The sequence below is a fragment of the Sporosarcina sp. Y1009 genome, assembly GCF_057669865.1.
This window is the reverse complement of the sequence record NZ_JBYHFO010000015.1, coordinates 1-57,024: the sequence shown is the minus strand read 5'-3', so window position 1 is coordinate 57,024 and position 57,024 is coordinate 1. Positions and strand designations below refer to the sequence as shown.

65 protein-coding genes, 9 tRNA genes and 1 riboswitch (1 of these 75 only partly in view) are annotated in these 57,024 nt (G+C 38.5%); of the genes, 24 read left to right on the top strand and 50 right to left on the bottom strand.

Features of this window, described 5'->3' with window-relative positions; genetic code table 11:
* A protein-coding gene (locus tag AC25Y1_RS15685; RefSeq protein ID WP_488148939.1) for an ornithine cyclodeaminase family protein crosses the window boundary here: on the top strand, positions 1-130 show its end. It extends 860 nt beyond the left edge of the window; 130 of the gene's 990 nt are visible here — the last part of the coding sequence; its start codon lies beyond the left edge, outside the window; it ends in the stop codon at positions 128-130.
* Positions 131-182: 52 nt separating this feature from the next.
* Here the strand turns inward: AC25Y1_RS15685 and AC25Y1_RS15680 are convergent, their stop codons facing one another.
* Complete coding sequence (locus AC25Y1_RS15680) at positions 183-317, bottom strand: hypothetical protein (RefSeq protein WP_488148963.1); 135 nt, start codon at positions 315-317, stop codon at positions 183-185.
* A 19-nt stretch (positions 318-336) separates the two neighbouring features.
* Complete coding sequence (locus tag AC25Y1_RS15675) at positions 337-546, bottom strand: hypothetical protein (RefSeq protein ID WP_488148938.1); 210 nt, start codon at positions 544-546, stop codon at positions 337-339.
* Between the two features lie 219 nt (positions 547-765).
* Here AC25Y1_RS15675 and AC25Y1_RS15670 point away from each other — a divergent pair, with 219 nt between their 5' ends.
* A complete protein-coding gene (locus AC25Y1_RS15670) occupies positions 766-1,329 on the top strand; it encodes a hypothetical protein (RefSeq protein WP_488148937.1) in 564 nt (187 codons plus the stop codon).
* 173 nt (positions 1,330-1,502) lie between these two features.
* Here the strand turns inward: AC25Y1_RS15670 and AC25Y1_RS15665 are convergent, their stop codons facing one another.
* The gene (locus AC25Y1_RS15665) at positions 1,503-2,411 is read right to left on the bottom strand and encodes a hypothetical protein (RefSeq protein ID WP_488148936.1); all 909 of its coding nucleotides are present in this window, start codon (positions 2,409-2,411) and stop codon (positions 1,503-1,505) included.
* A 127-nt stretch (positions 2,412-2,538) separates the two neighbouring features.
* On the bottom strand, positions 2,539-4,218 hold the full coding sequence (locus AC25Y1_RS15660) for a MutS-related protein (protein WP_488148935.1): 1,680 nt from the start codon (positions 4,216-4,218) through the stop codon (positions 2,539-2,541).
* Between the two features lie 114 nt (positions 4,219-4,332).
* Between AC25Y1_RS15660 and AC25Y1_RS15655 the strand changes: the two genes are divergently transcribed.
* Positions 4,333-5,010, top strand: a complete 678-nt coding sequence (locus AC25Y1_RS15655; protein ID WP_488148934.1) for a DNA alkylation repair protein — start codon at positions 4,333-4,335, stop codon at positions 5,008-5,010.
* Positions 5,011-5,535: 525 nt separating this feature from the next.
* Here the strand turns inward: AC25Y1_RS15655 and AC25Y1_RS15650 are convergent.
* The 5 genes from AC25Y1_RS15650 to AC25Y1_RS15630 form a co-directional block, all read right to left on the bottom strand.
* On the bottom strand, positions 5,536-5,985 hold the full coding sequence (locus AC25Y1_RS15650; protein ID WP_488148933.1) for a DUF4362 domain-containing protein: 450 nt from the start codon (positions 5,983-5,985) through the stop codon (positions 5,536-5,538).
* A 246-nt stretch (positions 5,986-6,231) separates the two neighbouring features.
* The gene (locus AC25Y1_RS15645; protein WP_488148932.1) at positions 6,232-6,813 is read right to left on the bottom strand and encodes a hypothetical protein; all 582 of its coding nucleotides are present in this window, start codon (positions 6,811-6,813) and stop codon (positions 6,232-6,234) included.
* Positions 6,814-6,838: 25 nt separating this feature from the next.
* Complete coding sequence (locus tag AC25Y1_RS15640; protein WP_488148931.1) at positions 6,839-7,288, bottom strand: YhfM domain-containing protein; 450 nt, start codon at positions 7,286-7,288, stop codon at positions 6,839-6,841.
* 143 nt (positions 7,289-7,431) lie between these two features.
* Positions 7,432-7,653, bottom strand: a complete 222-nt coding sequence (locus AC25Y1_RS15635; protein WP_488148930.1) for a hypothetical protein — start codon at positions 7,651-7,653, stop codon at positions 7,432-7,434.
* 77 nt (positions 7,654-7,730) lie between these two features.
* Positions 7,731-8,585, bottom strand: coding sequence for an AAA family ATPase (locus tag AC25Y1_RS15630; RefSeq protein WP_488148929.1), 855 nt, complete (start codon positions 8,583-8,585; stop codon positions 7,731-7,733).
* A gap of 163 nt (positions 8,586-8,748) precedes the next feature.
* Between AC25Y1_RS15630 and AC25Y1_RS15625 the strand changes: the two genes are divergently transcribed.
* Positions 8,749-9,084 carry a L,D-transpeptidase gene (locus AC25Y1_RS15625; protein ID WP_488148928.1) on the top strand — a complete coding sequence of 112 codons (336 nt, stop codon included), beginning with the start codon at positions 8,749-8,751 and terminating at the stop codon, positions 9,082-9,084.
* Positions 9,085-9,266: 182 nt separating this feature from the next.
* On the opposite strand, the gene AC25Y1_RS15620 is transcribed toward AC25Y1_RS15625, so the two are convergent.
* Positions 9,267-10,658, bottom strand: coding sequence for a VanZ family protein (locus AC25Y1_RS15620; protein ID WP_488148927.1), 1,392 nt, complete (start codon positions 10,656-10,658; stop codon positions 9,267-9,269).
* 300 nt (positions 10,659-10,958) lie between these two features.
* Between AC25Y1_RS15620 and AC25Y1_RS15615 the strand changes: the two genes are divergently transcribed.
* A complete protein-coding gene (locus AC25Y1_RS15615; RefSeq protein ID WP_488148926.1) occupies positions 10,959-11,282 on the top strand; it encodes a PadR family transcriptional regulator in 324 nt (107 codons plus the stop codon).
* Positions 11,275-12,309 (top strand): DUF4097 family beta strand repeat-containing protein, encoded by a 1,035-nt coding sequence (locus AC25Y1_RS15610; RefSeq protein ID WP_488148925.1) that lies wholly within the window; start codon positions 11,275-11,277, stop codon positions 12,307-12,309. The genes AC25Y1_RS15615 and AC25Y1_RS15610 overlap by 8 nt, the downstream gene beginning before the upstream one ends.
* A 71-nt stretch (positions 12,310-12,380) precedes the next feature.
* Here AC25Y1_RS15610 and AC25Y1_RS15605 read toward each other — a convergent pair whose 3' ends face one another.
* From AC25Y1_RS15605 to AC25Y1_RS15595, 3 genes are all read right to left on the bottom strand, one after another.
* Entirely contained in the window at positions 12,381-13,577 is a 1,197-nt protein-coding gene (locus AC25Y1_RS15605) for a hypothetical protein (protein ID WP_488148924.1), read from the bottom strand.
* Between the two features lie 27 nt (positions 13,578-13,604).
* A complete protein-coding gene (locus tag AC25Y1_RS15600) occupies positions 13,605-14,453 on the bottom strand; it encodes a YiiX/YebB-like N1pC/P60 family cysteine hydrolase (RefSeq protein ID WP_488148923.1) in 849 nt (282 codons plus the stop codon).
* A gap of 560 nt (positions 14,454-15,013) precedes the next feature.
* Positions 15,014-15,250: a hypothetical protein gene (locus AC25Y1_RS15595; protein WP_488148922.1), complete on the bottom strand. Its 237-nt coding sequence runs from the start codon at positions 15,248-15,250 to the stop codon at positions 15,014-15,016.
* 115 nt (positions 15,251-15,365) lie between these two features.
* On the opposite strand from AC25Y1_RS15595, the gene AC25Y1_RS15590 reads away from it, so the two are divergent.
* The 4 genes from AC25Y1_RS15590 to AC25Y1_RS15575 all read left to right on the top strand — a co-directional run bounded on the left by AC25Y1_RS15590 (position 15,366) and on the right by AC25Y1_RS15575 (position 18,347).
* The gene (locus AC25Y1_RS15590) at positions 15,366-16,637 is read left to right on the top strand and encodes a M28 family peptidase (protein ID WP_488148921.1); all 1,272 of its coding nucleotides are present in this window, start codon (positions 15,366-15,368) and stop codon (positions 16,635-16,637) included.
* Positions 16,638-16,703: 66 nt separating this feature from the next.
* Positions 16,704-17,156, top strand: a complete 453-nt coding sequence (locus AC25Y1_RS15585) for a YaiI/YqxD family protein (RefSeq protein WP_488148920.1) — start codon at positions 16,704-16,706, stop codon at positions 17,154-17,156.
* Between the two features lie 543 nt (positions 17,157-17,699).
* A complete protein-coding gene (locus AC25Y1_RS15580) occupies positions 17,700-17,855 on the top strand; it encodes a hypothetical protein (protein ID WP_488148919.1) in 156 nt (51 codons plus the stop codon).
* Between the two features lie 48 nt (positions 17,856-17,903).
* On the top strand, positions 17,904-18,347 hold the full coding sequence (locus tag AC25Y1_RS15575) for a hypothetical protein (protein ID WP_488148918.1): 444 nt from the start codon (positions 17,904-17,906) through the stop codon (positions 18,345-18,347).
* A 367-nt stretch (positions 18,348-18,714) separates the two neighbouring features.
* Here AC25Y1_RS15575 and AC25Y1_RS15570 read toward each other — a convergent pair whose 3' ends face one another.
* The gene (locus AC25Y1_RS15570; protein WP_488148917.1) at positions 18,715-19,389 is read right to left on the bottom strand and encodes an ABC transporter ATP-binding protein; all 675 of its coding nucleotides are present in this window, start codon (positions 19,387-19,389) and stop codon (positions 18,715-18,717) included.
* A 150-nt stretch (positions 19,390-19,539) separates the two neighbouring features.
* On the opposite strand from AC25Y1_RS15570, the gene AC25Y1_RS15565 reads away from it, so the two are divergent.
* Positions 19,540-19,905: a hypothetical protein gene (locus AC25Y1_RS15565; protein WP_488148916.1), complete on the top strand. Its 366-nt coding sequence runs from the start codon at positions 19,540-19,542 to the stop codon at positions 19,903-19,905.
* 97 nt (positions 19,906-20,002) lie between these two features.
* Entirely contained in the window at positions 20,003-22,564 is a 2,562-nt protein-coding gene (locus AC25Y1_RS15560) for an FtsX-like permease family protein (RefSeq protein ID WP_488148915.1), read from the top strand.
* A gap of 318 nt (positions 22,565-22,882) precedes the next feature.
* Here AC25Y1_RS15560 and AC25Y1_RS15555 read toward each other — a convergent pair whose 3' ends face one another.
* Positions 22,883-23,182 carry a cupin domain-containing protein gene (locus AC25Y1_RS15555; RefSeq protein ID WP_488148914.1) on the bottom strand — a complete coding sequence of 100 codons (300 nt, stop codon included), beginning with the start codon at positions 23,180-23,182 and terminating at the stop codon, positions 22,883-22,885.
* Positions 23,183-23,274: 92 nt separating this feature from the next.
* Between AC25Y1_RS15555 and AC25Y1_RS15550 the strand changes: the two genes are divergently transcribed.
* A complete protein-coding gene (locus AC25Y1_RS15550) occupies positions 23,275-23,613 on the top strand; it encodes a DUF3889 domain-containing protein (protein WP_488148913.1) in 339 nt (112 codons plus the stop codon).
* A gap of 55 nt (positions 23,614-23,668) precedes the next feature.
* On the opposite strand, the gene AC25Y1_RS15545 is transcribed toward AC25Y1_RS15550, so the two are convergent.
* A complete protein-coding gene (locus AC25Y1_RS15545) occupies positions 23,669-24,673 on the bottom strand; it encodes an LLM class flavin-dependent oxidoreductase (RefSeq protein WP_488148912.1) in 1,005 nt (334 codons plus the stop codon).
* Between the two features lie 198 nt (positions 24,674-24,871).
* On the opposite strand from AC25Y1_RS15545, the gene AC25Y1_RS15540 reads away from it, so the two are divergent.
* From AC25Y1_RS15540 to AC25Y1_RS15530, 3 genes are all read left to right on the top strand, one after another.
* Positions 24,872-25,951: a type III polyketide synthase gene (locus AC25Y1_RS15540; protein WP_488148911.1), complete on the top strand. Its 1,080-nt coding sequence runs from the start codon at positions 24,872-24,874 to the stop codon at positions 25,949-25,951.
* Between the two features lie 12 nt (positions 25,952-25,963).
* Positions 25,964-26,494, top strand: coding sequence for an isoprenylcysteine carboxyl methyltransferase family protein (locus AC25Y1_RS15535; RefSeq protein ID WP_488148910.1), 531 nt, complete (start codon positions 25,964-25,966; stop codon positions 26,492-26,494).
* A gap of 91 nt (positions 26,495-26,585) precedes the next feature.
* Positions 26,586-26,861 carry a hypothetical protein gene (locus AC25Y1_RS15530; RefSeq protein WP_488148909.1) on the top strand — a complete coding sequence of 92 codons (276 nt, stop codon included), beginning with the start codon at positions 26,586-26,588 and terminating at the stop codon, positions 26,859-26,861.
* Positions 26,862-26,906: 45 nt separating this feature from the next.
* Here the strand turns inward: AC25Y1_RS15530 and AC25Y1_RS15525 are convergent, their stop codons facing one another.
* The 6 genes from AC25Y1_RS15525 to hutG all read right to left on the bottom strand — a co-directional run bounded on the left by AC25Y1_RS15525 (position 26,907) and on the right by hutG (position 31,301).
* A complete protein-coding gene (locus AC25Y1_RS15525; RefSeq protein ID WP_488148908.1) occupies positions 26,907-27,554 on the bottom strand; it encodes an SDR family oxidoreductase in 648 nt (215 codons plus the stop codon).
* Between the two features lie 27 nt (positions 27,555-27,581).
* Positions 27,582-28,574, bottom strand: a complete 993-nt coding sequence (locus tag AC25Y1_RS15520; RefSeq protein WP_488148907.1) for an LLM class flavin-dependent oxidoreductase — start codon at positions 28,572-28,574, stop codon at positions 27,582-27,584.
* Positions 28,575-28,799: a DUF896 domain-containing protein gene (locus tag AC25Y1_RS15515; protein ID WP_488148906.1), complete on the bottom strand. Its 225-nt coding sequence runs from the start codon at positions 28,797-28,799 to the stop codon at positions 28,575-28,577.
* A gap of 15 nt (positions 28,800-28,814) precedes the next feature.
* Positions 28,815-29,762, bottom strand: a complete 948-nt coding sequence (locus AC25Y1_RS15510; RefSeq protein WP_488148905.1) for an LLM class oxidoreductase — start codon at positions 29,760-29,762, stop codon at positions 28,815-28,817.
* 21 nt (positions 29,763-29,783) lie between these two features.
* Positions 29,784-30,266 carry an RrF2 family transcriptional regulator gene (locus AC25Y1_RS15505; protein WP_488148904.1) on the bottom strand — a complete coding sequence of 161 codons (483 nt, stop codon included), beginning with the start codon at positions 30,264-30,266 and terminating at the stop codon, positions 29,784-29,786.
* A gap of 123 nt (positions 30,267-30,389) precedes the next feature.
* The gene (gene hutG, locus AC25Y1_RS15500; RefSeq protein ID WP_488148903.1) at positions 30,390-31,301 is read right to left on the bottom strand and encodes a formimidoylglutamase; all 912 of its coding nucleotides are present in this window, start codon (positions 31,299-31,301) and stop codon (positions 30,390-30,392) included.
* Between the two features lie 156 nt (positions 31,302-31,457).
* Here hutG and AC25Y1_RS15495 point away from each other — a divergent pair, with 156 nt between their 5' ends.
* The gene (locus tag AC25Y1_RS15495; RefSeq protein ID WP_488148902.1) at positions 31,458-31,952 is read left to right on the top strand and encodes a hypothetical protein; all 495 of its coding nucleotides are present in this window, start codon (positions 31,458-31,460) and stop codon (positions 31,950-31,952) included.
* Positions 31,953-31,968: 16 nt separating this feature from the next.
* On the opposite strand, the gene AC25Y1_RS15490 is transcribed toward AC25Y1_RS15495, so the two are convergent.
* The 5 genes from AC25Y1_RS15490 to AC25Y1_RS15470 form a co-directional block, all read right to left on the bottom strand.
* Entirely contained in the window at positions 31,969-32,541 is a 573-nt protein-coding gene (locus AC25Y1_RS15490; protein WP_488148901.1) for a thermonuclease family protein, read from the bottom strand.
* Between the two features lie 126 nt (positions 32,542-32,667).
* Complete coding sequence (locus AC25Y1_RS15485) at positions 32,668-33,372, bottom strand: ZIP family metal transporter (RefSeq protein ID WP_488148900.1); 705 nt, start codon at positions 33,370-33,372, stop codon at positions 32,668-32,670.
* Between the two features lie 35 nt (positions 33,373-33,407).
* Positions 33,408-33,770 carry a fluoride efflux transporter CrcB gene (crcB, locus tag AC25Y1_RS15480; protein WP_488148899.1) on the bottom strand — a complete coding sequence of 121 codons (363 nt, stop codon included), beginning with the start codon at positions 33,768-33,770 and terminating at the stop codon, positions 33,408-33,410.
* Positions 33,767-34,144, bottom strand: coding sequence for a fluoride efflux transporter FluC (locus AC25Y1_RS15475; RefSeq protein ID WP_488148898.1), 378 nt, complete (start codon positions 34,142-34,144; stop codon positions 33,767-33,769). The genes crcB and AC25Y1_RS15475 overlap by 4 nt, the downstream gene beginning before the upstream one ends.
* The gene (locus tag AC25Y1_RS15470) at positions 34,141-36,300 is read right to left on the bottom strand and encodes an ATP-dependent helicase (protein ID WP_488148897.1); all 2,160 of its coding nucleotides are present in this window, start codon (positions 36,298-36,300) and stop codon (positions 34,141-34,143) included. The genes AC25Y1_RS15475 and AC25Y1_RS15470 overlap by 4 nt, the downstream gene beginning before the upstream one ends.
* 168 nt (positions 36,301-36,468) lie before the next feature.
* On the opposite strand from AC25Y1_RS15470, the gene AC25Y1_RS15465 reads away from it, so the two are divergent.
* On the top strand, positions 36,469-36,924 hold the full coding sequence (locus tag AC25Y1_RS15465) for a flavodoxin domain-containing protein (protein WP_488148896.1): 456 nt from the start codon (positions 36,469-36,471) through the stop codon (positions 36,922-36,924).
* Positions 36,925-37,289: 365 nt separating this feature from the next.
* Positions 37,290-37,439: a hypothetical protein gene (locus AC25Y1_RS15460; RefSeq protein WP_488148895.1), complete on the top strand. Its 150-nt coding sequence runs from the start codon at positions 37,290-37,292 to the stop codon at positions 37,437-37,439.
* A 91-nt stretch (positions 37,440-37,530) separates the two neighbouring features.
* Here AC25Y1_RS15460 and AC25Y1_RS15455 read toward each other — a convergent pair whose 3' ends face one another.
* Genes AC25Y1_RS15455 through AC25Y1_RS15445 form a run of 3 tightly spaced genes read right to left on the bottom strand, consistent with a single transcriptional unit; the run spans position 37,531 to position 39,121 of the window.
* On the bottom strand, positions 37,531-37,764 hold the full coding sequence (locus AC25Y1_RS15455; protein WP_488148894.1) for a hypothetical protein: 234 nt from the start codon (positions 37,762-37,764) through the stop codon (positions 37,531-37,533).
* A 21-nt stretch (positions 37,765-37,785) separates the two neighbouring features.
* The gene (lepB, locus tag AC25Y1_RS15450; RefSeq protein WP_488148893.1) at positions 37,786-38,313 is read right to left on the bottom strand and encodes a signal peptidase I; all 528 of its coding nucleotides are present in this window, start codon (positions 38,311-38,313) and stop codon (positions 37,786-37,788) included.
* Positions 38,314-38,332: 19 nt separating this feature from the next.
* Positions 38,333-39,121, bottom strand: a complete 789-nt coding sequence (locus tag AC25Y1_RS15445; protein WP_488148892.1) for an alpha/beta fold hydrolase — start codon at positions 39,119-39,121, stop codon at positions 38,333-38,335.
* Positions 39,122-39,235: 114 nt separating this feature from the next.
* On the opposite strand from AC25Y1_RS15445, the gene AC25Y1_RS15440 reads away from it, so the two are divergent.
* On the top strand, positions 39,236-39,748 hold the full coding sequence (locus AC25Y1_RS15440) for a gamma carbonic anhydrase (protein WP_488148891.1): 513 nt from the start codon (positions 39,236-39,238) through the stop codon (positions 39,746-39,748).
* Between the two features lie 281 nt (positions 39,749-40,029).
* Here AC25Y1_RS15440 and metK read toward each other — a convergent pair whose 3' ends face one another.
* Positions 40,030-41,226, bottom strand: a complete 1,197-nt coding sequence (gene metK, locus AC25Y1_RS15435; protein ID WP_488148890.1) for a methionine adenosyltransferase — start codon at positions 41,224-41,226, stop codon at positions 40,030-40,032.
* 192 nt (positions 41,227-41,418) lie between these two features.
* Positions 41,419-41,538, bottom strand: a riboswitch (SAM riboswitch).
* A gap of 174 nt (positions 41,539-41,712) precedes the next feature.
* Here metK and pckA point away from each other — a divergent pair.
* The gene (gene pckA, locus AC25Y1_RS15430; RefSeq protein ID WP_488148889.1) at positions 41,713-43,299 is read left to right on the top strand and encodes a phosphoenolpyruvate carboxykinase (ATP); all 1,587 of its coding nucleotides are present in this window, start codon (positions 41,713-41,715) and stop codon (positions 43,297-43,299) included.
* A 328-nt stretch (positions 43,300-43,627) separates the two neighbouring features.
* On the opposite strand, the gene AC25Y1_RS15425 is transcribed toward pckA, so the two are convergent.
* The 4 genes from AC25Y1_RS15425 to AC25Y1_RS15410 form a co-directional block, all read right to left on the bottom strand.
* The gene (locus AC25Y1_RS15425) at positions 43,628-44,419 is read right to left on the bottom strand and encodes an alpha/beta hydrolase family protein (RefSeq protein WP_488148888.1); all 792 of its coding nucleotides are present in this window, start codon (positions 44,417-44,419) and stop codon (positions 43,628-43,630) included.
* Entirely contained in the window at positions 44,409-44,879 is a 471-nt protein-coding gene (locus tag AC25Y1_RS15420) for an NUDIX domain-containing protein (RefSeq protein ID WP_488148887.1), read from the bottom strand. The genes AC25Y1_RS15425 and AC25Y1_RS15420 overlap by 11 nt, the downstream gene beginning before the upstream one ends.
* A 37-nt stretch (positions 44,880-44,916) precedes the next feature.
* Positions 44,917-45,225 carry a transposase gene (locus AC25Y1_RS15415; RefSeq protein ID WP_488148886.1) on the bottom strand — a complete coding sequence of 103 codons (309 nt, stop codon included), beginning with the start codon at positions 45,223-45,225 and terminating at the stop codon, positions 44,917-44,919.
* An 84-nt stretch (positions 45,226-45,309) separates the two neighbouring features.
* Entirely contained in the window at positions 45,310-45,759 is a 450-nt protein-coding gene (locus AC25Y1_RS15410; RefSeq protein ID WP_488148885.1) for a Dps family protein, read from the bottom strand.
* A gap of 84 nt (positions 45,760-45,843) precedes the next feature.
* Between AC25Y1_RS15410 and yidD the strand changes: the two genes are divergently transcribed.
* Together yidD and AC25Y1_RS15400 are read left to right on the top strand one after the other, a co-directional pair.
* Positions 45,844-46,077: a membrane protein insertion efficiency factor YidD gene (gene yidD / locus AC25Y1_RS15405; RefSeq protein ID WP_488148884.1), complete on the top strand. Its 234-nt coding sequence runs from the start codon at positions 45,844-45,846 to the stop codon at positions 46,075-46,077.
* Positions 46,078-46,238: 161 nt separating this feature from the next.
* Positions 46,239-47,198 (top strand): metal ABC transporter solute-binding protein, Zn/Mn family, encoded by a 960-nt coding sequence (locus tag AC25Y1_RS15400; protein WP_488148960.1) that lies wholly within the window; start codon positions 46,239-46,241, stop codon positions 47,196-47,198.
* Positions 47,199-47,231: 33 nt separating this feature from the next.
* Here the strand turns inward: AC25Y1_RS15400 and menC are convergent, their stop codons facing one another.
* From menC to AC25Y1_RS15370, 6 genes are all read right to left on the bottom strand, one after another.
* Positions 47,232-48,347, bottom strand: a complete 1,116-nt coding sequence (gene menC / locus AC25Y1_RS15395) for an o-succinylbenzoate synthase (RefSeq protein ID WP_488148883.1) — start codon at positions 48,345-48,347, stop codon at positions 47,232-47,234.
* On the bottom strand, positions 48,329-49,774 hold the full coding sequence (locus AC25Y1_RS15390; protein WP_488148882.1) for an o-succinylbenzoate--CoA ligase: 1,446 nt from the start codon (positions 49,772-49,774) through the stop codon (positions 48,329-48,331). Before AC25Y1_RS15390 ends, menC begins: the two co-directional genes overlap by 19 nt.
* A gap of 66 nt (positions 49,775-49,840) precedes the next feature.
* Positions 49,841-50,659, bottom strand: coding sequence for a 1,4-dihydroxy-2-naphthoyl-CoA synthase (gene menB, locus AC25Y1_RS15385; RefSeq protein ID WP_488148881.1), 819 nt, complete (start codon positions 50,657-50,659; stop codon positions 49,841-49,843).
* Positions 50,659-51,504, bottom strand: coding sequence for a 2-succinyl-6-hydroxy-2,4-cyclohexadiene-1-carboxylate synthase (menH, locus tag AC25Y1_RS15380; RefSeq protein WP_488148880.1), 846 nt, complete (start codon positions 51,502-51,504; stop codon positions 50,659-50,661). Before menH ends, menB begins: the two co-directional genes overlap by 1 nt.
* Entirely contained in the window at positions 51,497-53,209 is a 1,713-nt protein-coding gene (gene menD / locus AC25Y1_RS15375) for a 2-succinyl-5-enolpyruvyl-6-hydroxy-3-cyclohexene-1-carboxylic-acid synthase (RefSeq protein ID WP_488148879.1), read from the bottom strand. Before menD ends, menH begins: the two co-directional genes overlap by 8 nt.
* Complete coding sequence (locus tag AC25Y1_RS15370) at positions 53,202-54,584, bottom strand: isochorismate synthase (protein WP_488148878.1); 1,383 nt, start codon at positions 54,582-54,584, stop codon at positions 53,202-53,204. Before AC25Y1_RS15370 ends, menD begins: the two co-directional genes overlap by 8 nt.
* A gap of 282 nt (positions 54,585-54,866) precedes the next feature.
* On the opposite strand from AC25Y1_RS15370, the gene AC25Y1_RS15365 reads away from it, so the two are divergent.
* A complete protein-coding gene (locus tag AC25Y1_RS15365; protein ID WP_488148877.1) occupies positions 54,867-55,475 on the top strand; it encodes a TraR/DksA C4-type zinc finger protein in 609 nt (202 codons plus the stop codon).
* A 449-nt stretch (positions 55,476-55,924) separates the two neighbouring features.
* Here the strand turns inward: AC25Y1_RS15365 and AC25Y1_RS15360 are convergent.
* The 9 genes from AC25Y1_RS15360 to AC25Y1_RS15320 form a co-directional block, all read right to left on the bottom strand.
* Positions 55,925-55,996, bottom strand: a tRNA-Glu gene (locus AC25Y1_RS15360).
* Positions 55,997-56,004: 8 nt separating this feature from the next.
* A tRNA-Ser gene (locus tag AC25Y1_RS15355) sits at positions 56,005-56,095 on the bottom strand.
* Positions 56,096-56,103: 8 nt separating this feature from the next.
* Positions 56,104-56,178 (bottom strand) — tRNA-Asn (locus AC25Y1_RS15350).
* A 1-nt stretch (position 56,179) separates the two neighbouring features.
* Positions 56,180-56,256 (bottom strand) — tRNA-Ile (locus AC25Y1_RS15345).
* Between the two features lie 2 nt (positions 56,257-56,258).
* Positions 56,259-56,332 (bottom strand) — tRNA-Gly (locus AC25Y1_RS15340).
* 4 nt (positions 56,333-56,336) lie between these two features.
* Positions 56,337-56,412 (bottom strand) — tRNA-Phe (locus tag AC25Y1_RS15335).
* Between the two features lie 46 nt (positions 56,413-56,458).
* A tRNA-Asp gene (locus AC25Y1_RS15330) sits at positions 56,459-56,534 on the bottom strand.
* 3 nt (positions 56,535-56,537) lie between these two features.
* Positions 56,538-56,612 (bottom strand) — tRNA-Met (locus tag AC25Y1_RS15325).
* 60 nt (positions 56,613-56,672) lie between these two features.
* Positions 56,673-56,747 (bottom strand) — tRNA-Met (locus AC25Y1_RS15320).
* Positions 56,748-57,024 lie beyond the last annotated feature (277 nt).

The window sequence follows — 57,024 nt, the reverse complement described above, 5'->3', positions numbered from 1 at the left end:
TGGTCGTACCGATGACGAAGAAATTACTTTCTTTAAGTCTGTCGGCGCTGCTTATTTTGATATGGCCGTTGCGCAAGGGGTTTATCGGAAAGCGGAGAGCGAAGATATTGGGGTTCAATTTGAGATTTGAAATGATGAAAGGACACCATCGCGGTGTCCTTTTTATTTCTTATCTGATATGACTAAAATGAATGTTGCAGGGGTCCTAACAATAATGATAGAAGAAACCAATTTAATCCACTTCTATTTTTGCCTTGTGCTAAGCCTGCATTGATCAACGCAAGTGTCCCCCAGCCTACAAAATAACCATTATCCATATTGCATCACTCCTATAATTTACGTGTTGAAAGACTTTCGAAAAACACGCATTGTGTATCTTTCCCACTCTTTCTTTAATTCATCCCCATGAACGATTTTCCACGGATTGAATAATGTTTGTCCGTTTTTATTGAAAAATAACTGACCATCCATACAGTAGGCTGCGTGCTGGATAATTTCTTCGTTCACCCAGATAACGACGCCGTTTGCCTGAAAATGCTCATCCACTTGAGAATAGGAAGCATTTTGCAAACCAAGTGTGAATGTTTCGACGTGAACAGTTATTAAACTATTGAATCCAGTTCCATATTTAGGCTACCTTACATTTTTTTACTGATATGCAACGCTAGTGGGTACCTTACATTATTTTTTGCGTCTTAATTGAAAGCCTATCTATCTTATGCTATAATCAGAACTAATTGAAAATTGTGATTAAGGAGGGTTGATTTGAAAAAGATTAGCATTTTATTCACTGCTTTACTAGCCATATTTTTAGTTGCTTGTTCTCAGAATGATAAAGCTGAAGTGAAACCGCCTACAGAGCCACTACTAACTCTTAGCCAAGAATTGGGTAAACCACCGGATCTTATTGTCGGTCCCGATTCTTATGATGGAATCACATTCACTGTACTTGATAAATATTGTTGGGAAGAAGAAGGAAAAACATGTGATTTCGAACCCGATAAACCCATTGAAATACTACTAGGATACACTTCCATGACTGTTCAGCAAGGAGATACAATTTCAATGGACTTAGGTCCGCCTTCTGCTCATGCTTATTCTCCATCTGCCCCAAATTTACGAAAGGTAGATAGAATCGATCTTGTACAACTTTATAAGGGAGAAGAATCCGACGTAGTTGTAGAATCCAACGATGAAGTGGATACCGTTAGTCGATATTTGTTCACCATACCGAAAGTGCCTGGTAGATACTATTACTCCGCTACAGTTAAATGGGATGGGGATTTTAAAGGGAAAGCAAACTACGCCTTTTCATTTTCCGTTAAATAATATTACAAATTTCGATATCTCTTTTTCGAGCTAACGAGTCAAATTAATTAAACAAAAAGGCCGAGAACCGTTTTTGGGTAGTGAAATAAAAAACCAGTTTAACCCGCTCCTATTTTTACCATGTGCAAGATCTGCGTTTATTAATGCAAGTGTTCCCCATCCGTCGAAATCACTTACCCGTCTATGAAAAAGTTACGATAAACACGTGGTGTATATTTTTCCCATTCTTTCTTTAATTCATCACAATCAACAATTTTCCACGGATTGAAAAAAGTTTGTCCATTTTTATTAAAAAACAACTGACCATCAATACAATAAGCTGCGTGTTGAATAACTTCTTCTTCATTCACCCATACCACAACATCGGTTGCTTGAAATTGATCATCCGTAAGAGAATAAGAAGCATTTCGTAATCCCATTGTGAAGGTTTCACCGTGAACCCATTCATGTATGATCCATTCGTCTTTAATTGGATTCGCGCTAATTGCATACAATACGGCCGCAAGACAGTTGGCGCCTGCATTAGCGGAAAATGTATTTGCATATTTTTTTAGATGTTTGGGTATCGAAGACGGGCATTCTATTGATGTCCAATCATCCCAAAGCTGCGCATACGTATTTAAAACTTCCTCCTTATATCTATCGGGTAGCTTCCCCCACATGTCATGTTGAATCATTACAAACTGCTCTTCAGCTACTTGAATCACATATTCTTCCGGAATGGCCTCTGTTTTAGAAAAGTATGTTATGGGGAAAATCAACCCCCTCCCCACTTGATGTTGGATTTGAAACAATGCTTCTTTTGTTGGATAGGGTAGTGCTGTTATCCAAGTTGGCTGTGCAACAATCACATATTGTGCATCTCCTAATATACTCCAATTTTCATAGCTATTGACCCATTGAATTTTATTGTAGGAAGTATGATTTGAAAACTCTGCTCTTGGTATCAGAAGTGTTCCCTCTAACTTATCCTGAACTATTTTTAGATCTTCTTCGCGTAAGAAAAACAAATCTTTTTCTGGGACGTATTTTTCTATCCATGCGTTTACTTGTTTCTTCATGGGTTTTATTTTTATGTTCATTGCTTATTTCCTACTTTTCATTTTTATTTAATTTTTCCTCGAGTGCTTCAATTCTTTCGGTGAGTTTCTTATTTTTTAGTCATTAAATCCGTAGTAAATGCAAATGCTGCGCCAGCGAATGCCAATGCTATGAATTCCATGTTTCGACTCCATTCCCTTTGATTTCATGCCAATTTCGCCATTCCGTAAAGTGCTTTGCCAAGCTATTAGCGTTCCTTGTAATACTTTCAGGATAAGCGAGTATTTCTAGAAGTTTAATGGCATTGCGCGTGATAGATGGGCCTTCATGAATTTTATAATCAAACAACACCTCACCATTTTCAATCGATTCCCTGAAATGATAGTTCGTATAAATGTTCCTCGCGATTTCAGTGAGTTCGATATCATGAGATGCAATGACGTTCATGCCTTTATTTGATGAAAGCCATTCCAACATTGAAGCTGATGCGGCGATCCGCTCGATTGTGTTCGTGCCTTTTAAAATTTCATCGATGAATGAAATGACCGGTTTTCCTTCTTCTATCAGTCTGATAATCCGTTTTAGTGATTTAATCTCAGCAATAAAATAACTATCCCCGTCTAAAACATTGTCTTGAATTGCCATTGAGGTAACAATATAACTTGGTTTCATCGCCCACTTATCTGCTAATACGGTGTTAATTGTTTGTGCCAAAATCGCGTTGATCGCGACTGCTTTAATATAAGTTGATTTTCCGGAAGCATTAGATCCGGTGACAAGAGTGCTTTTCCCCAACGTAGATGTATTCGTAACTGGATTAGCTATAAGGGGATGGGCTATATTTTCGAATGAAATTTTTTCATCATCGATAAATGCAGGTCTGCAATAGCTATCGAGTGATTTACGGTAAAACGCAACAGCGATGGCTGCATCCAATTCCCCAATCCGTTCCCACACAAGGCGGTACTCCTCTTCATGATCTGATAATGTTTGGACAATACGGTTGTAGGCGATGAAATCCAGCATGAATAACATCCGAATATACTCGGATAAAAAATCGAATTCCCCGCCCCCACCAGTTGAAACCATCATGCCCCAAAACGAAACCTTCTTCAGAGGCTTTATATTTTTTCCAATCGACGCAGGATCAAGTTCTACCTGATTGATCGCTGATAACTTCTTACCTGTGTTGATGATAGCAGCTGCGTATGTAATTGAAAATAACTTGTTTTCTAATTGATTTTTGTTGCGATAATAGATAAGCATATTGATGGTAAACGCAATAAACAAGCTTGAAATACCATACATGAAATTGAAAAACATGAAGGCAATAGCCCCTACAGGCAGCAATGCTAAAATGATGTACAGGTATGAATGATCGATTTTCTTGTGATGATGTTCATGAAAAAAAGAAGAAGAGTTCGTATGATCGACTTTACCGAGCCCAGACAGAATGAGCAGTACTTGCTCCCTTAACTCATGGTTGGTAGCAAGTAACATATAAAGTTCTTCTTTTTCATTTACCCCTTCAAGTTTTGGATCGATATCGCGAAGCTGATTAAATAAATATTCTGTGCCGACGCTCGACTGCGTATAATTTAACTTTTTGAAGATCTCATCCATCGCTAAATCATTCCAAGTCAGCTCGTCTACCCCTGCATAACTTTCACTGTTGTTTTTCTTATTTAACCAATAAGAAGCTAAGGATTGTCTATCTTCACTTAATGAAAAAAATTCCCCTGTTTCCCATTCTCTTCGTAACTTTTCTAGTTTCTTCTTGTTTCTTGTTAGGAAGTAATACGCTATAAAAATAAGAATGCCGATTACTATAATGATAAATGGATCCAATCGAAACACCCCCGCTCTCTCTATTCCTTAACTACTACTACGATTGAACTGTCTGAAAGTTTCAAAAGACTAATTTTGTGCTACACTTTAAGTAATAAGTTGGGGGTGGTTTGATTGAAAAAGGATTGGGATTATAAAGGTATCGTTGAGTTATTTGAGGCGAATCGTAATGAGGAACAAGCTGGCCCGATGGCGGCGTATATGAAAAACCATTTCACTTTCATGGGCATTAAAAGCCCCCTTCGCACACAATTATTGCGTGAATTTGTTGCAGAACATGCATTGCCTGAACCTGACCAGTTGTTTGAAGAAGTATGGAAGTTGTATGAACTACCAGAACGCGAATACCAGTATGCGGCATTTTTTCTTTTGGAGAAAATGAAGAAACATTTGTCGATCGAAGATTTACCTGAGCTACGCAGGCTGATTGAAACAAAGTCGTGGTGGGATAGTGTGGATTCGATTACACCGAAATTTGTTGGCGATATTGTAAGAGCAAATCCTGAAGCTGGTGAAAAAGTGATGATGGAATGGTCAGCGTCCGATAATATGTGGACGAACCGAGCTGCGATTCTCCATCAATTGAAATTTAAACAGGCAACGAATTCCGATTTAGTTTTTGAGATTATTCAACAACATATGGAGTCCAAAGAATTTTTCATCCAAAAAGCAATTGGTTGGGTGTTACGGGAATACGCCAAGACGAACCCGGAAAGTGTCAAAGCATTTGTAGCGGAACATCCATTGAAACCGTTGAGTAAGCGGGAAGCGTTGAAACATTTTAAGGTATGAATTGGATGATAAAATGAAAACTCTTTCAGTTCACTGGTATAAAATAAAACACAAAATAGACCATTAATTCGTATATGAATTAGTGGTCATTTAAATACTATGCATCAATTAACACACAAATCATACCATCTATACTAATTTTCTAATTAATTTCACTAAAATTTTCGCAGAAAAATAGGACAGTGGGATTCCAACAAAAATCAAGATAGGTATACCGATATCAGGCAAACCTGTTCCGTATATATAACGGTTCTCTAGATACGCAATTATTTTAAAATATTGAAGAAAAAACATAATGCCCAATACCATAAAGCCCAGCTCTTTATATACTATTCTTTTTGTATCTACTTTTTTTTGCTGATTAGAAAAAAACTCTTCTTCCTCGATGGAACTTACCCCCTTTTGAAATAAGAATAACTTTTACTCATTTAACCATCTGCAATGTTACAAAATAATAAAACACCCTTCATTAGACTATACCAGTTATATCCGAATATATTAACTTACTAATGGAAAAATAGTTATTCATTTTTCCCAAATGACTAAAACGGTATTATCTATCGGATCTTTGCAACCTTCAAGAAGATAATCAGTTCTCTCAGTAGTTTCGACTACCTCAATCGAAGTACAAGTCGTATGAATAATGCTTCCTTCACCAAATCCATCTCGCCGTGTGTCTGTTGTTGAATTTATTACTTCACCATCATATTCAAGATCATGAAGCATCGGGTCACCTTCTTCTGTATAGCGAACTACGCGCAGATTACCCGCCTTCCCTTTTTCAACATTACTCAGGAATTCCCTAAATCCCTCTAGGTTTTTAATTTCCCCGTGCATATCTATAACATCTTCAGGTGCAGGTGTATAATCTGGAATATCTTGTTCATGATTTTTAATTATTGAGTTTTCTGTGTTTTGACAACCAGTAAGTAAGATCGATATAAACAAAATAAATATAATCATGATCTTTTTCATCGCTGTACCCCACCTCTTTTGTAATTAGACATATCTTTTTCAACTAGTACTATCAAATTAAATTACTTTTGAAGCTCACTGATAAATAACAAAAAAATGTAACCGCCTAACACTACAACTCCTAAGGTAAACCAGGCTAAAAGTAGCCAACATACAGTCAAAAAAACTTTTTCGAACCAATTACTGTTTACCCACTTCACGTCGCCCACTCCTTCATCGGAACCCGAATATTGTATGATATGGGCACTATTTCAACTGGACTTTCATTTTCCCATAAGATAAAGATTTTTTATCTTCATTGAATTTATAAAAATTTTTCTCGAACAAATCGATTGTTTCATGATCATCTTTTACTGAAAAGACTTCACTTTCTTTGGCTCCAAGTTTATAAAGAAGAGGATATTGCTGTTTATAAACTTCAATTCGTAATATCTTCTCTCCTGAGTCATTACGATTACTATATTGGGTCACAGCATATTTACCAGTTAGAGAAGGACTTTCAATTGGAGAAAGACTTAGTGAGAAAGCCATCATGGGTAACCACATTAAAACGGAATACGTAAATAGTAAACAGCCTATAAAAGAAATAACGATACGTTTAATACCATTAAAGTATATAAAGGGTATCGTAAAACAGATAGCGCTTATTATAATATCCGTTGTGGGTGCAATATTCATTAAGTTTATTTCAGAATTCCTTAAAAAAATAACGAAACCAAAACCCTTTACCAAAACAATCGATGTCAATCTTAACACTAGATATATCGCTGATAAGATTATTAAAATTAGATATAAGTAATTTTTAGCTGTAAGTAAAATGGTCTTCAAAATACGCCCCCACACTTATTATTCCTTACTTGAAATCTTCAAGTTTTTTTCCTGTTAAGATTTCAAAAACAATGTCAGAAGAATCCGATGTCAAAGTTCCATAATTTGATTGTCCTTCAATTAAAAGTTCTAACCTTTCATACTCTTGATTGATCCAAACGCTATGGTTAAAAGAATTCCATGTGAAACGATAGTCTGGTGGCCCTATATCAACTTGCACATTTTCTTGCCAGTCTGCATTTTCTAACGCCTTAATTAGTTTTTTCATTTCATCGGTATCAGTTATCTCATACACAGTTTCGTAGGTTTCGTTACTATTTCTTTGTTCAACGATTATAGGATGACCATCCCAAGAACTGGTATAAACCCGCTGTTTTGTTGTATCAGATTTTTCGTCACTACGATTTGTAGCAACTTGACTACATCCAACTAATACAAGGCCAATTGCGATAAATGAAATAATAAGTCTTTTCATAATTTCACCTCGTTGGTATAGACGATAGTCGTGAACAAAAGTTACAATTTTCACGCCATTATCCTAACCAAATAAAAATAAAAAAGGAGCACCTAGGCTCCTTTTTAAAACAGTAATTATTAGTACCAGCACTGCTTGCTAAATTAAGTGAATTTAGAAAACAATGACACAACCAGATACATACTCACAATCCCCCAAATTACGGTTCCTGTAATCCACCAGATGATAGGATTTCTTGAACCTTCTTCATCTTCCCCAGTTTCTATTATTAAAGCTAGCTTTCTTTCCATGCTTTTTTTCATAGAAACGAGAACAACAAATCCGATTACGATGAAACTGATAGCTGCCCAAAATATTATATCCACTTTTTATACACCCCTTTTATGTGAATTACTTATTCTACAATATACCCATGTGATCTATTTAATGATCTTCAGCAACCTTAAAAAATGTTTTCATGTCTTTTAAAAAATTCATAGTATGTACGGACATTTTCTAATTCCGTCCATTGTCTCACATTAACAGGGCTTTCATCCAAATTATAAATTTTCGCCTCACTCATGGATAGCAGAAATGGAGAATGTGTTGAAATAATAAACTGACAGCCAAAAAATCGGGCAGAGTCTTCAATAAACTTCACCAATTCCATCTGCCGTTTTGGAGAAAGACTGTTTTCCGGCTCATCTAAAATATAAAGTCCATTATCGCCAATTTTTTCAGTGAAATACCGGAATGCACTTTCCCCATTCGAATATCCCCTTACATTATCTATCAATTCATTCCTCACAAAACGAGATTGTGTGTTACTTCTAGCGGTGTTCACCTTTTTTAACTGCTCATAATCCTCTATAGATTTCATCTGGAAATGGGAATACTTCGCATTCAAATACTCTTCGAAAATTTCTTCTCGCTTTTGGTCAATTCCCTCGTTGAGATTCCGGATATTCAACATATAGTCAAATACATCATCACTCGTGATAATCCTGCTATTTTCAGGAATATCCGCTTTAAGCTGCATCTCACACATATTGACATAATCAGAATAGAAATTAGTTTTATTATAGATAGAATCACGTTGGACTCCTGTTTTTTCTGCTATCACGTTTAATGCAGTAGATTTCCCAGAACCATTTCCACCATATAAAATAGTCACCGGTTCAAAATGAAGCGTTTCAAGAACATTTCTCGATAAAACTTTAAACGGATAAAACGAATCATAGCACGTTCTTTTTATTTTCATAATAAAGTCAAATTCCATTTCCCCATCTGGAAATGAAAAGGAATTCAAATAAACCACAATCTTCCCCCTCGTATAGTTTATCGTTTTCTAATTGTAATGTAATCTGGCCCTTAATTCCCTACTTCTAACACGAACAGTTCATTAACTGTCCAATCAATCGCTATTAATTAACAAATACCTTGGTTACTTCATACAATACTCAAAAAAGGAGTTATACTTCATGGCGAAATGGATTGACGTATCTACATCACACCATCAATTAAAACTTTTTGATGGAAATAAGCTTCTAAAAACTTACCCAATTGGAGTTGGAAAAATATTGTCACCAACACCTTCTGGGACATATACGATCATCAACAAACAACTTAATCCCGGTGGACCATTCGGGGTGTTTTGGATGGGATTTTCAAAGCCTCATTACGGAATACACGGCACAAATAATCCCGCTTCAATCGGTAAAGATGTCTCCCATGGTTGTATTAGAATCTTTAATCATGATGTTCTAGAATTATCGTCTAACGTATCGATTGGTACTACGGTTGCCATTCATAAATGACGCTGTTAACCTCGTACACTTTACTGGACAGTTTATGTCAAAATACGATATATAAACCGACTAAACTGCCCGGTTAGCTTTCTCCAACAATATGGCCCTATACATAAAGAATTAGCGCACTTCTAACTCCTGAAGTGCGCCGTTTGTCGACCATTGATGAAGTCAGAAATTACGTATTCTAGTTAGATTCCTGGAACTTCGATAATCGCATCCTTCCCATCTACTGTACTTTGGAAGGCATAAACAGGTTGAAAATAGCCTTTGGAATCTAAATAGTAGCTTACCTCTACTTTATGGATCTTTAAGGTATCGATCTTGTTATTTTCAGCGAAAATTTGAAATTTCCCCTCTAAAATTTCTTGATAAGCTTCTTGTTCGCTCTTTATTTGAACGTCTCTCACTTTTTCATAGGTAACTAACCGATTCTCGATTTCCTTCACCGTATGATCATTATAATAACTTGCTGTTAACGAACCGTCTATCAACTGGTCCCCTCTTACCTTTTTATCTACTATCCACTCATACACGCCAGTATCAACTTTTTGAAACTTAGTTTCTTGAGGAATGTCTATGCCGAATTTTGTTAGATCTTCTTTTAAGGTTTCTTCATCAACATCTTTAGGCGATATGCCTTCATCAAACATTGAAAAATCCGTTAAACCATAACTTCCATCTCGGAATTCGAGTGACATATGATAAGAATTCTCTCCATTAATTCGATACATACCTAGATCTGGATAGGAAATATCCTGCATGTCCGATATATCTACATGGATTCTCTCAAAGAATTCTCGGACAAATTTGTCAGTAGCACCTTTTGTATAGCTTGGTGCCTTATACATCGGAACAGTCATGCTGCTGTCGTTGAGCTCTACATCAATTGTGGTTGTGGCTTGTCTCATATCTATTTTATGAGCTGGCACGATAGAGAGGTTCCCAAATTCCTTTAAGTCATAATAAGTAAACATGCTCCCCGATAAGAAAATCACCAGCAGTAAAGGTGAAAAGTAGACAAAGGATTGCTTTATTCCCTTCTTTTTTAGACTGATGATGCCCATCGTGATGCCATATCCAATAATGGCCCCTAGCAAATTATTAACTAAATCGTCGACTGTAAAAATTCCGTAACCTGATAGTAACTGAACGCTTTCAATAAGAAGAGTAAACAACCCTGCTATCCCGAGTGTCCATACTGCTTTTCGAAGGCGTGGGTGTAATAATGGGAAGATAATGCCGAACGGAATGAACATGACTATATTTAAATAGAGGGACTGCCAATCTCTAGCACTAAAACCATACCAAGCTTCTCGGTATGATGAAAATAAGGATAAGTCCATCCTACCTGGAAAGTTCGATCCCCTATTTATAAAAGTCACGCCAATAACCATGAAAACATAACCAATAAACATCCCTAGCAGAAGCACTCGCTTCTTTGGAAGGCTTTTCTCCCCTCTTAAAACTTTTTTATAAACAATGAAATATGCTAGAAAAAAGATAATCCCCAAAGCAATTAAAGCTATTAATGCCAAATAAAAATATTCCCTAACTATGCCAATGATTTCTTCTACCCTCATTTTTTTATCTCCCTTATGTAAAACCAATAAATGAATTAATAGCCCATTTTTTAAATAACAATATTTGGTATACTCTGTATTATTCTATCATAGATCTTTAATTCCCTCAGGGTTAAATTGGAAAGCTTCTTCATCACCACAATCGGCATTAAAAAGATAACTGAACCCGAAATAAAAATGGAGAATTATTTTAAATCAGTACCTTGCATTGAACAGTACCATATGATATATTATTGTTAATCAGTACATTCCATAAGTTAGTACTACTCATTAACCAATAGTGAAAGGAGCGTTTTGAAGTTGAATGTACAATTTAAAAAAGGCGTATTAAACCTTTGCGTGCTCGTCCTTTTAGACAAACAAGATCGCTACGGCTATGAACTTGTTCAGAAGATATCCGACCAGATTTCTATTTCTGAAGGATCAGTTTACCCGTTACTTCGCCGTTTAACAAAAGAAGGTTATTTCACAACATATTTGCAAGAATCAACAGAAGGGCCACCGCGTAAGTATTATAAGTTGACGGATACCGGCCGGACTTATTTACATGAGCAATTAGATGAATGGAGAAACTTCACGGATGGCGTTAATACATTAATCAAGGAGAGTGTGCGAAATGACTGAAAATCAATTTATAAGTGAACTTGAAACGGCGATAAGTCGCTTACCCGAAGAGGAGCGAGACGATATCCTCATTGATATTCGTGAATATTTTTCAAATGGACGAGAAGATGGGAAAACAGACGATGAAATCGCTTCTTCTCTAGGCTCTCCTGTAAAGATTGCTGAGGACCTTCTCGCTTCTTATACATTTGTTGAAAATGAAAATGAAACACCTACCGAAATTCGTAATGAATTAATCACAATTACAGATAACAGCTATACAAATGTCGATATTAATGTTCAACATGGCGCACTTTTTGTTAGACCTTCTTTTGACACGACAACGACTGTGGAATTAATCGGCTCGAATGAGAAACTTGAATTGACTGCGGAAGTTATCGGCGAGACCTTAGTTGTTCGGTTAAAAAGTTTACGCCATTGGTTATTCATGTTCAATTTTAATATGAAGGCGGTGACACTTAACGTGTTTATACCAACAAAATTATACCAATCATTTGCGATGAAAACGGATAACGGGCGAATTGAAGCCACTAAAATTCTTGGAAAGACCGTGACAGCAAACACTGACAATGGCCGCATTCAATTAAAAGAAATTGCTGCCACTTCCCTAACAGCCGAGACGGATAATGGGCGCATTGTCCTTGAAAAAGTTGAGGCCGATCATGTCAGAACAAAAACAGATAACGGACGAATTGAAATGAGCTATGTAGATGCAGAAAGTATCGGAGCTGAATCAGATAATGGTCGAATTGAATTCGAATATGTGACAGGCGATATTGTGGGAATTACAGACAATGGCCGAATCAGTTTACAAACAGAAGACCTAGACCGGAACGTTGATTTGAAAACAGATAATGGAAGCATTTTAATGGAATCTAAAAACCAGCCAACAAACGTTTCTATTCATTCAAAGACCGGACATGGGCGTGTCGATATTTTTGGGGAGCGTAACTCTCGCACCGTATTTGGCGCAGGGGAAAATATAATTCGATTGAAATCAGATAATGGAAGGATAACAGTTAGATAGACGCCCTACTTGGCGATTAAAAAAGAGCAGATCCTCTTAGTACCATCAATCGGAGCTGCTCTTTCTCTTGGTTATTGCTTGATAATCATGTCCAACAGATAATGATAGTCAATCGGAATTTTATGAATTAGATCAAAATTAGTATTGTCAATTACGAGTAGATTCCCATCTTCATCATCACTGCCGCCTTCAACGATATATATCCTCTTATTTGGATTGTCTTGATATAAGATTTTATAAGTGTTTGTTGGATTCAAATAGTCTTTTTCTAGCATATTAAACTGAGGTTCCTTCGATAATGTTAACAAACCAAGCACAGTTTTTTGGTCCTGTTGGACACCTTGTAAAGCCAATTCATCGTTTATCATTAGAAATTGACCCGCACTGTAGTATACATCCTGTTTTGGTAAGTCTTTGTAAGGTTTGTATGTTTCATAACTTAAATCTTTGTTCATCATGAATAGTTCACCTGTATTTGCAAGAATATAGGCATTCTCTTTTGTTGTGAAAATCGGTGCAAATTCCGCTGCTTTTCTATCAAAATTCATATACTTTGCTGTTTCTAGCTTGGGGTCTGCAATCGCAACAAATGTATTTTCTGGAATTCCATCATCATTTACCTGACCGCTACCTGCATAAATAAATTTATCGTTGAATTGTAAGATGGGTGACCAATCCGGTGCGTATCCCCACTCCGTTTCATAGCTTTTTTTCTTGGTATAATTCGAAATAGACATTTTAAAATCACCGGTTTGGCTATTATAGTCCTGATCCCCTGTTTTATGGGATGCTATCGTGTTAAATAAAACATCAGGACCGTAATGCATAATATGATTGACACCAACATTACGTTGGAAATAAGTTAATGGTACCTTTTGAAACTTTTTCTCCACCAAGTCATACGTATAGTACCAATCTTCTACAACGGCTTCACCGAAAAGAGAAATGAATAATTGATTGGGCTGATTCGGCTTTTGGTGAATGGCAGCGCGTCTAAAATCCTCATCTTTAATCTCAAATTCTTTAATCAATTCTCCAGTTGCCGAAACTACTTTCACTAACGTGAACCCCTGTGAAACACGTTGATCTGCCGGATAAAACAAGTAATAGTGATCGTCAGCTCCAGTTGTTTCAACAGCAAAGTTTTCAATGCCATTGATAACAGTGCGCGTACTCGCTTCACTCTGCTTCTTAAATACTTGAAAAAAGACAGTGACTGTCACAATGACAATAATACTTAATAAAGAGAAACCTAATTTCCTGTTCATTCCTCATCCTCATTCCAATAATTTAGGTCAAGAATAACCTGGTGTACCGCTTCCCCAAGTTCTATGCAATCGCGTATTTAAATCGATTCTTATATCATACGGAATTACGGCGATAATGCCTCCGATTGTAAGTCCTCTACTCCCTCTCAAATCATACCCAGCGTTATACCACATTCTCATCGTTAATTTAGAGCAATACCATTTATCGCTAGCGAAAATCGATGTTAGCATGGAGTAAGGTTTACCGACTTGATTTAACCCATAAGTGACTGCAGTTCTCCGCTGCGCTGCTGTTGCATTTGTTCCTAATTTCGAAGTAACTTTATATTGCAAAATACCTGATGCGCCCTGCCACATATTGGTTCTATTCCAATGAAACACTTTATTTCCACTACCTTTAGATTTTGATGCTTCTACGACAAAATAATTTGTTGTGGATAATACTGCAGTATGGCCTGTAAAAGATTTCTCTCCTACTGCATTTTTATTGCCTATCCCGTAATATAATATATCTCCATAGCGCCAGGATGTGGCAGTAACGCCATTCTCCGCTTCATTTTTGAGATTAACTTGTTCGTCAATCGCATCCAGACTTTCAATTAAAACTTCTATTAGATCCATATTATTTTCAAGTTCTTTTGAAGACAATGATTTGACGTAATCGTCAACTTCTTCATGGATGACATTCGCTCTGTCTTCCAAATCATTTGCACTTTGACTAATCAGCTGACTAATTTCAGTTACTTTCGATTCGACAAATACGTTAAAATCCTTATTTGCTCCCTCATTATTATCTACGTTTGATGCATATGCATTCATTCCACTACCGGACAGTATCATTAGGAAAACAAACGACAAGTAAATTATTCTTCTCATGAAATTCCCCTCCAAAATGTTTTTTTGCTGAACGTGGCCCGTGATATTAGGAGGCATCTCAACATAAAAACCATGACCTGGTGGCAGCAACCCGAGAACGTTTACTTACCTATTTATTTTGGCTTTAGTGACCGGCGGTGGAAATTAACTCCACTATTTCTATTTATTCTATTTTATGCGAATTACCTCCTCCTCTCTTTAATTAACAGTATGCGATACTACTAGCAAAATTAACCTCAATCACTTGGGACATTTTCTTTGAAAAAGCGTATTTTTTCACCCTTTCTAAAACATATTTCCGAAAGTTCTATTTATTCGATAAATAAGGGAGTGCATATTAAAAAGCAATTCCACATAACGGTTAACTGTTATATAGAACTGCCATTTTAATACCATGTATCTTATTGCTAATCCGTTGTTGTACCACCTTTTGTGGATCCGCATTCAAGTCCCCAGTGAAGAAGGAATTCTTCGTCCGCTGTAAACATAAACTAAATTCATGTCGTGTACTTGTTCTTTCGACGACATATCCTGGACTTCCTTCTTTACTTCGGTTTCTTTTAACTATTAATTGAATTCATGACGCCAGTGTCTTTTATATTTTTGTAATTCTGTTCTCCGACTCGGCGTTTTATATCGTCTTCAGAAATCGGTGGTGGTATGTCATCTAGTGATAACTCATTTTCGCTGTCGATAATTTCGACATTTTCATATTTTGCATTTTTCGCATCAATTTCTCGACCGTAATTTGCAGATTCCTCTTCAGTCATACGAGCATCTTCTGGTTTTTTAAACACTTTACCCTTCCTCCTGTTCTGCTCTTTTTCTTATTATCCCCGAGTTCATTCAAATAAAACGTGATTTAATCTTGCTTTACCTATATAATTTGCATAATTAGAACGGAGGAGTTGTATGCTTCGAAAAGTGCTTTATATTCACATTGTATTGGTACTTTGTTTACTAACTTCTTCCTGCTCTCCTACTGAACAGGAAGAACTAAGTTCCTCATCCAATAAAACAGAAATAAACGTAGAAACAATCTATTCAAACGTTGAAGAATTAGCGAAAGAACCTCGTGTTGCTGGTACGGCTACTGAAAAAAATGCAGCGGATTTTATTGCCAATGAATTGGAGACTTACGGCTATTCTGTGGAATCTCAGCCCTTCCATTTCAATTCTTATATTTTCCCACGGCTGGTCGAATTCACAATTGACGGTTCTGTTCATTCATTTTCACCCGCAGCGCTACAATATTCGATTTCAGGAAACGTAACCGGTGAATTAGTCGATGTTAATTATGGATTGACATCTGATTACGAAAAGATTGATGTAAAAGGGAAAATTGCCGTTGCCACGATTAGCCAAATCTATTTTGAAGAAATGGTCCTGAATGCAGCTAATGCAGGTGCTATCGGTATGATTATAAATTTCGAGGAAGGATTATCTCATGAGGGGTGGTCACTTGGTCAACACCATGAAAATTTCATCCCCACTATCGCGTTGTCTACCAATGAAGGAAAATCTTTACGGAATTTGATGCGCGATAATGAATCGATTAGGGGAACAATTGTCATTGAGGGGGCTGAAATTGAGCAACTTGAATCACAAAATATTGTCGCTACAAAACCTTCTCAAACGTCTGATGCTGAGATTGTCATTATTGGCGCTCATTATGATTCTGTTGAATCATCACCTGGTGCAAGTGATAATGCTAGTGGAACTGCCGTGCTTCTTGAAGTTTCACGCGTTTTAGAAAGTTTTTCAACCAATAAAGAGCTTCGCATACTATTCTTTGGTGCTGAAGAACTTGGGTTAATTGGCTCAGAAAAATATGTTGACGAGATGACTAAAAAGGAGATAAAACGAACGACTGCCATGCTTAATATGGACATGGTCGGAAGTGCGGCTGCCGGCACGCTCACCATGTTTACCGTGGATGGATTTTCTAACGAACTAACAGAAACTGTCAAGACGATCAAAGATATCCCGCTTGAATTTACGGATCGCAGTGACCATACGCCTTTTCATCATGTTGGAATCGATGCGGCTTTGGTGAGTTATTCTCCACCAGAAGAATGGTATCATTCAGAACAAGATACAATCAAACGTATTAGTAAAGAGCGTTTAGAAGAAGTGGCAAATCTCGTGATGAATTCCGTTTTAAAATTATCTAATGTCCAATAAAATTATCACACGAAATGGTCTATTATTGCTATACTAGACGTAGAAATGAATAAGGGAGGCGGGTTTATGCCTGCAATTCTTATCGATGCAGATGGCTGTCCAGTGGTGAATGAAACCATACAGATTGCCGCGCAATATGGATTTCCATGTGTCCTCATTTGCGACACAGCACATGAAATGCATCGTGAAGGTGCGGAAACGATCATTGTTTCCAAAGGGGCGGATGCAGTTGATTTCGTCCTGGTGAACCGCGTGAAAAAAAATGATATTGTCGTTACACAAGATTATGGGTTAGCCGCCATGGTACTCGCGAAACAAGGACATCCGATTGATCAAAACGGTCGCCGTTATACAGATGACAATATTGATCAGCTTCTTTATGCACGACATACAGCACAAAAAATCCGGATGGGCGGCGGGCGATTACGTGGGCCCAAAAAACGATCGAAGGAGAATACAGTAAAATTCGAACATAGTATGAAAAAGTTGTGTGAAGAATTATCTTCAGATATAAGTTAAGCCTGCTGATTTATAGTAACGGGTTCGGTTGACGGGGAGAAAACATTAAAAATACACAGCGTTTGGGGACACAATTCGCATATGAATTGGTGTCCCTGTTTTTGTTGTTATATCAACATTTAGATGCTTTATCTTGATGAATTGGTACCACAATTGGCACAGGAATTGGCAACAGCGCATAAATTTATGTGCCTTTGTTAATTCCGTTGTTAAAACGCTTGCTAATTGGATATTGGATAGAAAAAAATAGAAGGAAGATGAGAGATCTATGCTAAAATATATTAAAGATTTTGAAATAATGTTCTTCAACTCCCATGAAAATTAAAAAACGCTCAAAATCTATAAAATCGCACAACAAAAGAGACTCAGATAAAACTTTTTTTAAAAAAGGCTGAGCCTTCAAATTGTGTTTATTGAGTTGGAAGATAAATCAGGAACCAACTCCATTCTTCCTAGAATAAAGGCAGGCTGGTGCAATAACCAGAGTAGGATTAATCTCCCATGAGTGCTACTCGTACAGAGTGCGACAGTCTGTGATGCACCGTGGTCGTTGGAGTCAGACTAACGGATGGGCTCAATGGCACCATAGTTGATCGACCTTCTTCGCCAGCCATACAAAACTATACCCGTTCTGAAACAATTTTCATCCTCTGTGGTGCAGCGTTTTTTGGTGCATGGATGGCTAACGGGGCAGGTTAGTTGAAGAACAAACTAAAGAACTAACTGATTCAAAAAGGGGGGGATTTATTGCATCCAGTAGAATTAATTGAATTGATGATAGTCGGCGGAATCTTACTAGTTATTCTATTAGTTTCTTTTATTTTGAAAGGAAAATGGCGAAAAATTATTCAGGGATTGGCTCTTTTATTTTTGGTGTCCTTTGTTATCTTTTATTTTGTGCGTCCATATTGGATAGATATGCAAATTGAAAAAAAAATAGGTTATATACAGATACATTTGGAAGAACAGTACCCTGGGGAAACGTGGGAATATAGGACAGTGCCTCATCGTGAAGAAGGCTATCAACACCTGAATCCATATTATATAGGCGTAATATTTGATACTGAACCACAAGTGGAATATAAATATTTCTCTCGTAATAAAAGTGATATTATCCAATCAGGATGGTATATATATGAATTACAAAGTGACCTAAATGATCTATTACATTTAGAATTTTTAGACGAATAATTACCGTTTATTATGAAATTCCCCTTCTCTTATTGATTTGAATATTAATCTTCATCTTCATTATTTCTTAATCATATTCAACTAACGAAACAGGATACTTGAAGAAGGAAATTCAACTATAGTAATTTGGGATTGTTTTTACAGTCTATTCTGTAATGAAGGTTTGCTTTTATCAGAGATAAGTTATTGACAAGTTATTGATCCCAAAACTGTTATTAAAATGAGTGACTCTTCCCTTCTTCATGAGATTACCATTGTTATATAAAGGACTTATCTAAATCAATAGTTTTTAGGCTACTCTATCCATTTGGCTTGTCTTCTAAGTAGACATTTTTATTTTTATGCACAAAAAGATGCAGGTAACCGTCTAAACCTTGGTCACAGGCTCCATGATTTTACCATCTCGTAACGTAATTTCCCTTGTTCCCCATTTTGCTACTTCTAAATCATGGGTTACTAATAATATCGTCATTCCTTTTTGATGTAGTTCCGTTAATATTTGCAAAATATTTTCTCGGTTTTCTTCATCTAAGTTTCCTGTTGGCTCGTCGCATAGTAAAATATCCGGCTGATTTAGCATCGCCCTAGCAATTGCGGTTCTTTGTTTTTCTCCACCTGAAAGCTGTGCGGGGTATGCATACATTCGATGACTCATGTTTAAATCTTCTATAACTTCTTTTGCTTTTTGTTCAAGTATATTTCTTTTTTGATAAGGCCATTGCGGCAGCATAACATTTTCTAAAACATTAAATGGTTCTAACAATTTATAGTCCTGGTAAATGAACCCAGTCTTTGTCCTTCGATATTCTTGAAGCTCCTCATGATTAAATGCACCAATCTCCTTTCCGTCTACTACAATCCTTCCTTCAGTTAAGGATAGAACACCACCAATAGCATTTAATAACGTAGTTTTACCTGAACCTGATGGACCGAGAAAAGTTATCCAATCATTTTTATTAAAAGAAAACGAAATATTTTTCAGTGCCTGAACACGAGAAGATCCTTGAAATGTTACCGAACAATTTTCCATATTAATATACAATGAAATCCCCTCCACAAATTTAATAACTTAAGAATATTATACAAAACACAAATTTATATGCAAATATTATAAAAAATAGAAATAAATTTGACAATTTACATTTATCAATCTATTATAAAGTTAATGCGTATAGGGAGGAGAGAAGCAATAATGACAAAAAAATTAATAGCTAGCTTAATTGTTTTAGTTGCTTTAACGTTTGGTTTACAGTTTAAGGCTGAAGCTGCAGCGTCTATTTCGCCTTCATCACAATCGATATACGGACAAGATCAATATGCTTATTGGAACTTTTCGTGGTCAGGTACAGGCCCATTTGTAGTCTATTTTAGGCCAGATCCAAGTCAGTCGATAAAAACAATTAATTCAAGAACACTACAATCAAGTATGTCGTATAGTCATCAATATAGGTCGAGCAGCACTTATGTAAAATATTCTCCTCAACTATTAGTTGAAGATAGTGGCGGTCACCTTCATGTCGCCTCTGCAACGGTTCATAAATACTTAACAAGGCCATAATGGTATAAGGAGAAATAAGTCATAAATTTTATTCTACTAATAGAATTTATGGCTTATTTTTATAGAACTATATATTAAAAGTCTGAGGTGTAAGTGTATGAAGCAACTTCTATTTCGCCACCTTACGCATAGAAAAGGTTCAAGCTTATTTTATATACTAGCATTTGTTCTTATTTTTGTAATTTCGCCGATTGTTTTCGTTTCCCTTCAATCTGTTGCTCAACGAGTGGAGTCTGATATTACATATTATGGTCGGGGGAGTTACGATCTATTAGTTCGTCCAGAAAACAGTAAAGGTGAATTAGAAAAAGAAAGAGGAATTGTTCCTGAAAACTATATTGGTTTTGGTAACGGTGGTATATCAGTTGAACAGTGGGAGTCGATAAAAAATAGAAATGATATTGAAATTGCTGCACCAGTTGCCTCTCTCGGCTATTTTTCAGGAATAAAAAATACGATAGGGTTTACTTTTCCAGAGGAGTCAACAAGAGTAAAAGGCGAATACAAAACATCAGACGGTATAAATGAATATTCAGTCAGTGAAGAATACTTATGTATCGTGCTTGAAGTAGAAAAACCAATTCGCCCCTTTATAGATAAATTCGACATTATAGCTAGTAATAGTTTGTCAAATTATTGTACTTTTACAACAGTCCAGTTTCCACTCCCTTCAACGTATCATTTGTTGGTAGGTATTGATCCAATCGAAGAGGGAAAATTGACAGGAATTGTTTTTAATGGGATTGATGAGGAACAACTGAATCAAGGGCATGCTTACCTCTATTTAAATAACTTTAATAATGCTACCCCAATTCCTGTTCTCGAATCAAAAAAAGGGACCATTTCATTATATTTAAGTGGATCAATAGATACGTTAGGAATTGGACCTCAAGAAACGAAAAAATATAGAAATCGTTTAGGATTAGTAGATGATGCTGCAGTAGGTAACTTTACTTTTTTAAATGAAATAAGTACAGATGAATATAAACACCTACTTCAAGAACTGACAACAATCCCGGCTAAACATTCAGAATCATTACATGTTAATTTTGATCCCTATCTCGATCCCTTCAATCAAGAAAAAGGTGTTCGTATTCATAACGACGGAAGCATAGAAGAGTTAGAAGCTGATGGTGAATTTTATACTGAACTGGATCTATTAAACAGTATTAAGCATTATAGAGCAGGTCAACCGATATATAAAGAAGAAAATGGCCAATTAACAATTAAAAAACTTGGTGAAGAGTTTGGTGTCCCTTTGTATCGGGAAATAGAACAAGTCGGACCTTTTTATGAGAAGGCGATCGAAGAAGATACGGATGATCTCATTATGATTATCGATCCTGTCGGAGAGTTTGATGCCGGGGAGTGGGAAGAAACTCTTGCTGCCAGCCCGCTTGGAATCTATCAATATGCACCAGTAACATATAAAAAAGAAGATGGGGAAGAAATTGTCGTCCAAGCAACAACAGTTCCAGGAAGTTTTGTTACTCCTGCAGCCTATGGAGTTACAAATATAGCCTCATCTACATTAATTAAAGGAGAAACACCAATTGATGCCATTCGGGTAAAAGTTTCTGGCATAACGAGTTACACAAAAGAAGCAGCAGAAAAAATCGATAAAATTGCTGAAGAAATTAGAAACATGGGTCTTCAAGTCGACATTATTGCAGGTAGTTCGCTTCAAAAGATTGATTTACATGTAGAAGATTTAGGACTTGTTTCAGAATCATGGACAACATTAGGGGCTGCAGGATCCATTGTAACACAGTGGAATATCACTAATCTGATATTAGGAATTTCATTTTTGGTTGTTGCTATTACGTACATTTTGAACCGGATTATTTTTTGGCGGATGACTAAACAAAATGAGATTAGTATTTATTATTTACTCGGCTGGGAAAGAAAAGATATATTAAAACTATTTCGCAGTGAAATTGCAATTTTGACAATTATAAGTTGGATTTTTTCTATATTACTACTAACGATCTTCCAAGGTAGTGTAAACAGTACCATGTATATATGGAATGTTTTATTGGGAGTGTTTACACTATTTATTATGACGTTTATAAGTTTTACAAATAAAGTGATGAAATCACCTTCCGTTGTTAAAAGGAGGAATTTGGCGAAAAAAGAAAGAATAGAACCGTTATTTTGGAAAGGAATTAAATTTTACAAAACATACATTCAATCGCCATTTATACAGTTAATTATTGTAAGTACAATATCTTCTTTTGCTTATTTATCACTGACCGAAACGGCAGATAGAACAAGAATTACGATATTAGGAGAATACGTCAACGTTCAAACTAGTAGCATGCAGATATTAATCCTCATCAGTATTTACTTATTAACCATTTTCACCTTAATAGAAAGTATAAATTCATTACTGATGACTAGGGATAAAGAAATCTCAATGTTCAAGATAATTGGCTGGAAACACAAGCATATTTTTAATTTGTTTATGAAGGAAATATCGGTCTGGTCATTTGTTGCGATAACAATGGGTAGTGGATTAAGCTTGATTTTGTTTACAATCTTTTTCAATGTTAGCCAATCCGTTTTCCTTCTGATTATTCTTTCGACGGTTGGAAATTTTGGACTTGTCATAGTAATAGCTGCATTAAACTTAAGAATACAATTATACAAAAAATGGTAGGTTGTTTAGAGTAAAAAACATATGAAAAATATTAATTCTTTCAATTTGCAGAGACTGCTCATAAAGCGTGGATTTAAAGATATATCCTCATTTTACGAGCTATGCTATTAGTCCTTATTCCACTAACGGGTGCTTTAGTTCAATAAGGATAGTAAAATATTTCGCCAAAAAAACGCTCAAATCTGAGCGTTTTTACTTGTTTTTTTTATATAGCTATTTCACTGTTGAAATATATGCTGATTAAGTTGTTGTTTACGATGTTAAATGCACTTTTCTCCCCATCAACCGAACCCGTTAGATTTATAACAGGCTTTTTTTTCATGGCGTGATTTGAAATACCAAAATATCTGTGTCTTCAGTTGCAAGTAGGCTATGTTTTTCGAATGGTTTCATGTACAATATATTGTCTGGTTTCACGATGGTTTCTGTTCCTTCAACATCAAAAATGACTGAGCCACTACGAACAACAATGATGACATCTTTACTCGAATCATGTTCAGCGATTGTTTCTCCTTTTTTCAGTTGAATATTAACGATATTCGCATTTCCTAACGTTTGAAGCTTCATAATATGTTTTGCTTTTTCTTCAAGTTTATTCGGTGTTGGGATTAAATCCATTGTCAGTCCTCCAATTTAGTAGAAATCTACTGGTTTATTCATTGAATGATTTTCACTAATTGACTCATCCTACCTGAAAGGAGATGAGTGATATGATGCGTAAAGCTTTTATTGCAATCGGGATTTTCACACTTGTGAATGCCACACCTATCCAGATTCACGCGACAGACCAGTTACTTCAGGAATCGGAAACACCAGCCTATGCGAAATGGGGACAACTTGCTTTAAAAGTGACAAAGTCTAAATACCCCGATGCGAATATTATTGACTATCTACACGAAGGCAGCGAGTCTAGAGGAGATTCAACGATTCAAAAGTTTAAGCTATGGTTAAAACATGATGAAGGTGAATTCGGTGTTTTTGTACGCATCGAGTATAACACCGCGACTGAACAAGTTGTTAAGATTGAATTTCAAGAAACATTAAGGTGAAATTCAATTTACCCCACTCATAGTTGATTTGGCCTTTACATATACTCAAAGAACACTATTTCAACATCTCTTTTGCAATTAATTCGTAAGACTTGAGTTTGTCTTCAAAGTCATAAGCAATCGTAACCAACATCACTTCATCCGCACCAAATTCCTCAGCTAACTGTTCTATTTGGGCACGCACTTTTTTGGGTGTACCGATAATCATTCGTTTTCGGTTTTCTTGGACATGCGGTTTTTCATAGTCTGTATACGGATAAACTTGCGCACTTTCCGGTTTAGGTGTTCCTTTTGAGGGAATACCTTGTGCAGAAAGAATTAGCGAAAGGTCGAGTGAAGAAGCAATTCGCTCGGCTTCTTCTTCTGTTTCAGCGCATAAAGTGAAAACGGCAACTGCTTGTTTTGCTTGTTGCAGCGTTTCTGATCGTTGAAACTTTTCCCGGTATTGTTTGGCTGACGACGGCCCATCTTCGCCGTTAATAAATTTAGCAAACATATAAGGCAAGCCTTTCTCAGCAGCTAATGTTGCTGAACTCGGACTGGATCCCAATAGCCATACTGGCGAGATTGATGCTGTCATTGGGGTTGCTTTCAAACCGAAATATGGATGTTCTGCTGGCATCGTATCGTTCAAATACATGCATAAATCATCTATTTGCTCTGGAAACTTGTGGACGTCTCTGTATTCCCCATTGTTCAACGCATAAGTCGCACGCGGCATTCCCCCAGGTGCACGACCCACACCTGCATCGATTCTACCGGGGAACAAAGCCTCCAAGAGTTTGAAGTTTTCAGCTACTTTAAAAGCCGAATAATGTGGCAGCATCACACCGCCTGATCCGATACGAATCGAGGAAGTAACCGTAGCTAAATGAGCCATTAATATTTCCCGGGATGAACCCGCGAGCGTCGGCGAATCATGATGTTCGGATACCCAGAAACGTGTATATCCCCATGCTTCCGCTTTTTTTGCTAGTTCCGCTGTATATGTTAATGATTCCATCGCCGTACTTCCTTCTGAAATCGGCGACTGATCTAATATGCTTAATTTAAGTGTCATTTATATCTCCCCTAACCTCTTAATTATATTTTACAGGAAGTAAATCGTTTCATCATTAGACATGCCTCTGTATGGGTGTCGAGAATGAAGAACGCTACGTTCGGAAGGCAAAACATTGTATTCTCGAGACAGAACGTTGCGTTCGCATAGCAAGTACAAAAGATGATAACCATAAAATAATTATCTTCGGAGGGACCTATGCCTAAAATTCTTTCTGTCAGTACATGTAAACCACCTCATGAAATTCAACAACATCAAGCTGCAGCGTTAACAAAAGCATTGTTCAGTGAACGGTTTGCCAATATTGAAAGACTCTTAAAAGTTTTTGATAATGGAGATATCGAGACGCGAAATATTTGTATGCCGCTTGATTGGTTTGAAAAGGAACATGACTTTGAAGAACGTAATGCGCTTTATATAAAACATGCGGTCGATTTTGGTGTGCAAGCTGTTGAATCCTGTCTACAAGGAGGTAACACGCTTAATCGCCCTCTACACGCATCAGAAATTGATGCGATTTTCTTCATTTCCAGTAGCGGAATTTCTACACCTAGTATAGAGGCACGGATTATGAATCTACTTCCCTTCCGTGATGATACGAAGCGCGTTCCAATCTGGGGACTTGGTTGTGCGGGGGGTGCTGCAGGAATTAGTAGAGCCTATGAATATTGTCTTGCCTACCCCACTGCGAATGTACTCGTTTTATCCGTAGAATTATGCAGTTTGACGTTTCAAAAAGACGACTATTCGAAAAGCAATCTTGTTGGAGCATCGTTATTTTCAGATGGTGTGGCCTGTGCATTAGTTGCGGGAGATTACTCGAATATCAAGGCAAATCAACCGACACCAAAAATCATTTCAACTTCTTCAAAGTTCATGCCCCATTCAGAAGATGTCATGGGCTGGGATGTGAAGAATAGCGGTCTCCATGTTGTGTTCTCTAAAAGTATTCCTAGCATTATTACAAAATGGTTGGGGCCGTTCGTCCATGAATTTCTTAATGTAAATGAATTAACGAAAGACGAGATTACTCATTTTGTCGCGCATCCTGGCGGTAAAAAAGTATTGGAATCTTATGAGGCAGCACTTGGATTCAATTCTTCAATGACGGATATTTCGAGAGATATTTTACGCGAGAATGGTAATATGTCCTCACCTACAATTCTTTATGTACTCGAACGATTCATGGAGAACAAACCAGATGCTGGTGACTATGGATTAATGGCTGCACTCGGACCTGGTTTTTGCGGGGAACTGCTTTTACTGAAATGGGAGTAGGTGGATGTTAGGATGCTATTTTACATCATCATTACCATTGTCATTATTCAACGACTTGTTGAACTGATCATTGCGAAAAGAAATGAAAAATGGATGCGAAGTCAAGGTGCATTTGAAGCAGGAGCTGGACACTATCCGATCATGGTATCTATGCATATGGCTTTTTTCATTTCCCTAATTCTAGAAGTACTAGTAATAGAAAGGTCTCTTTCATCACTTTGGATTCCTTTACTTACTTTATTCTTGATCGCACAAATAGCCCGCATTTGGTGTTTAACTTCTCTGGGCAAGTTTTGGAATACGAAAATTATTATTTTACCCGGTGCAGAGGTTGTGAGAAAAGGTCCTTATCAATTTATTCGTCATCCAAATTATGTGATTGTCGCGACGGAATTGCTTATTCTTCCGTTGATGTTCAGTGCGTACTTTACAGCGATCGTTTTCTCGGTATTAAATTTATGGATGCTTTCGGTTCGGATTCCTATTGAGGAGAAAGCGTTAAAAGTGGTTACGAATTATAAAGAGGAATTTCAGGTGAAATAATAGATATTAAAAATTTCATCAATAACAAAAAATAACCACATATTCCCTTTTAAAAATAGTATAATAATTAGACAATAAGGGGGAGATCTTTATGAATAAATTTATTGTGGGGGCCGTTTTTTCAATATGTGGGACAATGTTACTTTCTTCCATATTAATTTCTGGTGCTATTTTTAGTTCTACCATGAGTGGTTGGTCAGGATCATCCAAGTTTTGGTATGCCATACTGGGTAAATCAGTTCCAGATGAAGGGATGGTAAGTATGGAATTATCTCTTCTATTTTATTTATCAATTGTACTTTTCCTGATTGGTATTGTAAGTCTATTTTGGGAACAGCTAAATAAACTGCTAGAAATAAAAGCTTAAAAAATCCCCATCATTCGGAGTTAATCCAAATGACAGGGATATTTTTTATAAGTTTTTCACTGCATCCGCAATTTCAGTTTCACCGGATACAAGATCAAACGAACGTTTAAAGGTATTCGTATCTGATATTGATGCAAAGATTGTTTTTGCTACATCCTCACGTGGGATCGAACCCATCGCAACATTTTCAGCAGCTGTAATTTTCCCCGTACCTGGTTCATTCACAAGACCACCGGGACGGATAATCGTATAGTTTAGACTGCTTTGTTTTAGTATTTTATCTGCATGGTGTTTAGCCGTCATATAATAACTCGGCGTCCCTTCACCCCAACTTGCTCGATCGTCTGCTCGAATCGCACTCACCATAATATAGCGATCGATTCCAACTTCTTCTGCCGCTTCTATCGTTTTCGCAGCGCCGTCCAAATCGATAAGCATTGTTTTATCTGCACCTGTATGACCGCCAGACCCTGCTGCGAAAACAATTGCATCGCAACCTTTTGCCGCATCAGCAATGTTCTCGACACTGCCTTCTAAATCGGCTAATTTTGCTTCCACGCCGAGCTTGCTAAAACTTTCAACTTGTTCTTCACTTCTAACCATCGCTCTAACAGTATAATCATCACTTTCGTGCAATAAATTGACGAGTTGTTTTCCAATTTGACCATTTGCTCCGACTACTAATACCTTCATTTTGTTTCATCCCCTTTATATATAAAGTTAAAACAATTCACGTGCCAACAAACGATAAACTTCTAAACGTTTCTCCTGTGAATGAGGGATACTGCAGATCATTGCCTCATCAAATCCATACTGCGTTTGCTCTTCTTGTAATTTAGTTGCCACTTCTTTGGCTGAGCCGACGATGTGGATATTACGATTTTCTTGAATTGTCATGCGGTCCAATTCAGTTAATGGAAAGTTTGCAGCCTCTTCAGGTGACATAAGTTGCCCGATACGGCCTTTCGTAAATAATAGACGCCAAATATCTTGCGGCATTGCCTCGTACTCAGCTTCTTCATTCGTTTCGGCTGTTGTTACCATATACGTTACTTTAATTTCTGGTTTTTCCATAAACACAGTTGGTTCAAAGTTCTTTCTGTAAGCATCCAAAATTTCTGTTGTCATGCCGCCCATGAAAAACTCTGCAAATGAATAACCGACCCCCATACGCCCTGCTTGAATGGCACTATTCCCAGTCGAACCTAATAGCCAAGCTTCCGGCAACACAATCTGGGACGGTGTCGCGATGGTTTTATTGTACAAATTATTTTCTGGAACTTCATCGTTTATTAATTGCATCGCGAGTTCGAATTTCTCGTACATATTGCTGGTCATCGGTTGACGTCCTTCAGATAATGCGTAGATGGAGAAATTATCGCCACCTGGTGCGCGTCCCACACCGAAGTCAATTCGACCTGGTGAAAATGCGCTAAGTGTTTTAAATACTTCAGCTAATTTCAACGGTGAATAATGCATCATCATGACGCCGCCCGTTCCAATCCGAAGATTTTTCGTTTTTGCTGCTAAATGAGCAGCCGTCACTTCTGGCGCTGAACTCGCAAAAGTATTTGTTCCGTGATGCTCAGCCATCCACATTCTTGTGTACCCTAATTCATCTGCTAAAACGGCCAATTCCTCGGCTTTTTTCAAAGCACCTGCCGCTGTGTTTCCTGTCGTGATGGGTGCTTGGTCTAATACACTTAGTTTCATTTATTCAACTTCCCCCTTTTTAAATTCACGTACTTTATCTGGTGTTACGTCATTTCCTAATGGATCGATCACTTTTAATCCAGAAAAAGTATCGAGCACTTGCCCCCGTATTTGACGTAAATAATCTTCGCGGAGTACTGTCTGCTCAACGATTTCAGCATTCGTCAATCCTTCTTCACGCTGCTTTTTTGCCAATTGATTGATACGTTCTAATTCCTTGATCATTGCATTCACTGCTTTCTACTTTGTAATGGATGGGAAATATGGAACTACAAATTCCCCTAGTTCTTGAATGACTTCATCTGCAGGGCGTCTTCCAGATTTCAACGCCAATTGCACATGATTAACCCCAGCGTCTTGATAGGCATACAAATAATCGATGATGAATTTATAACCCGCTCTGAATCCTCCGGTGATAGGCTTCGGTGCCTCATTTGGATTTGATGATAAGTCGAGTGCGATGGGTTGCGTAAATGGTTTAAATCCACCTGCTGCTTCGTGCCAACTTTTAATAAGTTCACGTTGTTCATTCACACCTTGCGCGTAAAATAACCAACCATCCGTATGTTTCGCTAACCAGTCAAGCGTTTGCCCCGAATAACCCGTTCCGAAAATTGGGATTCCATCTTGTTTTGGCTTGGGCACAACATCCCCCACTGTCAATTCAACTTGTTCAGTTTGAATCTTGGGGAATGATTCCTGCCACACTTTTCTCATCACTTCTATCGATTCCCTAAATAATGCTTCTTTATCATTTGGATCTACTTTAAATGCAGGAAATTCAATCGGCCGGTCTCCTGTCGCCGCACCAAATAAGAAACGTTGACCTGATAAGCTATCTAGCGTCGCCGCAGCTTTCGCCAAATGAAGTGGATGACGTAACGTTGTAACGATACTTGCAGTGCCAAGCGCAATTTTTTCAGTATGTGCAGCCGCATAGGTTAAAAACATCAGCGAGTCATAAAGAAATCCGACATCACCGAAATTCGGATCATAAAGCGGGGCGTCTCTCACAAACAAAGAAGCAAATCCTAACGCCTCTGCCTTCTTAGCGAGTGCCATTTGTTCCGATAAATCCATCTTAGGAAAGCTTCCCGAATACGCTTCTAATGGGAAATAGAGCCCTAGCGTCAAACTATTTTCTTTAAAAGTACGTGTAAAACCACGATGTGATTGAAATTTTTCCACCAGAATCCCTCACTAAATTGATTATAAAACCATTTTTTCATTTATTAATTCCTCTAATATAGCCACTTGTTCCTGAAACCGTTCTGCTCGAACTTCATCTGTTAACGAGGCAATCGTCTGACGCTTTAACACGGTTTTCCAAGCATCTTCTGCTTCATCCATTAAGTCTGTTAATAAGCAACAGTGATCCTCTTCTTCCAAATCGAGCATATCATCGAGAATTCCACTTGGGGAATAAAGTGATTGATGCCCTTCGATTGCTAGATAAATATCATATACCCGAATTTCCTCGGGTTTCTTTTTTAATTTGAAGCCACCTTTTACCCCGGGAACAGACGCGATCAAATCCGCACTTACTAATCTCCTCATTAATTTCTGAGAGTATGAAGGAGAAGTCCCTAGCTGTTGACTAATTGCTTCCCCCGGTAATACAGCTTTTTCAGGCAACATATTTAGTAGAAGAATGGCATAGACTGCTTGCTCCACACCTGTTTTCATTCTCAATTCATTCACCTCGATTACTAATATAGATAACGATTATCCACGTTATAAAAATATAACGTATTAACTACTTAAAGTACATAAAAATGCCTATGCAATAAATTTATCGCATAGGCATTTTTAAGTTCATTTATGAAAAGCCATAATTGCTTCATTCACCAAAGCTGCCCCTAATTTTACAGTTCTACCATCAGAATCGAGCGAAGGATTGACTTCGGCTATATCAAAAGAAAGCGTTTTGGAATTTGAGGTTACTTTTCGAATGATTGACCGTACGACTTTTGGGTCCAGTCCAAACGGAGACGGTGCGCTCACACCAGGTGCCGCGCTCGCTTCTATGACATCCATACAGAGCGTTAAAATAATGGCATCATGATTTTCGGTAAAGGCATCGACTGCCGCTTTCATCTTCTCATCCGTGAGTTCATCTTCACAAATATAGTCACAACCAAGTGCATCCGCCTTTTGGAATAAACTCTCCGTATTTCCATAACGTTGTATTCCCAAAACGAGATAACCCGCATTTGCATCATTCTCTAGTATTTGCTGAAACATTGTACCCGAAGAAGGCTGCTCATCATACGGCCTCATATCGAAATGCGCATCAATATTAATGATGCCCAACTTCTTATCCTTTCCTAGGAAATCACGAGCACCCAGATAATGGCCATATAACGTTTCATGTCCACCGCCGAGAATAATTGGCGTTCTACGCGCGTCCAAATGAGACTTCACAACCAAACCAAGTTCCTGTTGCGCCTCTTCTAACTGTTCCCCATCGCAGACAACATTTCCCGCGTCAGCCAGTTGTTTACTTTTAGGAAGTCGCCAAGCCATATTCGAAAGCGCCGCCCGTAATGCATTCGGTGCTTCGGCCGCCCCAACACGCCCATTGTTGCGCCTTACCCCTTCATCACATTCAAAACCAATCAACACACAGTCAGCTTCTTCACCAATAATTTGGTGATACCGAAACTGGGTCCAATCGGTTTCATGATCCGTTCTACCAGTCCAATTAAATGATGGTGTTTTCTTCATGTAAATCCCCCCTAGCATGACAATTTGATAAACCTAAGTAAATAAACCAACTTGATTTTAAGACGAATTCACACTACAGTTAAGTTAGATAATTCAAATAATTACGATTGAATTAATAAAAACTATGGAGCGCTAGTACAGAGAGGAGGAATACTCTTGGAAAAATCTTTGACCGGTTTAGTAATGGGATTATCTTTTACAATTATTTCTTTCCTTGCATCTCTAGCTTTGTTTTTGATTTTTTTTTATGTTCTAGATGTTAGACTACATTCTTGGGGTGGTATCCCTTATATGGATGTAATTATTTACTATCAATATATAATTATCGTCTTGGGTTTCATTTTTTCAATAATGGTTGCTAAATATATTAATAAAAAATACCCAGATGATCTAATCAAAAATGCCTTACTAATATCTCTAGTCTATAGCATTGTTTTTGTTATTTCTTCTTGGTTTATTGTAGAAGCTTATCGTAATTCTAATTTTACTATTTACAAATTCCTTCCACCTATAACAGAGCGATATAATTTAGCAGATTATCATGGACCACTATCTTATTTTGTTATAATTGGAGTTTATCTCATTATTATGCCATTAATAATCGTCCTTATTAGGGGTTCTTTATGGCAAAATAAGCGTACAAAGTTATAAGAACTTTTAAGAACTTTTAATTACTAAACCCACGATTCGTCACATAATCTTCAATCGACCAAATGCCAATTCCAGCTTGCTGTGCTTTCTTCTCCGCTTCTTTAAAGGGATCAAGGTGTTTTGTGTTCGGCGGATAAATATAAGCAACACGTGCTAACCCTTCTTCCACGAGTTTCTGTTGGACGCTTTTCCCGTCAATATAGACATACGCAAGCAGTCGTCCATATTTGTCCTCACGTTCCCCAATATCAAATTCAATCTCCAGCTTGCCACTCTTTAACAGTTCATCATTCCGTTTTGTCGCTTCTTCCGCGAACGGCTGTTTACCTTGCTGTTTGTGATTTAATTCAGGTGTATCTATTAATAAATAACGCAGATTTTGTTCTTTGCCGTTATAAATTACTTTTATCGTGTCCCCATCAATGGTTCTCACCAACTCCACGGGGATAAAACCAGTCCTGTCTATAGCAGGCTCTTCATCAACAGAAAAATACATATATAGCCCAGCTACAATAACTGCAATGATTGTCGTTAAGCCTGACTTTCCTTTCCAGTTTTTCTTACCTGGTCGTCGTTTATTCGTCGTCATAATCGTCATCCTCAAATCTCTCATCGTTTCTTCCATATTATCAGTTTGACTACTAGATTAACATAAGATTGAACACGAAAAGCCATTTAGCCCTCATCAAACACTTGATAAGGCCTAAATGACTTATTAAATATAAAATAGATATGCGCCTAATAAGAAAAAAGTAACAACTGCCACCAATAAACTAGAGCGATTCGAGGAATACTTTACGGCTTCCGGCAAAATTTCTTTCACTGTCACCATATAAATTGTTCCTACTGTTAAACTTAAAAGGAATGCCCATACTAATGAATTTTCCATTCCAATCATCTCGCCAAATATCGCTCCTAATGCCACCGGAACAGCAAGTAGCAACGAAAGGAGCACAACGGGTAGAAAACGAAATCGCGCGAGAAATAATAACGTAAATAAAATCATACCTTCAGGGATTGTATGCAAAATCATCGTTTGCAATAAAACATTATTGATAGTCAACTGTTCACTAGCACCCAGCATCACCCCGATTGGAAAATTATGAATCGAGATGATCAACGCAAGTATCAATCCACTTTTTAAGTGAGCATGCTTGTGTAAATATCTTGTGAGTACAGAATGGACAACGTTAAACAACAAGACGCCCATTAGAAATCCAAACGCTAACATGATCCAATTCCCAAACGCTAAAGCGACCGGCGCAATTTCAAAACTTATTAATCCTAGGATTAACCCCGTACATACCGCATAAATAGTGCCCCTACTTTTCTTAAACCTGTTAAACACATACGCTAGGATACCACCTATTCCCACACCTAAAAAAGTGGCAAGGAAAACAATTACCCATGTTTCATTCAAATTATCATCCTTCGGCTAAATGACGCTAGTATCATTTATACGTACGACAATGTGAATAAATAACCAAGCATCGCTAAAAGAATCCCACCGAAAAATGTTAAAAGAATATACAACACTGCTTTTGTGCTTTTACCACTACGCCATAACTCGATAATCTCCTTGTTTAACGTCGAGAACGTCGTCAATGCCCCCGCCAAACCAGAAGCCAAAAACAGCGTCCATATTCGCGACAACTCAAAACCAAAAACAATCCCAATCAGTAAAGAACCTGCCAAGTTTACAAGCAATGTACCAGAAGGTAAACGCCTCGATTCATTCAGCTTTGTGCCAATGAAATATCGAGTGACTGCACCTAGAAATCCGCCTAAGCCAACCATCAGCATCTCTAGAAAGCTCATACCGCCACCTTCTTCTGACCCATATGAAATCCGAACAAACCAGCAGCGAGGCCTCCAGCAAAACTTACGCTAACATAGAGAACAGCTATCACTAGCTCGCCATTTTCAACCAACAAGACCGTCTCCATACTCAACGCTGAAAATGTCGTGAATGAACCTAGAAAACCCGTAGTGATCGCATCTTGAATTGGTTTAGCTGCGCTAATTTTCTGTACTATCCCTGTAACTAAAAAGCATAATAAAAACGTGCCTATTATATTCACCATAAACGTAGCGACCGGAAATCCACTTTCATGCGGAAGTATTTCGCCAATCCCAGTTCGGAGTAATGCACCGACTGCTCCTGCGAGTCCAATCCATATATACGTTCTCATCCCTCTACCTTTTCAAGAAGTCCGAGCGACAAAATTGTCTCAAGATCAAAGCGTTTTTCCATTTTCGGAAACTGGATTGAAACTTCCTGATCTTGCAGGTCATTTATTTCTCCGCGGCCAAACACGCGGTGTTTCACACTCATTCCAACTGCAAGTTCCTGACTTAATTGAATGCCGTTCGGGTTCACTGGCACTTTAAAATTATTCGGCAGTTGAACGGATTTGGGATTCTCCACCAAATCTTTTGGTTGTACTAACAATCTTCGAACTTCATACAAAAACCGCGAATCTTCTTCGGATTTCCCATTATCCTCTCGGTAAGTTAACAGTTCAAGTCGTTCTTTTGCCCGGGTCATGCCGACGTAAAAAAGCCTTCTCGCCTCTTCCATCGTAGCATCGCTGCCTTCATCATCCTCCGACGGAATCACGCCCTTAACCAGGTCGATCATAAATACACGTCTAAATTCAAGCCCCTTAGAACTGTGGAATGTCGATAGCGTCACAGCATTTTCAGCTGGGTTGAACTTGGCATTTTGAACAGCTGTTTCCAGTTCTTTTAATTGGTTTGCGAATTCCACCATCGTTCGAAGCGGCGCTGCAATTCCTTCGAGCGTATCAAGAATACTCAGGAGATTATCAAATCGGAAACCAAATTTCTTTGCTCTACTTTTTAAAGCTGCCTCGTATCCTAGGTCGTTTCGAATGAGTTGAATAACACGCATCGGACGCATATCTGAAATGACTTCATAACCCTTTTTATAATCATTAAGCTTTTTTATTTGATTATTCTTCAAATCCACACTGCGAATAAAAGCATCAAACACATTCCCAGTGGTTTTGCTATTTTCAAATTTCGTCACCATACTCCGTGAAACATAGATATTCATTTTCATGATAATTTTTGCAAAAATGTCTTTTCGTTCATTGTTAAAACTTAAACGCATGAAGTTCAATATATCTTCCACAATCCAATGTGAAAAAAATCGATCATCCGCATCTTTCATATAAAACGGAATCCCCCTGCGATGTAATTCACTTACAAACATGGTTGACGAGGAATTATTTCGAAATAGTATCGCGACATCACTCAAGTCTTTTTCACCTAATAATTCGTACGTTACATATTCGAGTTGTCGTTTCGGATCATCCAGTTGCTTCACGGCAATTGGCTTTGCTGATGGATTTTCAGTATGCATTTCTTTCGGATAGCGATTCTTATTTCGTTTGATAAACTTCGCAGACATTTCCACGATTTCTTTCGTGGAACGATAATTTCGTTCCATCATTAAGACGTTTGCATCCGGATAGACTTTTTTAAAAGCCAGTAAATAATCAGGGTCAGCCCCGCGCCATGTATAGATCGATTGATCATCGTCCGCCACGACACAGAGATTCCCGTGATGTGCGACAAGATGTTCAACAATCTGATGCTGTACGAGCGAGGTATCCTGGCTTTCATCTGTTAATACGTAATCATATTTTTCACGAAATTGTGCTGCAAGTTCATCGTCAAGACGAAGTGCTTCTTCCGCTTGGACTAGCATATCGTCAAAATCGAGGAATAAATGCCCAGGTTGTTTCGCTTTAAATTTTTCATACTTCTGCGCAATAACCCCTGCTTTTTCAACAGGTCCCTTTAACTCGCTCCATTTGGCGATTGGAATCATACGATTTTTCAAGTAACTAATATATGTAGAAAGTGATGAAAATTGATCATCTGTACAATCCTCTTTCAGCACTTCTTTGTAAATATTCTTCAGTAAAAATAATTTATTAACAGCACGTACTTCCCTGCCGCCGCCTTCAATTAGTTCATACGTCAATTTCTGCTTATCTAAATAACGTCGCGTAATTTGTAACGCAAGGCTATGTATTGTTGAAAAATCGACGCGCTTACTATGCGGGAAAAAACGCGCAAATCGCTCCGTCATATCCGCCGCAGATGCGCGACTAAAGGTGATCGCTTTTATACGTTTTGGATCCACATTTTTCTCTTCAATTAAATACCCGATGCGCATAATAATGGTCGTTGTTTTTCCTGAACCAGGACATGCCAAGAGTAGTGTTGGACCTTCTGTTTGCAACACGGCTTTCTTTTGTATGTCATTTAGTTCGATGCCAAGTTCACTCTTTTTTCGTTCAAAAAAATCAGTCATGAATAAGTAACTCCTTCAACTTACGATACCTCTAATTTACCATACTTAAGTAGAATGTAGAGACGTCCTGCACGACAATATTTTTCTTTCTTGATGTGCATCAAGGATTGTATGCACATTTCTACCTATACTAACTGAAAGGAACCCTTTCAAAGAGGAGTGGTTGTGATGAAAAAAATACTGATTCTGCATACGAGCCTAACGGGAAATACAGAACAAATCGCCTATATATTAAAAACGCAGTTGGATAACGGGGACTTCAATATAACGACGAAGGACATTGGTTATGAAAATATAGAGGTTAGTGAGCTCCAGGATTTCGACGGTATTCTTGTGGGAACCTACACCTATGATGACGGCAATTTGCCTTATGAGATTGAAGATTTTCATGACGATTTGGATGATGTTGATTTAACCGATAAAATCGTTGGTGTTTTTGGGTCTGGCGATCGGTCCTATTCCTTCTTTTGCAATGCTGTGAATTTATTTCAAGAGCAATTCAGAACGACCAACGCCACTGTACTCGAGCATACAGTGAAAGTAGAGCTTTATCCTGAAGAAGAGGATGATTTAGAATCGATTCAGAAATTAGGACAACAATTTGCCGATGCTTTACAAAGGTAAAAGAGGTGTTTCGGTGTTCGGAGGTAGGTTGAAAGTCCTGTTTTGAGGATATATGTTGCTAATGTGCTGATATAGTATGTATTTCTTCGAATATACATCGTAAATGTACGGATATATACCTCAAATCTACGGATATCCTCAGTATAAAAAAGTCGAATTCCCACTTACCTGAGAATCCAACCATTATTTGTTATTAATACCTGTATATCGAGGCGGCACCAGTTGTTGATGGCATTCTTTCTTTCGGTAACACGACAACTTCTTCCAATCCTTACTTTTACATTTCATAACATGAGAAATCCATTGTTTATATAATTGAGGAAAGGGGTATAAAAATAGTAGTAGACATTGAGGAGATGTTTTACATGGAAGAAAAAAAGAATATCGAAGTAAAGAGAGAAGAAAAAACTGACAATAGTTTTGTCGGCGCAACTTTCATCAAATATGCGGCCTATATCATTATCTTTTTCGGTTTCCTATGGTTCTTAGTAAAATACATTTTCCCTATGTTTTGATTGCCCAAAAGAACAAGCTCCCCCTAGCTTGTTCTTTTTTAAATTCAAAAATCGCCTATTGCATATCATCTATGCAATAGGCGATTTCCACTTAAAACCCACCAGATTCTAGTTTGTCGTTTTTTAACGAACCTCGTTTTTTTCCCCCACCGATATACTCCGTAGAAGCCACTTCATTGGTCATTCGTTCTTCGCGAGAAAATTCTTCGCCCTTCATTTTTGTATTTTTCAATACATCTAATTGATCTTTAGGCTGAGGTTTATTTCTCTTATTCGGCAATATATTCACTCCTTCAATAATGACAGCTACCCAAAGTATGCCCAATCAATCAAAATGAATAACCAATTATTTTGGAATCCCTATTTCTTTCAAAGGATAAAATCGAAAAGCTACTTTTCCAATGATAAATTCTTCATCAATGAAACCGAGTTCTCGACTATCTCTACTAAATCGGCGATTGTCACCGAGGACAAATAATTTCCCATCAGGAACAATGACATCAAAATCCCCTGTCAATCTTTCGCCCATGTAAATCTCCTCTTTGAGCACTGCAAGATAATCTTCCGAGTGTTTTTGATCATTTATATATAAATGATCATTATCCATGACAACATGGTCACCAGGCAGTCCAATCACTCTTTTGATCAAATTATCATCCACATACGGTGAATGAAACACAACCATATCAAAACGATCAATCGAATGAATTTTTGATATAACAATCATGTTGTCGTTTTCAAAGGTCGGTTCCATGGATTCTCCCGATACAATCACAGGCGTAAAAAGAAATTGCCGGATCAGAATAACTAGGATCAGTGCAATTGCCGCCGACTTCACCCATGAGAATAATTCTTTTTTGCCCGCCTCACTCATTTTATCTCCACCTTTATCTTCAGACGATATACCCCAGCGACCGTAAAGCGCTGTGCATGAAAGATTCTGTGTATAAAAACACTTCTTCTTGTTCTGGCTCTTGGTAAACGTCATGATATAATTTTTTCCATTCTTTATACTGAAACTCTGTCAGTTGTTGTTTTAAAAGCCAAGTTTTCGCGGCTGCAATGTCAGTGATTTTGTCTTGTCCGCCTGTGTGAAGCAAGACTGGCACATTTCGAATCGTTCCTTCATGCTGATTAACGGTCTTCATATAACTTTGTAACTCTTTATACCAGCCTGCCGTAACCATCGAGCTATAATTTTTATCATCACGTGCTTCAATATAAAATTCATAATTTCTTGTCAGTAGTTCAACATTAATATTATGATTAATTTTCATAGAAGATGACAGCTTCGTGAGTACACCTGCATACTTTGAAGGTTGATGTTCAAGTTGTAGCCAAGGCGAACTTAAAATAACACCCGCAGAGATGATCTCCTCCGTTTGCAAAATGCGCATGACAAGCGTCGCACCCAGACCGTGCCCCATGATGAAGAGCGGAAGCCCATCGACAATCCCGATTTTCAAAAGCTCTTTAACGTACTCAGTGTATGTAGCAAACTTTTCAGCGTGAACATTACGACCAGTTTGCCCTCCGTGTCCTGGTAAATCGCCCATGACAACATGAAAATTACTACTTCGCAGCTTTTGAATAAGCCAAGCATATCGATTATGATGTTCATATGCACCGTGCACAATTGCAACAACAGCTTTTGGCTGACCTTCTGCTTCCCATTTCCACATGGACAAATCCCCCTTTTATGTTGTATTCTCTTAATTTTTCCCAATTTCTTTCAATAAAAACATGTTCTTTGTTATGATAATTATACACTACAGAAGGAAAAGAGGAGAAAATATATGATTTACCCTTATAAAGATAAAACGCCAGTTATCGATCCGTCCGTTTTCATTGCAGATTACGCGACAATTACGGGTGATGTGACAATCGGCGCTGAAACGAGCGTATGGTTTAACACTGTCATTCGCGGCGACGTATCACCCGTTATCATTGGAAAAAAGGTGAGTATCCAAGATTTAAGTTGCCTTCATCAAAGCCCTAAGTTTCCGCTTATTATCGAAGACGAAGTAACAATAGGACACCAAGTGACACTACATAGTTGCACAGTTAGAAAAGGTGCATTGATCGGCATGGGTTCAATTATTTTAGACGGAGCTGAAATCGGCGAGGGCGCATTCATTGGGGCCGGCAGTTTAGTACCCCCTGGAAAAAAGATTCCCCCAAATATGTTAGCACTCGGCTCCCCTGCAAAAGTCGTCCGCGAATTAAATGACGAAGACCGTGCGGATATGGAGCGCGTCGTCAGAGAGTACGCGGAAAAGGGGCAGTATTATAAGAGTTTGCAGAAATAGAGATAACCAATAAGAAAGTGTTATAAAATTCTTACTTGGACTAAAACATAATTAGTACTGAATTTGCTATAGTTATTAAAAAGCGCAACCCTATTGCGGTTGCGCTTATTTTTTTATCACTAAAAAAATGACCATAGCGATGATAATAAACCCTACTATGCCGACAATGGCTATTAACCCAATCATGTTCATGGTAATCACCCCGCTGTCTCTTTACTAGCATGATATATCTTCCAAATAAAAAGCGCTAGAAGAGATTTTTCCCTTCTAACGCTTTTTCATTATTTATTTGCTAGTTCTTTCAATGCTTCTGCTTTATCAGTGTGCTCCCACGGAAGATCAATATCCGTACGGCCAAAGTGACCATAAGCGGCTGTTTGTTTATAAATCGGACGACGAAGGTCGAGCATTTTAATAATGCCTGCTGGACGAAGGTCGAATAACTCACGAACAACTTCGACGAGCTTGCTCTCATCTACTGTGCCTGTTCCAAATGTATTAATCGAAATCGAAACGGGCCTTGCAACACCAATGGCATACGCAAGTTGAACTTCACAGCTATCTGCAAGACCTGCTGCTACGATGTTTTTCGCAACATAACGTGCTGCGTAAGATGCTGAACGGTCTACTTTTGTCGGATCTTTCCCAGAAAATGCGCCCCCGCCGTGACGCGCATAGCCGCCGTAAGTATCGACAATAATTTTGCGTCCCGTTAGTCCTGCATCCCCTTGTGGACCACCAATTACAAATCGTCCCGTTGGATTAATGAAGTATTTTGTATCTTCATCAATTAATGCAGCTGGTACAACCGGTTCAATCACGTATTTTTTAATGTCTCGTTGAATTTCTTCAAGCGTTACCTCTGGATCATGTTGAGTAGAGATAACGATTGTGTCAATTCGCAAAGGTTTATTGTTTTCATCATATTCTACAGTCACTTGTGTTTTACCATCTGGACGTAAATAGGGAAGAATTTCTTCCTTTCTTACCCTTGCAAGCTCTTTTGAAAGCTTATGTGACATACTAATCGGAAGCGGCATGAGTTCTGGTGTTTCATTGCAAGCATATCCGAACATGAGTCCTTGATCTCCTGCGCCAATTGCTTCGATGTCTTCATCGGTCATAGAACCTTCCCGTGCCTCTAGTGCCTGGTCTACACCTGCTGCGATATCTGCTGATTGTTCGTCAATTGCAGTCAAAACTGCTGACGTTTCCCAATCAAAACCAAACTTCGCACGAGTATAACCTATTTCTTTTACTGTCTCGCGAACTACTTTTGGAATATCAACATATGTCGATGTTGTAATTTCACCTGCAACAAGAACGAGACCTGTGGTGATGGTCGTTTCACAGGCAACACGTGCATTTGGATCTTCTTCTAAAATCGCATCCAGAATGGCATCAGAAATCTGATCACACATTTTGTCCGGATGTCCCTCTGTCACTGATTCTGACGTAAACAGACGGCGGTTTGTCATATTATTTCCTCCTTATATCCTACGAGATTGATACGGTACTCATTTTCCCATGTCAAGCCCCAATTCATACAGGGGAACGGCTTTAATCGCCATTACGAGCTTTGCACACGAGGATAAAGGGTAAACATATTTAAAAAAGCCTTCCTCTCACGTGTATACATGAGGAAAGGCGTAATTTCAAAGCACCCTTCACTCTTATCATCCAAGGAGTTTCACCTTGCATCAGGTTTAGCACCTTTGCATGAACATCATAGGTTCATACAGGTTGCCGGGTTTCATAGGGACTGCCCCTCCACCAGCTCGGGATAAGAGTATCCGTTCAATAGTACATTTTACGAAACTGCTCGCAATAAGTCAACTTTCTTTCTTAATTGTAGTTGCACTTATCACTAGTATAGTATATTATTTTAAATGTGTTATACTAATTAACAAATGTGATGACAAACCACCCCTAAGGGACTAAATTGCAAAGGACGGGACTAATCTATGATTTCAGCGAAAATTGGTAACGAGCTAAAAAATCTTCTTTCTGGCAGCAACGTGAATATTCAACTTTCGGTTCCACAGCTTGTTGAAAAAACAACTTCACGAGGCGAGGCAATACTCACTGCAGACGGTGCAGTAACGGCGCAGACAGGAAAATATACAGGTCGTTCGCCCAAAGATAAGTATATCGTTGAAGAAGCTTCTTCAAAAGATAAAATCGATTGGGGAGCTGTAAACCGTCCAATCTCTGCAGAAATCTTTGATGCATTATATGACAAAGTAATTTCATACTTACAATTAAAAGATGAGCTATTTGTTTTTAAAGGATTTGCCGGTGCGGATCCCGCTTCCCGCCTTTCTATTCAAGTCGTGAATGAATATGCTTGGCATAACTTGTTTGTCCATCAATTATTCATTCGCCCGACAAAAGAAGAACTTGAAACACATGATGCACAGTTCACTGTCGTCTCAGCACCAACATTTAAAGCAGACCCTGAAATCGACGGAACTGACTCTGAAACTTTCATTATCGTGAATATGGAAAAGCGGATTATCTTAATTGGCGGAACTGAGTATGCCGGTGAAATGAAGAAATCGATTTTCTCCATCATGAACTACTTGCTACCTGAAAAAGATATTATGCCGATGCATTGTTCGGCTAACGTTGGTCAAGACGGCGACGTTGCATTGTTCTTTGGACTTTCAGGTACAGGAAAAACGACACTTTCCGCAGATGCGGACCGTAAACTTATTGGAGACGATGAGCACGGTTGGTCTGATAACGGCGTCTTCAATATTGAAGGCGGTTGCTATGCGAAATGTATCAATCTATCAGCAGAAAAAGAGCCTGAAATTTTTGGTGCAATCCGTTTCGGTTCTGTTCTAGAAAACGTAGTTGTCGATTCTGATACACGTATTCCCGATTATGACGATGGTTCATTAACAGAAAATACACGCGCAGCATATCCAATCCATAATATTGATAATATCGTTACACCATCAGTTGCAGGCCATCCAAACACAATCGTGTTTTTGACAGCGGATGCATTCGGTGTACTGCCGCCTATTTCAAAGTTAACAAAAGAACAAGCAATGTATCATTTCCTAAGCGGATTCACATCAAAACTTGCTGGAACAGAGCGCGGCGTTACATCACCAGAAGCAACATTCTCAACTTGCTTCGGTTCACCGTTCCTTCCATTACATGCAACGGTCTACGCAGAAATGTTAGGGAAGAAAATCGACGAACACAACGCACAAGTATTCCTCGTCAACACAGGTTGGACCGGCGGAGCATACGGCGTAGGAAAACGCATGGAATTAAAATACACACGATCAATGGTACGCGCAGCACTCGCTGGAAAACTTAATAACGTCGAAACTGAAGAAAACAGCATATTTGGTTTAAATATGCCAACATCAATCGAAGGCGTTCCAACTGAAATCCTAAACCCACGCAATGCCTGGGCTGATAAAGCTGACTACGATAAAAAAGCAAATGAATTAGCAGATCTATTCCGAGAAAACTTCAAAAAATTCGGCACCGTCACAGAAGAAATCATCTCAAAAGGCGGACCCACTGCATAATAAAAAATAAAGTATATGAGGAGATTCAAGCTACTCTCTCCTCATATACTTTTTGTTTATTTCCTTTAAAAGGAACTTTTCAAACATTGTATTGTCCGAAAACTCCGCAATTGTTAGGAGTCACTTTATATACTAACTTTGTATAATGAAATCTATAGTTGATTGGAACGGAGGGCGGCGACTCCCGCGGGAAAAGCGAGACAGGCGAGACCCTGGACTGAGCGTAGCGAAGGAAGCGGCTCGGCGCTCGCCCGCAGGAAAGCGTCCGCCCGGAGTGGAAATCAACGGTATTAATATACAAGTGGTATTTAGTAACAGAATTCAACCTTTACTTCCCCTGACTCCTCATCCAATCACAAAGACCTCGAACAACCTCAGCATTTTTCACAGGTGGAAAATAATGCGTATACTTCGGAAAATACCAAGTTTCATAATCTTTATTATGCTCACCAAGTGAATTCTCCAGTAACTTTGCCTGTTCAATCGAAACATTTTCATCAAGCTCACCGTGGATAATCAAAACATTCGCATCGAGTTCATTAATTCGAAGCAAAGCAGTTCTTTCCCGATAAGCATCCGGATTATTAGTAGGCGTCCCACCAATAACACGTCTCATCATCCGCCTTAAATCTACCCGTTCATGATATGTAAAAACAACATCCGACACACCTGCCCACATAACGACAGACTTAATATCCTCACGTAAAATCGCAGTCCAAAGTGCCATAATCCCACCACGTGAAAATGCCAATAAATGAATGCGATCAGCGATTATCTTCGGTTGCTGTTTCAAAACATCCACTGCATTCACCGCATCCAAACGATCATCCCCCGCAAATTCATCACGGCCCTCACCGCCACGATTCCCACGGTAATATGGTGCGAACACAACAAATCCATTCGATGCCAATTGTGCAATGCGCGCAGGTCTTACCATTCCCACATGTTGAATGCCGCCCCGCAAATAAATAATGCCTTCATATCGTCCATCCGCAACTGGTTCTGCAAGCAAACCTTTCACTTTCAAACCATCCGACCAATAAGTGATTTCCTCTAGTCGAACATTTGGATTTGGCGAGGGATAAATACGTCTAGACGCAACCATTCCATCACTTTTCATACAATTCCACCCACTTTCGAATTGCGGACATTCCCTCATCCTTCATATGAAAACTCAATGTTTCACAATTCGCTAACTCGTCATCAGTCATCCAAACCGCCCCCTCTGTCTCATGAAGCGTCGGATTTTCGTCAATATGCGCAATATCTGCCGTAAACACCGCTTTACAAAATGTTACATTACTTTGTACAACATACTCAGCAAATTTCACAAGATTGGTTATCGTCACACCTGTTTCTTCGATTGTTTCACGAATGGCCGCTTCTTCAATCGTCTCCCCCTCCTCAGCCTTACCTCCAGGGAATTCAATACCACGAACAGTATGTCGTGTAAGTAACCATTTACCATTACTTCTCAAAACAACAAGCACATGTCGAGCTTCCATTCCGAATCGATTTTCTCCGAATGTCAGATCGACCTGTGTGCCATTTAAATCTTTAAATGTAACGATTGAACTCACATCCTTTCATTCAGTGTAGCGAACAAAAGGGTTTGATTCAACGGAAATACGGTAGTTGTTCGATAAACCTCTTCGACTCATCATCCGTAAATTCATGTATTAACGCATATACCTTTTTAGTCCTTTCATCGATTTTGTCATTATCTTTGTCATAGTGATAAGGAATATAAGGAAGATGCGCGCGTAAAAAGTTCTGAAATTCCAGCTCGCTCGACTGTCTAAATAATGCATGAAATATTGGCACGTACTGCCTGGGAACCGTCACTTTATAATCCCATATCGAATCGTCAGGGTGATGATGGACCCGCTGTTGAGCAATCGAAACATACATATGATACTTTTCCATACAAAAACCATCCTTTTTTATAGATAGGATGGTCTACAATAAAAAAAACATGCATCCCAATTTAGGATACATGTTTAAGATCAATTAACTATTATCTTCACCAAGGAATGCATTTAGCATCCACTGATGTTTCTCAATACTTTGATAGGTAGCATTTAACAAATCCTCAGTCATGTCGTCGCCAACTTTAGCTGCTTCGTCCATTCCTTTTTTTAATGATTCCATAATTGCGCTGAAATCATCGACAATCGTCGCCACCATTTTATCTGCTTTTTCGTCACCTTTCGCCTCTTTAACGACAGATTGCTCCAAATGTTCTTTTAATGTAGCGACTGGATCTCCGCCAAGCGTTAGAATACGTTCAGCGATTTCATCCATATGCGCAGTCGCTTCGTTATATAGTTCTTCAAATTTCTCGTGCAATGTAAAAAATTGATGGCCTTTCACATACCAATGATAATTGTGTAATTTCGTATACATGACCGACCAAGTTGAAACCTGTACGTTCATTTCTTTAATAAGTGCCGTTGACATAAAAACATCTCCTTATATAATATAATTCGTCTCACTGTTAATTTACCACAATTCACCCTACAATAAACATTAAGGAGAATTGATATGAAAAAGATACTTAAAGGAATTATAAAAATCTATCAAAAAGCGATTTCACCAATGATGCCACCATCATGCCGATTTCACCCAACTTGTTCAAATTATGGACTTGAAGCCATTGAAACGCATGGTGCATTGAAAGGTTCATGGTTAGCCGTTCGACGGATTTCAAAATGCCATCCTTTTCATGAAGGTGGATTTGACCCCGTTCCCGATAAAAAAACAAAAGATCCTGCTTGATTCTTAAAGGTTCAGTCCAATGCTGAACTTTTTTTATTTTTATATTGCGAAATCCTCACATCTCTTGTATGATAAAAAAGTAAACATCAAATCGTAACGATTACTATTTAGATAACGGAGGATTAATTCCCTTGAAGAAGAAAAAAATAATTATAATCTCTATGCTTGCATTGGTACTAAGCATTCTTGTTGCTTGTAATAAGCCACTAGAAGAAAAAGATGATGAACTAATCTCAATTTACACCACTGTTTATCCCCTTCAATATTTCGCAGAGCGTATTGGTGGAGATGAGATTACTGTCCAATCAATCTATCCTCCTGGCGCAGATGAGCATACATTCGACCCTACACAAAAAGATATGATTGGCCTTGCAAATGCGGACTTATTTTTTTATATCGGACTTGGCCTTGAAGGCTTTGTTGAAAATGCCGAAAAAACGATGAAAAATGAGCATGTGAAAATGATCCCAACGGCTGAATGGATTACCGAAGATATGCTAGATGTGGAACATGAGGAACATGAGGAACTAGAAGTTGGCCACAGTGAAGATGAAAATCATGACCACAGCGAAGATGAGCATCATGACCACGGGGAATTCGACCCTCATGTATGGATGTCTCCAGTGTTAAGCGATGCGTTAGCGTACGCGATTAAAGAATCATTAATTGACATCGCACCAGACAAAAAAGAGCTTTTTGAAAAAAACTATGAAACCTTACAAAATGACTTACTAAAACTTGATCGCCAATTTATTGATATGGCATCGAACGCACCTTCAAAAACATTTTTTGTGTCACATGCTGCATTCGGCTACATCGCAGATACTTACGGATTAGAACAAATTGCCATTGCTGGTCTAAACTCACAAAGTGAACCTTCTCAAAAGCAATTGACAACGATTGTTGAAGAAGCAAAAGAACATAATGTGAAATACGTATTATTTGAACAAAACATTTCTTCCAAACTAACAGAAGTGATTCAAAAAGAAATTGGGGCAGAGTCATTAATGCTGCATAATCTAGGTGTATTAACGAATGAGGATATTAAAAATAACGAAGACTATTTTACATTGATGGAATATAATGTTCAAACACTCGAAAAAGCATTGGGTGGAAAATAAGGAAGGACTGCCTAAACTCGGCAATCCTTTTTTTCACTTATTACTGTTATACATCTCGACCAGATATTTTTCAACGAGTGATTTATTTAAAGTCACGCCAATACCAGGACTGTCTGTAAGGTGAATTACCCCATTTTCAATGGTAATGGGTGGTTCCACAGGATCTTCTTCCCAAAAGTGACTCGAGGCACTAAAATCACCAGGTAGTGAAAACTCGGCAAGAGATGCCAAAGCCAGATTATGAGCTTTTGAAACGCCAAACTCAATCATTCCGCCTATCCAAATGCCCAAATCATTTTCTTTTACAACATCTATAATCTTTAACGCTTCCGTCGTTCCACCAACTCTGCCCGGTTTTAACACGATAATCTCAGCTGCACCGCTCGATGCTAGACGACTTGCATCTTCTACGGAACATATACTTTCGTCGAGCGCTATCGCTGTTTCCATGCGCGCTGCTGCATTCACATGCTTATCCCAAGCCACGTCTTCAAAAGGTTGTTCAATCAAGGTTAAGCCAATGTGATCGAACTGTAAAAGGGCATCCAACCCAAGTTTATCGAAAAGACCATTCGCGTCTGCAAAAAACAATATATCTTGAAAACCTTCCACTATTCTTTTAACTGCATGTGCATCTGTCGTCTCATCAATCTTTACTTTCACCCGTTTATAACCTGTATCTTTTGCATCTTGAATTCTTTGACGCATACATTCATCCATTCCACCTGTTAACACGACGCCCGCATCAATATGCGGCTGGACACCTCCAAGAAGCTTCCACAGGGGTACTTTGTTTCGCCTTGCATACAAATCCCAAGAAGCTTGATCAAGACAAGCTTTTGCCATTCGGTTTCCTTTTACAGCATCCAATTCAGCGACTACTTCGGCTGGATGCGAAAAATCCTTGTCGAGCAAAGCAGGAACAAGCCAATTAATAAGTGAGTCCCAACATGTTTGTACCGTTTCCTCCGTATACCAAGGAGAACTGAACGCCACACACTCACCTAATCCAATCATGCCGGTTGAATCGACCATTTCCACAAAAATACTTTCTCGATCCGTCACGGTTTGTAGATGGGTTGAAAAGTGTTTTTTCAAAGGAACCAAAACGCGATATAATCGAATTTCAGTTATTGTAAATCCACCCATTCCTTCAACTCCCGCCGTAGTAATTTATTGGATGCATTTCTGGGTAATTTTTCGACAAAGTAAAATTGTTTCGGCACTTTATATCGTGCGAGTCGCTTTTGACAGAACTCGAATAACTCGTTTTCTGTCACATCTTGTGAAACTACAACAAATGCTGCAGGAACACTTCCCCACTCATCATCATCTACCCCACAAACACCAGCTTCAGAAATATGCGGATGTCCCGCAAGTATATTTTCAATTTCAGCTGGATAAATATTCTCCCCACCTGAAATGATCAAATCCGTACGTCGGTCTACAATAAATAAATAACCTTCTTCATCAAAATAACCGATATCACCTGTTGGAAGCCAACCATCAATTAATGGACTTTTTTCTGAAGCATGCCCTATATATCCTGGTGTTACATGAGGTCCTCGAATATAGACCTCTCCATTTTCCAGCGGACTATCAACATTATTTATTTTTATTTGATTGAAAAACAATGGTTTCCCTGCAGATCCTAACTTTCGTATCGCATCTTGTGCAGAAAGTGTGGCTGTCTGAGAACTTGTCTCTGTCATCCCGTAAGTTTGAAGTACCGGAATTCGGCAATTTTGCGCTCTCTCCAAATAATCAATCGGAACCGGACCGCCTCCAGCAAGCATCGACTTAAATGATGAATGAGCGACCGTCCCGTGTTTTTCAAATTCACTCAGGATTTTTTCCAACGTAACCGCAACAACAGAAATGCGTGTCACTACACCTTGTTGAATATCCTGATAGACCGATTCAACATTAAATTTGTCGTATAATTTCACTTCCATTCCGTACAAAACAGAACGGACGAGTATGGAAAATCCACTTATATGAAATAATGGGACCGAACATAACCATACATCCTTTTCATCTAATCCTAAATTCAAAACCGAGGAAATCGCACTAGATGTATGATTATTCGCTGTTTGTCGAACACCCTTTGGATGTCCAGTGGTGCCTGAAGTATACATAATCGTAATTGTCCGATCAGCTTTCCAATAGTCATCAATCTCAATGAAACTTTCGACACTTCGCTGGATTTCACCGAAAGATAATGTGGGAATTAAAACATTGCCCAGTAAATAGTCAAGCTCGTCCGCCACCAGAACAATCGAAGCCTTTGAATCCTCTACCTGCCATTCAATTTCTGTTTGAGATAACCGACTATTTAACATGACAATTTCTAATCCATGCAACATACACGCATGAATCAGAAAAACCATTTCATCATTTGACGGGCCAAGTAATGCAATCCTGTCGCCGTTTTCTAATGCATTCGATTTAAGTTTTCGCGCAAGTGTTAGTGACCTTTCTTCAAGTTCTCGAAACGTCCAACGCTCGCCTTGATACGATAATGCAATCCTGTCTGGCGTCAAATAAACCCGTTGTCTTAACCAATTAGGTATCAAAAAAAATCACCATCCATTCAGAAAAAGCTGCCCATATCTAGACGGGCAGCTCCTTTGATTAATTAATTATGGGAAGCGTGGGAATTGACCAAAGTCCGGTTTGCGTTTCTCTTTAAATGCATCGCGGCCTTCTTTTGCTTCATCCGTTGTATAGTACAGTAAAGTTGCGTCTCCAGCCATTTGTTGAAGTCCCGCAAGACCATCTGTGTCTGCGTTCATAGCTGCTTTAACGAAACGGAGTGCTGTTGGGCTCATAGAGAGCATCTCTTCACACCATTGAACTGTTTCATCTTCTAATTGTTCGTATGGAACCACCGTATTTACAAGCCCCATATCAAGTGCTTCTTGCGCATCGTATTGACGGCATAAGAACCAAATTTCACGCGCTTTTTTATGACCAACAATACGCGCAAGATATCCTGAACCATATCCAGCATCAAATGATCCCACTTTTGGACCTGTTTGTCCGAAGATAGCATTGTCTGCAGCAATCGTTAAGTCACAAACAACATGTAAAACATGGCCTCCACCAATTGCAAAGCCTGAAACCATTGCAACAACTGGTTTAGGGATTACGCGGATTAAACGTTGTAAATCAAGAACGTTTAGACGTGGAATTTCGTCTTCTCCAACATATCCACCGTGACCGCGTACGCTTTGGTCTCCACCTGAACAAAATGCCTTTTCACCTTCACCAGTTAATACAATTACACCAATACTTGCATCGTCACGCGCACGTGAAAATGCATCAATTAGTTCCATAACCGTTTTAGGGCGAAATGCGTTACGCACCTCAGGGCGATTAATCGTAATCTTTGCAATGCCGCTATACTTTTCATATTTTATATCCTCATATGTACGTAATGTTTCCCATTGACGAGTCATTATTTTTCCTCCTCTAAGATTATCTCTTGAATATGCTCCTCTATCATTGTAGCAAATATAGTCGGTTTTTCCACATGTAATGCATGCCCCGCATCTTTTACAATTCGCTGTTTTGAAAAACGCAGTATTTTTATCATTTCCTGGGCAATTTTAACGAACTTTTTGTCGATTTCACCCGTAATTAGGAATACTGGCCGATTTATTTCTTCAAGCATAGACCAATACGAAGGCTGACTACCCGTTCCAATGCCAAGTAAGCTATTCGCTAATCCGACCTCTCTCTGCTTTAACCGCTCATCTCGAATTTTTTGTTGTCGTTCTTTCGATAACTTCTTTTGCGAATTAAAGAGAGGAATATTCTCCCAAAAATCAACGAATAAATCTATGCCTTCACGACTGATCTTCTGTGCAAGTGACTTATCCTTCTCTATTCGTTCTATTCGTTCGATATCCGTCTTCAAACCGGGTGTCGAACTTTCAAGAATTAAAGATGTCACACGGTCGGGATACTTAATTGTATAGCCCAGTGCAATGCGTCCCCCCATTGAATAGCCCACCAGCGTAAAATGACTAATTTCTAGTTTGTTAAATAAGGTTTCTAAATCTGCAATTTGATTTTCCATCGAATAGCGATTAAAGTCTTGCGGCATTGACGTTTCTCCATGTCCCATTAAATCGATAGCAACTGTATGATAAGACCCTTTCAATAAATCAATTATTTCAGTCCATGTATTCTTACTTCCTGTAAATCCATGCAGAAAAACAATAACCGGCAATGAAGTTTGATTATTCCTCTGCTGAACACAATAATCCACGCCATTAATTGAAATAATTTCTTCACTCATTGTTATCAATTCTATTCGTAATTTCATTCCACAGGGAACGATGTGCCTTTACGTTTTCTGTGCGATCAGTAAACACTTCAATCATACGAATCGGTTTCACTTTTTCTTTAGCTATTTCTTGCTCAAATTCTTCCAAAGATTCAATGGAAGCATACTGTGCATCATACATGGCTGCAATATGTTCAAAAGTTAAGCCGGTTGGTGTACCAAAAAGCCTTTCAAAATGGTCTCCAGAATCAGCTTGTGGAAGATAAGAAAAAATACCACCACCATCATTATTCATGATAACTATGGTTAAATCCGTTTCGTGGAATCTCGACACAATCAGTCCGTTTATATCATGTAAAAATGACAAATCACCAATCAACAACCAAGTCGGACGTTTTCTAGCTGCCTGTATGCCAAATGCGGTCGAAACAACACCATCAATACCATTCGTTCCACGATTTGCAAAAATAGTAATATCCTTATCCGTTTTCCCGAAAAAAGTATCGACATCTCGAATTGGCATACTACTTCCACTAATTAAGTCAGATCCATCCGGTACATAAGAAAATAATAAATTGGTATAAGCGCCTTCATCATTCGTCTTTGCAGATGAATTCTCCATGACAATTGCTGCCTCATCGTTAGCTTTTCGCCAAATTTTAGTATAAGACGTTTCCTTTTTCTCTACGTGAATTTGAAGAAATGCCTCCGTGGAAGCTTGAATATGATGTGTCCCAATCCCAAGTGAATCTCTAAATTCTGGTGATTCATCTACTAAAATAACCTTTTCGGGTCTCACTTTTTTCAAGAAAAGTGATAATGGTTTTGAAACAGGCTGTGCACCTAAACGGATAACTGTATCAGGAATAACTTTTCCCTTAAACTTTTCACTTTTTAACAAAGCATCGTATCGATCTATACAAAGGTGCATAAACTTTTTAGGTACGTTGGCTCGGAGATTTGATAAAGGATCACATAGTACCGGCCAGTTCAAAGCACCCGCAAATTCCCAAAATAATGCCGTATTGATGCCGATGGGTAATTCCCCGATTATTAAAAGCCCGTTGTTGGTCTCTTCAAGAATTTCCCCTATAAACTGCTTTGTCGATTCATCAAGTAAATCTTTACCAAGCATATGTTGAACAAACGTTGTAGCAGGAGCCTGCATGTCAAAATCAATCATCAGTGGCTCTCTAAACGGGACATTGAGATGAATCGGTCCAATAGGTGCAGTCAGCGATTTTGAAACTGCTCGTTGGATATGCCGCTCAATATAATCATCGATATCAGGATTCTCTTCTGCCAACGGAAGGTCAACGCTGTATTTCACATGATTCCCATAAAGTTGAACTTGATCAATTGCTTGTGGAGCACCAACTTCACGTAATTCATGTGGTCGATCTGCAGTTATTACAATGAGCGGTAAACGCGCATAATGCGCTTCTGTAACCGCTGGAAAGTAATTCGATGCTGCAGTCCCAGAAGTACATAAAAGAACGACAGGCTCACCGGATGCCTTCGCTAATCCAAGTGCAAAATAGCCAGCCGACCGCTCATCTATTTGCATGTATACATCTAATGATTCAGTCGTTACAAAAGCATAAGCTAAAGGCGTCGATCTAGAGCCAGGACTAATGACTACTGATTTTACGCCTGCATTCATTAATGCACTGGTCATTCGACGTACGTAATTCGTCAACGTTTTTTTGTTACCCATTCAATTTCCCTCCAAGTGCCCGTAAAACTGGTCTAAACTTCACCCAAGTTTCATCATATTCGGTCTCCGGCACTGAATCAGCAACAATTCCGCCGCCAGCATATAAATAAGCTTTCTCTCCGTCTAACAGTCCCGATCGTATCGCAACTGCAAATTCACCATTGCCATCACTATCTGTCCACCCAATCGGCGCAGCATAATAACCACGATCCATCTTTTCCTCTCGACGTATCACCTCTAGCGCCTTATCTGTTGGAACCCCACCTAATGCAGGTGTTGGATGCAACTCTTCAACTAATGTAAATATATCTGATCCATGCTCAAGTTTTCCTTCGATTGAAGTAAATAAATGTTGAATATCACGAATTCTCATTAGTTTCGGCTCTGATGGCATAGAGACTTCTGTACAGTTTTTATGAAACACTTCTGAAATCATTTTTACAACATAGTGATGTTCTTCCCGGTTTTTATCATCATTTAATAACTCCTCACCAAATTCACGGTCCTCCATAGCTGTTTTTCCACGCTTAATAGATCCAGCTACACAAGCCGAATAAGCTTGTCCACCTTCGATTTCAATAAGACGCTCTGGCGTCGCACCAAAGAAAAACTGACCATCTACTTGTAAGCCAAAATGATAACTCTCTTGTTGCTCACTCGTAATATAATGAAGGGCCGCTACGCTTGAAACCTCTTCTTCAAAGTCCAGCGCTAACGAACGGGCAATCACTACTTTCTCCGCTTCTCCATTTTTAATTTGATTGGTTACATCTTGAACCGCTTTCAAATAGGATTCTTTATTAACTTCTGTGATATTACTAACGGTTGGCTTCATCGGAGTTACAAATTCATGGACTTCAGCAATATGAATTAATCGATCCCTCTCCTGTCGCAATGCATCAAATTCTTCGACAGCATTGCTATTCGAAGTGATTAAGTTAATCGAGATAAACATTTGACCATTCTTATTGATTAATTGGAATGAAGGAACGACAAAATAGGCAGATGGAAACCCATCCCACTCTGAGTTTTTAACACTTTTAGGATCAAATGAAAATCCACCAAAAAGGATGGGTGCAATATCCCGTTCCTCTTTAATTAAAACAGTACATAATTCTTCCCATCGTTTTGAAACTTCAATAAAACGCTTATCATCTGTATCGCTCGTAATAACTTCTGCGTGTCCAAGACCGACAATCGTTAAAGTTCGATCTGCGTTTTGCCAATAAAAATGCTCTTCTTTATAATTACTTCCTGCTTCTAAAAAAGATAAAGGAGAAATTCGCCCAATTTCGATTGTTTCTGAAAAAAATCGATAGTCGGAAACAACAATTTCACGCTCTCTTTTTTTCATTTCAGTTATTTTTCGACTCATTTTCTTACCTCCATGAAGGAATTACTATCTCCTTCTTAATGAACCCAAATTAATTCTCATACCTCTATTCTACCACACCATTCATCATTATTAACGATTGGCATATCCCAAATCTCCAAATTCGAATAAAACAAATCGGAAGTTTTACTCAGAAAGTCAATTGATTTAAATCCTATTATTATAGATGTTTTTTCAAATTATGTTTTACTTAACCATAAAATAAGGAATCAGTGTTAATAAGATGGATATACTAAAAAAAATATGAGAAGGTTGGGATTTAACATGTTATCTGATAGAGAGCTTGCAACACTAAAAAAAGAATTATTAGATCTAAGAAAAAATTCGACTGTAAATGAAGAAGAGACATATCTCAAAGAAAGTGCTAAGGAATCTATGGGGGAACTGTCTTCTTATGACAATCACCCAGCAGATATGGGAACCGAATTATTCGAAAGGGAGAAAGATTTAGCACTGCATGAACATGCTGAATCCGAACTAAGTAAGGTAAATAGTGCACTAGATGCGATGAAGGAAGGTTCCTATGGAAAATGCCAGGTATGTAATACCGACATACCTTATGAACGACTAAAAATCGTACCTTACACGACTCTCTGTATTGAACATGCCGAAATCAAAGAGCAGTCCGTGGAAGTAGATGTTGCTATAAACGAAATTGAAAATCCATTTGAGAGTACTAGAGACTCCCGTGCAATCGATTATCAAAACAGTTTTGATGCGGTAGCAGAGTTTGGTACATCCGACAGCCCTTCTGATTTTATTGACAGTGAAAAAACTTCGTACATGGACGATAATGTTCAAGATGACGACGATACATCTAGAGTAGATAATATTATTGGAAAGAGTGTAACAAATAATACGAACAATTCCTGACAAATGAAATTTCATGATTTTTTCGGTTCTAAGTCAAATGTTGGGGTGGTGTATTTAAATGCCACCCTTTTTTGTTGTCCAGTCAATTAGTAAGTTTGATTTCCGCTACAGGCGAATGCTTTTCGCGGCACGGCTTCAGCGGCTTCCCTCGCATCGTTCAGTTCAGGGTCTTCAGCTCGTGCTGTTCCCGCAAGAGTCGTCGCCTTTCGTTCCAATCAACACTTCTTATAAATCCTACAGAAGGAATTATAATTAGCTCATCCTAAATGAACACCAATTTCTTTATACTTAATAACAGCTTTGCTCTAGCGCGATCGAAGCGCTTAGAACCATAAGCGTTTCGCTATCACTTTCTTTTTATTCTTGTTTATGTTTGAAGACAACAAAAAAACTGTTTCATTTACTGAAGTTTTCCAGTAAATCGAAACAGTTTTTTGTTATTGCTTTTATGACCCCTACGGGATTCGAACCCGTGATACCGCCGTGAAAGGGCGGTGTCTTAACCGCTTGACCAAGGGGCCAAAAAATATGGCGGAGAAGGAGGGATTCGAACCCTCGCACCGCTTACGCGATCTATGCCCTTAGCAGGGGCACCTCTTGAGCCGCTTGAGTACTTCCCCGAATAAATTGGCTCCGCAGGTAGGATTCGAACCTACGACCGATCGGTTAACAGCCGATTGCTCTACCACTGAGCTACTGCGGAATGGTGGGCCTAAGTGGACTCGAACCACCGACCTCACGCTTATCAGGCGTGCGCTCTAACCAGCTGAGCTATAGGCCCATTGGAGCGAGTGAAGGGAATCGAACCCTCATCATCAGCTTGGAAGGCTGAGGTTTTGCCATTAAACTACACTCGCTAAATGGTGGCTCAGGACGGAATCGAACCGCCGACACAAGGATTTTCAGTCCTTTGCTCTACCGACTGAGCTACTGAGCCAAACATGATATATTCACTATATTTTTATGTATGTATTACACATAAATGGCGGTCCCGACGGGAATCGAACCCGCGATCTCCTGCGTGACAGGCAGGCATGTTAACCGCTACACCACGGGACCATTTGGTTGCGGGGACAGGATTTGAACCTGTGACCTTCGGGTTATGAGCCCGACGAGCTACCACTGCTCCACCCCGCGACAATATTATATGATTACTTATTGATTTCACACATTTGATAAGTTTGATACCTTAGAAATTGGTTGCGGGGACAGGATTTGAACCTGTGACCTTCGGATTATGAGCCCGACGAGCTACCACTGCTCCACCCCGCGACAATAAAATATGATTACTAATTGAATTCACGCATTCGTTAAGTTTGACACCTTACGCTGCGCTGTCGGTGTTAATCACATTCTTCGTTATGTGATTTGCTCCACCCCGCGACAACATTATATGATTACTTATCATTTATCATTTATCATTTATCATTTAATTTTACGCACTTCGTAATCTTAACACATTACGCTTAATACTACAACTTGATTTTCATATCACCATTTTGATTAAAATGGCGGAGGAAGAGGGATTCGAACCCCCGCGGGCTTTAAC

Coding starts and splice junctions, on each gene's coding strand:
- yidD (WP_488148884.1), top strand. CDS start 45,844: ATGAAAAAGATACTTAAAGGAATTATAAAAATCTATCAAAAAGCGATT.
- AC25Y1_RS15540 (WP_488148911.1), top strand. CDS start 24,872: ATGCCTAAAATTCTTTCTGTCAGTACATGTAAACCACCTCATGAAATT.
- AC25Y1_RS15525 (WP_488148908.1), bottom strand. CDS start 27,554: ATGAAGGTATTAGTAGTCGGAGCAAATGGTCAAATTGGAAAACAACTC.
- AC25Y1_RS15665 (WP_488148936.1), bottom strand. CDS start 2,411: ATGAACATAAAAATAAAACCCATGAAGAAACAAGTAAACGCATGGATA.
- AC25Y1_RS15415 (WP_488148886.1), bottom strand. CDS start 45,225: ATGGAAAAGTATCATATGTATGTTTCGATTGCTCAACAGCGGGTCCAT.
- menC (WP_488148883.1), bottom strand. CDS start 48,347: ATGGGTGGATTTACAATAACTGAAATTCGATTATATCGCGTTTTGGTT.
- pckA (WP_488148889.1), top strand. CDS start 41,713: ATGATTTCAGCGAAAATTGGTAACGAGCTAAAAAATCTTCTTTCTGGC.
- AC25Y1_RS15650 (WP_488148933.1), bottom strand. CDS start 5,985: ATGAAAAAGATCATGATTATATTTATTTTGTTTATATCGATCTTACTT.
- AC25Y1_RS15410 (WP_488148885.1), bottom strand. CDS start 45,759: ATGTCAACGGCACTTATTAAAGAAATGAACGTACAGGTTTCAACTTGG.
- AC25Y1_RS15620 (WP_488148927.1), bottom strand. CDS start 10,658: ATGAGGGTAGAAGAAATCATTGGCATAGTTAGGGAATATTTTTATTTG.
- AC25Y1_RS15440 (WP_488148891.1), top strand. CDS start 39,236: ATGATTTACCCTTATAAAGATAAAACGCCAGTTATCGATCCGTCCGTT.
- AC25Y1_RS15585 (WP_488148920.1), top strand. CDS start 16,704: ATGCCTGCAATTCTTATCGATGCAGATGGCTGTCCAGTGGTGAATGAA.
- menD (WP_488148879.1), bottom strand. CDS start 53,209: ATGGGTAACAAAAAAACGTTGACGAATTACGTACGTCGAATGACCAGT.
- AC25Y1_RS15565 (WP_488148916.1), top strand. CDS start 19,540: ATGACAAAAAAATTAATAGCTAGCTTAATTGTTTTAGTTGCTTTAACG.
- AC25Y1_RS15425 (WP_488148888.1), bottom strand. CDS start 44,419: ATGAAAAGTGATGGAATGGTTGCGTCTAGACGTATTTATCCCTCGCCA.
- AC25Y1_RS15445 (WP_488148892.1), bottom strand. CDS start 39,121: ATGTGGAAATGGGAAGCAGAAGGTCAGCCAAAAGCTGTTGTTGCAATT.
- AC25Y1_RS15515 (WP_488148906.1), bottom strand. CDS start 28,799: ATGATCAAGGAATTAGAACGTATCAATCAATTGGCAAAAAAGCAGCGT.
- AC25Y1_RS15640 (WP_488148931.1), bottom strand. CDS start 7,288: ATGAAAAGACTTATTATTTCATTTATCGCAATTGGCCTTGTATTAGTT.
- AC25Y1_RS15520 (WP_488148907.1), bottom strand. CDS start 28,574: ATGAAACTAAGTGTATTAGACCAAGCACCCATCACGACAGGAAACACA.
- AC25Y1_RS15680 (WP_488148963.1), bottom strand. CDS start 317: ATGGATAATGGTTATTTTGTAGGCTGGGGGACACTTGCGTTGATCAAT.
- AC25Y1_RS15365 (WP_488148877.1), top strand. CDS start 54,867: ATGTTATCTGATAGAGAGCTTGCAACACTAAAAAAAGAATTATTAGAT.
- AC25Y1_RS15470 (WP_488148897.1), bottom strand. CDS start 36,300: ATGACTGATTTTTTTGAACGAAAAAAGAGTGAACTTGGCATCGAACTA.
- AC25Y1_RS15530 (WP_488148909.1), top strand. CDS start 26,586: ATGAATAAATTTATTGTGGGGGCCGTTTTTTCAATATGTGGGACAATG.
- AC25Y1_RS15545 (WP_488148912.1), bottom strand. CDS start 24,673: ATGACACTTAAATTAAGCATATTAGATCAGTCGCCGATTTCAGAAGGA.
- crcB (WP_488148899.1), bottom strand. CDS start 33,770: ATGAGCTTTCTAGAGATGCTGATGGTTGGCTTAGGCGGATTTCTAGGT.
- AC25Y1_RS15590 (WP_488148921.1), top strand. CDS start 15,366: ATGCTTCGAAAAGTGCTTTATATTCACATTGTATTGGTACTTTGTTTA.
- menB (WP_488148881.1), bottom strand. CDS start 50,659: ATGACTCGTCAATGGGAAACATTACGTACATATGAGGATATAAAATAT.
- AC25Y1_RS15460 (WP_488148895.1), top strand. CDS start 37,290: ATGGAAGAAAAAAAGAATATCGAAGTAAAGAGAGAAGAAAAAACTGAC.
- AC25Y1_RS15605 (WP_488148924.1), bottom strand. CDS start 13,577: ATGAACAGGAAATTAGGTTTCTCTTTATTAAGTATTATTGTCATTGTG.
- AC25Y1_RS15400 (WP_488148960.1), top strand. CDS start 46,239: ATGCTTGCATTGGTACTAAGCATTCTTGTTGCTTGTAATAAGCCACTA.
- AC25Y1_RS15490 (WP_488148901.1), bottom strand. CDS start 32,541: ATGACGACGAATAAACGACGACCAGGTAAGAAAAACTGGAAAGGAAAG.
- AC25Y1_RS15370 (WP_488148878.1), bottom strand. CDS start 54,584: ATGAGTCGAAAAATAACTGAAATGAAAAAAAGAGAGCGTGAAATTGTT.
- AC25Y1_RS15560 (WP_488148915.1), top strand. CDS start 20,003: ATGAAGCAACTTCTATTTCGCCACCTTACGCATAGAAAAGGTTCAAGC.
- AC25Y1_RS15600 (WP_488148923.1), bottom strand. CDS start 14,453: ATGAGAAGAATAATTTACTTGTCGTTTGTTTTCCTAATGATACTGTCC.
- AC25Y1_RS15610 (WP_488148925.1), top strand. CDS start 11,275: ATGACTGAAAATCAATTTATAAGTGAACTTGAAACGGCGATAAGTCGC.
- menH (WP_488148880.1), bottom strand. CDS start 51,504: ATGAGTGAAGAAATTATTTCAATTAATGGCGTGGATTATTGTGTTCAG.
- AC25Y1_RS15555 (WP_488148914.1), bottom strand. CDS start 23,182: ATGGATTTAATCCCAACACCGAATAAACTTGAAGAAAAAGCAAAACAT.
- metK (WP_488148890.1), bottom strand. CDS start 41,226: ATGACAAACCGCCGTCTGTTTACGTCAGAATCAGTGACAGAGGGACAT.
- AC25Y1_RS15625 (WP_488148928.1), top strand. CDS start 8,749: ATGGCGAAATGGATTGACGTATCTACATCACACCATCAATTAAAACTT.
- AC25Y1_RS15535 (WP_488148910.1), top strand. CDS start 25,964: ATGCTATTTTACATCATCATTACCATTGTCATTATTCAACGACTTGTT.
- AC25Y1_RS15550 (WP_488148913.1), top strand. CDS start 23,275: ATGATGCGTAAAGCTTTTATTGCAATCGGGATTTTCACACTTGTGAAT.
- AC25Y1_RS15465 (WP_488148896.1), top strand. CDS start 36,469: ATGAAAAAAATACTGATTCTGCATACGAGCCTAACGGGAAATACAGAA.
- hutG (WP_488148903.1), bottom strand. CDS start 31,301: ATGAAGAAAACACCATCATTTAATTGGACTGGTAGAACGGATCATGAA.
- AC25Y1_RS15475 (WP_488148898.1), bottom strand. CDS start 34,144: ATGAGAACGTATATATGGATTGGACTCGCAGGAGCAGTCGGTGCATTA.
- lepB (WP_488148893.1), bottom strand. CDS start 38,313: ATGAGTGAGGCGGGCAAAAAAGAATTATTCTCATGGGTGAAGTCGGCG.